Annotated in this window: 53 protein-coding genes and 1 tRNA gene (2 of these 54 cut by a window edge); 35 read left to right on the top strand and 19 right to left on the bottom strand. The window is 57.8% G+C overall.

The features are described 5' to 3' along the window. From tadA (KI792_07285) to tadA (KI792_07270), 4 genes are all read left to right on the top strand, one after another. Positions 1 to 2,660 carry the 3' portion of a Flp pilus assembly complex ATPase component TadA gene (tadA, locus tag KI792_07285; protein MBV6632819.1) on the top strand. Its footprint begins 193 nt before the window's first position, so 2,660 of the gene's 2,853 nt are visible here — the last part of the coding sequence; its start codon lies off the left edge, out of view; the stop codon is at positions 2,658 to 2,660. Between the two features lie 48 nt (positions 2,661 to 2,708). Further along, entirely contained in the window at positions 2,709 to 3,782 is a 1,074-nt protein-coding gene (locus tag KI792_07280) for a type II secretion system F family protein (GenBank protein ID MBV6632818.1), read from the top strand. Positions 3,783 to 3,982: 200 nt separating this feature from the next. Then, positions 3,983 to 4,540, top strand: coding sequence for a hypothetical protein (locus tag KI792_07275; protein ID MBV6632817.1), 558 nt, complete (start codon positions 3,983 to 3,985; stop codon positions 4,538 to 4,540). A gap of 183 nt (positions 4,541 to 4,723) precedes the next feature. After that, entirely contained in the window at positions 4,724 to 5,647 is a 924-nt protein-coding gene (tadA, locus tag KI792_07270) for a Flp pilus assembly complex ATPase component TadA (GenBank protein ID MBV6632816.1), read from the top strand. Positions 5,648 to 5,692: 45 nt separating this feature from the next. Here the strand turns inward: tadA (KI792_07270) and KI792_07265 are convergent, their stop codons facing one another. Beyond that, a complete protein-coding gene (locus KI792_07265) occupies positions 5,693 to 6,250 on the bottom strand; it encodes a hypothetical protein (protein ID MBV6632815.1) in 558 nt (185 codons plus the stop codon). A gap of 318 nt (positions 6,251 to 6,568) precedes the next feature. Here KI792_07265 and KI792_07260 point away from each other — a divergent pair, with 318 nt between their 5' ends. Beyond that, the gene (locus tag KI792_07260) at positions 6,569 to 7,591 is read left to right on the top strand and encodes a thioredoxin fold domain-containing protein (GenBank protein MBV6632814.1); all 1,023 of its coding nucleotides are present in this window, start codon (positions 6,569 to 6,571) and stop codon (positions 7,589 to 7,591) included. Positions 7,592 to 7,667: 76 nt separating this feature from the next. Here KI792_07260 and KI792_07255 read toward each other — a convergent pair whose 3' ends face one another. Beyond that, on the bottom strand, positions 7,668 to 8,174 hold the full coding sequence (locus KI792_07255; GenBank protein ID MBV6632813.1) for a hypothetical protein: 507 nt from the start codon (positions 8,172 to 8,174) through the stop codon (positions 7,668 to 7,670). A 148-nt stretch (positions 8,175 to 8,322) separates the two neighbouring features. Here KI792_07255 and KI792_07250 point away from each other — a divergent pair, with 148 nt between their 5' ends. Next, entirely contained in the window at positions 8,323 to 8,958 is a 636-nt protein-coding gene (locus KI792_07250; GenBank protein ID MBV6632812.1) for a hypothetical protein, read from the top strand. Between the two features lie 81 nt (positions 8,959 to 9,039). Here KI792_07250 and KI792_07245 read toward each other — a convergent pair whose 3' ends face one another. Both KI792_07245 and KI792_07240 read right to left on the bottom strand, forming a co-directional pair. Next, on the bottom strand, positions 9,040 to 9,897 hold the full coding sequence (locus tag KI792_07245) for a prepilin peptidase (GenBank protein MBV6632811.1): 858 nt from the start codon (positions 9,895 to 9,897) through the stop codon (positions 9,040 to 9,042). A gap of 44 nt (positions 9,898 to 9,941) precedes the next feature. Further along, positions 9,942 to 10,409 (bottom strand): hypothetical protein, encoded by a 468-nt coding sequence (locus KI792_07240; GenBank protein ID MBV6632810.1) that lies wholly within the window; start codon positions 10,407 to 10,409, stop codon positions 9,942 to 9,944. Between the two features lie 153 nt (positions 10,410 to 10,562). On the opposite strand from KI792_07240, the gene infA reads away from it, so the two are divergent. From infA to KI792_07210, 6 genes are all read left to right on the top strand, one after another. After that, positions 10,563 to 10,781: a translation initiation factor IF-1 gene (gene infA, locus KI792_07235; protein MBV6632809.1), complete on the top strand. Its 219-nt coding sequence runs from the start codon at positions 10,563 to 10,565 to the stop codon at positions 10,779 to 10,781. Between the two features lie 63 nt (positions 10,782 to 10,844). Next, positions 10,845 to 11,423, top strand: a complete 579-nt coding sequence (gene maf / locus KI792_07230) for a septum formation protein Maf (GenBank protein ID MBV6632808.1) — start codon at positions 10,845 to 10,847, stop codon at positions 11,421 to 11,423. Continuing rightward, entirely contained in the window at positions 11,420 to 12,493 is a 1,074-nt protein-coding gene (locus KI792_07225; protein ID MBV6632807.1) for a ribonuclease E/G, read from the top strand. Before maf ends, KI792_07225 begins: the two co-directional genes overlap by 4 nt. A 22-nt stretch (positions 12,494 to 12,515) precedes the next feature. Then, on the top strand, positions 12,516 to 12,737 hold the full coding sequence (yacG, locus tag KI792_07220; GenBank protein ID MBV6632806.1) for a DNA gyrase inhibitor YacG: 222 nt from the start codon (positions 12,516 to 12,518) through the stop codon (positions 12,735 to 12,737). Positions 12,738 to 12,840: 103 nt separating this feature from the next. Continuing rightward, positions 12,841 to 12,916: transfer RNA gene (locus tag KI792_07215), tRNA-Phe, on the top strand. Between the two features lie 119 nt (positions 12,917 to 13,035). Continuing rightward, the gene (locus tag KI792_07210) at positions 13,036 to 13,341 is read left to right on the top strand and encodes a hypothetical protein (protein MBV6632805.1); all 306 of its coding nucleotides are present in this window, start codon (positions 13,036 to 13,038) and stop codon (positions 13,339 to 13,341) included. Positions 13,342 to 13,357: 16 nt separating this feature from the next. Here the strand turns inward: KI792_07210 and KI792_07205 are convergent, their stop codons facing one another. From KI792_07205 to KI792_07195, 3 genes are all read right to left on the bottom strand, one after another. Further along, on the bottom strand, positions 13,358 to 14,260 hold the full coding sequence (locus KI792_07205) for an HAD family phosphatase (protein MBV6632804.1): 903 nt from the start codon (positions 14,258 to 14,260) through the stop codon (positions 13,358 to 13,360). A 105-nt stretch (positions 14,261 to 14,365) separates the two neighbouring features. Continuing rightward, a complete protein-coding gene (locus KI792_07200) occupies positions 14,366 to 14,629 on the bottom strand; it encodes a hypothetical protein (protein ID MBV6632803.1) in 264 nt (87 codons plus the stop codon). Between the two features lie 33 nt (positions 14,630 to 14,662). Then, on the bottom strand, positions 14,663 to 16,783 hold the full coding sequence (locus tag KI792_07195; GenBank protein ID MBV6632802.1) for a YjbH domain-containing protein: 2,121 nt from the start codon (positions 16,781 to 16,783) through the stop codon (positions 14,663 to 14,665). 263 nt (positions 16,784 to 17,046) lie between these two features. Here KI792_07195 and KI792_07190 point away from each other — a divergent pair, with 263 nt between their 5' ends. Then, positions 17,047 to 18,270, top strand: a complete 1,224-nt coding sequence (locus KI792_07190; GenBank protein MBV6632801.1) for an FAD-dependent oxidoreductase — start codon at positions 17,047 to 17,049, stop codon at positions 18,268 to 18,270. A gap of 19 nt (positions 18,271 to 18,289) precedes the next feature. Here KI792_07190 and KI792_07185 read toward each other — a convergent pair whose 3' ends face one another. From KI792_07185 to KI792_07165, 5 genes are all read right to left on the bottom strand, one after another. Then, a complete protein-coding gene (locus tag KI792_07185) occupies positions 18,290 to 20,119 on the bottom strand; it encodes a ribonuclease J (GenBank protein MBV6632800.1) in 1,830 nt (609 codons plus the stop codon). 73 nt (positions 20,120 to 20,192) lie between these two features. Beyond that, on the bottom strand, positions 20,193 to 20,420 hold the full coding sequence (locus tag KI792_07180; protein ID MBV6632799.1) for a hypothetical protein: 228 nt from the start codon (positions 20,418 to 20,420) through the stop codon (positions 20,193 to 20,195). A 221-nt stretch (positions 20,421 to 20,641) separates the two neighbouring features. Then, positions 20,642 to 21,064: a hypothetical protein gene (locus KI792_07175; protein MBV6632798.1), complete on the bottom strand. Its 423-nt coding sequence runs from the start codon at positions 21,062 to 21,064 to the stop codon at positions 20,642 to 20,644. A 301-nt stretch (positions 21,065 to 21,365) separates the two neighbouring features. Continuing rightward, complete coding sequence (locus KI792_07170; GenBank protein ID MBV6632797.1) at positions 21,366 to 23,168, bottom strand: AAA family ATPase; 1,803 nt, start codon at positions 23,166 to 23,168, stop codon at positions 21,366 to 21,368. A 172-nt stretch (positions 23,169 to 23,340) separates the two neighbouring features. Further along, positions 23,341 to 25,575: a hypothetical protein gene (locus KI792_07165; protein MBV6632796.1), complete on the bottom strand. Its 2,235-nt coding sequence runs from the start codon at positions 25,573 to 25,575 to the stop codon at positions 23,341 to 23,343. A gap of 658 nt (positions 25,576 to 26,233) precedes the next feature. Between KI792_07165 and KI792_07160 the strand changes: the two genes are divergently transcribed. The 5 genes from KI792_07160 (at position 26,234) to KI792_07140 (ending at position 31,608) form a co-directional block, all read left to right on the top strand. Continuing rightward, positions 26,234 to 27,118: an AAA family ATPase gene (locus tag KI792_07160; GenBank protein ID MBV6632795.1), complete on the top strand. Its 885-nt coding sequence runs from the start codon at positions 26,234 to 26,236 to the stop codon at positions 27,116 to 27,118. A gap of 104 nt (positions 27,119 to 27,222) precedes the next feature. Beyond that, entirely contained in the window at positions 27,223 to 28,104 is an 882-nt protein-coding gene (galU, locus tag KI792_07155) for a UTP--glucose-1-phosphate uridylyltransferase GalU (protein ID MBV6632794.1), read from the top strand. Positions 28,105 to 28,108: 4 nt separating this feature from the next. Then, positions 28,109 to 29,440: a UDP-glucose/GDP-mannose dehydrogenase family protein gene (locus tag KI792_07150; protein MBV6632793.1), complete on the top strand. Its 1,332-nt coding sequence runs from the start codon at positions 28,109 to 28,111 to the stop codon at positions 29,438 to 29,440. Between the two features lie 19 nt (positions 29,441 to 29,459). Beyond that, the gene (locus tag KI792_07145) at positions 29,460 to 30,851 is read left to right on the top strand and encodes a phosphomannomutase/phosphoglucomutase (GenBank protein MBV6632792.1); all 1,392 of its coding nucleotides are present in this window, start codon (positions 29,460 to 29,462) and stop codon (positions 30,849 to 30,851) included. Between the two features lie 67 nt (positions 30,852 to 30,918). Then, positions 30,919 to 31,608: a hypothetical protein gene (locus KI792_07140; GenBank protein ID MBV6632791.1), complete on the top strand. Its 690-nt coding sequence runs from the start codon at positions 30,919 to 30,921 to the stop codon at positions 31,606 to 31,608. A 10-nt stretch (positions 31,609 to 31,618) separates the two neighbouring features. Here KI792_07140 and KI792_07135 read toward each other — a convergent pair whose 3' ends face one another. Then, entirely contained in the window at positions 31,619 to 31,993 is a 375-nt protein-coding gene (locus KI792_07135; GenBank protein MBV6632790.1) for a hypothetical protein, read from the bottom strand. A gap of 8 nt (positions 31,994 to 32,001) precedes the next feature. Beyond that, positions 32,002 to 33,606, bottom strand: coding sequence for a serine hydrolase (locus tag KI792_07130; GenBank protein ID MBV6632789.1), 1,605 nt, complete (start codon positions 33,604 to 33,606; stop codon positions 32,002 to 32,004). Between the two features lie 335 nt (positions 33,607 to 33,941). Between KI792_07130 and KI792_07125 the strand changes: the two genes are divergently transcribed. From KI792_07125 to KI792_07110, 4 genes are all read left to right on the top strand, one after another. Next, entirely contained in the window at positions 33,942 to 34,727 is a 786-nt protein-coding gene (locus tag KI792_07125) for a phasin family protein (protein ID MBV6632788.1), read from the top strand. 389 nt (positions 34,728 to 35,116) lie between these two features. Beyond that, positions 35,117 to 35,467 carry an ATP-dependent Clp protease adapter ClpS gene (clpS, locus tag KI792_07120; GenBank protein ID MBV6632787.1) on the top strand — a complete coding sequence of 117 codons (351 nt, stop codon included), beginning with the start codon at positions 35,117 to 35,119 and terminating at the stop codon, positions 35,465 to 35,467. 127 nt (positions 35,468 to 35,594) lie between these two features. After that, on the top strand, positions 35,595 to 37,952 hold the full coding sequence (gene clpA / locus KI792_07115; protein MBV6632786.1) for an ATP-dependent Clp protease ATP-binding subunit ClpA: 2,358 nt from the start codon (positions 35,595 to 35,597) through the stop codon (positions 37,950 to 37,952). A gap of 85 nt (positions 37,953 to 38,037) precedes the next feature. After that, positions 38,038 to 39,132, top strand: a complete 1,095-nt coding sequence (locus tag KI792_07110) for a CoA transferase (protein ID MBV6632785.1) — start codon at positions 38,038 to 38,040, stop codon at positions 39,130 to 39,132. On the opposite strand, the gene KI792_07105 is transcribed toward KI792_07110, so the two are convergent. After that, positions 39,129 to 40,301, bottom strand: coding sequence for an N-acetyltransferase (locus KI792_07105; protein MBV6632784.1), 1,173 nt, complete (start codon positions 40,299 to 40,301; stop codon positions 39,129 to 39,131). The two genes, KI792_07110 and KI792_07105, sit on opposite strands and share 4 nt — an antisense overlap. A gap of 78 nt (positions 40,302 to 40,379) precedes the next feature. Beyond that, positions 40,380 to 40,838, bottom strand: a complete 459-nt coding sequence (locus KI792_07100; protein ID MBV6632783.1) for a RidA family protein — start codon at positions 40,836 to 40,838, stop codon at positions 40,380 to 40,382. A gap of 98 nt (positions 40,839 to 40,936) precedes the next feature. Between KI792_07100 and KI792_07095 the strand changes: the two genes are divergently transcribed. After that, complete coding sequence (locus KI792_07095) at positions 40,937 to 41,650, top strand: hypothetical protein (protein MBV6632782.1); 714 nt, start codon at positions 40,937 to 40,939, stop codon at positions 41,648 to 41,650. A gap of 8 nt (positions 41,651 to 41,658) precedes the next feature. On the opposite strand, the gene KI792_07090 is transcribed toward KI792_07095, so the two are convergent. The 3 genes from KI792_07090 to KI792_07080 all read right to left on the bottom strand — a co-directional run bounded on the left by KI792_07090 (position 41,659) and on the right by KI792_07080 (position 45,801). Beyond that, positions 41,659 to 44,397, bottom strand: coding sequence for a hypothetical protein (locus KI792_07090; GenBank protein ID MBV6632781.1), 2,739 nt, complete (start codon positions 44,395 to 44,397; stop codon positions 41,659 to 41,661). Positions 44,398 to 44,522: 125 nt separating this feature from the next. Next, positions 44,523 to 45,167: a uracil-DNA glycosylase gene (locus KI792_07085; GenBank protein ID MBV6632780.1), complete on the bottom strand. Its 645-nt coding sequence runs from the start codon at positions 45,165 to 45,167 to the stop codon at positions 44,523 to 44,525. A 34-nt stretch (positions 45,168 to 45,201) separates the two neighbouring features. After that, positions 45,202 to 45,801 carry an NYN domain-containing protein gene (locus KI792_07080; protein ID MBV6632779.1) on the bottom strand — a complete coding sequence of 200 codons (600 nt, stop codon included), beginning with the start codon at positions 45,799 to 45,801 and terminating at the stop codon, positions 45,202 to 45,204. 171 nt (positions 45,802 to 45,972) lie between these two features. Between KI792_07080 and folK the strand changes: the two genes are divergently transcribed. The 12 genes from folK to parC all read left to right on the top strand — a co-directional run. Further along, positions 45,973 to 46,470, top strand: a complete 498-nt coding sequence (folK, locus tag KI792_07075; protein MBV6632778.1) for a 2-amino-4-hydroxy-6-hydroxymethyldihydropteridine diphosphokinase — start codon at positions 45,973 to 45,975, stop codon at positions 46,468 to 46,470. Positions 46,471 to 46,588: 118 nt separating this feature from the next. Next, on the top strand, positions 46,589 to 46,984 hold the full coding sequence (rpoZ, locus tag KI792_07070) for a DNA-directed RNA polymerase subunit omega (GenBank protein ID MBV6632777.1): 396 nt from the start codon (positions 46,589 to 46,591) through the stop codon (positions 46,982 to 46,984). Between the two features lie 54 nt (positions 46,985 to 47,038). Continuing rightward, the gene (locus KI792_07065) at positions 47,039 to 49,207 is read left to right on the top strand and encodes a bifunctional (p)ppGpp synthetase/guanosine-3',5'-bis(diphosphate) 3'-pyrophosphohydrolase (GenBank protein ID MBV6632776.1); all 2,169 of its coding nucleotides are present in this window, start codon (positions 47,039 to 47,041) and stop codon (positions 49,205 to 49,207) included. Between the two features lie 336 nt (positions 49,208 to 49,543). After that, the gene (locus tag KI792_07060) at positions 49,544 to 50,110 is read left to right on the top strand and encodes a DUF2062 domain-containing protein (protein MBV6632775.1); all 567 of its coding nucleotides are present in this window, start codon (positions 49,544 to 49,546) and stop codon (positions 50,108 to 50,110) included. Positions 50,111 to 50,179: 69 nt separating this feature from the next. Further along, positions 50,180 to 50,938, top strand: coding sequence for a pyridoxine 5'-phosphate synthase (locus KI792_07055; GenBank protein MBV6632774.1), 759 nt, complete (start codon positions 50,180 to 50,182; stop codon positions 50,936 to 50,938). Continuing rightward, complete coding sequence (acpS, locus tag KI792_07050; protein MBV6632773.1) at positions 50,935 to 51,354, top strand: holo-ACP synthase; 420 nt, start codon at positions 50,935 to 50,937, stop codon at positions 51,352 to 51,354. Before KI792_07055 ends, acpS begins: the two co-directional genes overlap by 4 nt. Positions 51,355 to 51,499: 145 nt before the next feature. After that, entirely contained in the window at positions 51,500 to 52,309 is an 810-nt protein-coding gene (gene lepB / locus KI792_07045) for a signal peptidase I (GenBank protein MBV6632772.1), read from the top strand. Further along, the gene (rnc, locus tag KI792_07040; protein MBV6632771.1) at positions 52,306 to 53,010 is read left to right on the top strand and encodes a ribonuclease III; all 705 of its coding nucleotides are present in this window, start codon (positions 52,306 to 52,308) and stop codon (positions 53,008 to 53,010) included. The genes lepB and rnc overlap by 4 nt, the downstream gene beginning before the upstream one ends. Further along, positions 53,007 to 53,912 (top strand): GTPase Era, encoded by a 906-nt coding sequence (gene era / locus KI792_07035; protein ID MBV6632770.1) that lies wholly within the window; start codon positions 53,007 to 53,009, stop codon positions 53,910 to 53,912. The genes rnc and era overlap by 4 nt, the downstream gene beginning before the upstream one ends. A 23-nt stretch (positions 53,913 to 53,935) precedes the next feature. Further along, on the top strand, positions 53,936 to 55,126 hold the full coding sequence (locus KI792_07030) for an MFS transporter (protein MBV6632769.1): 1,191 nt from the start codon (positions 53,936 to 53,938) through the stop codon (positions 55,124 to 55,126). A gap of 27 nt (positions 55,127 to 55,153) precedes the next feature. Continuing rightward, on the top strand, positions 55,154 to 55,906 hold the full coding sequence (recO, locus tag KI792_07025) for a DNA repair protein RecO (protein ID MBV6632768.1): 753 nt from the start codon (positions 55,154 to 55,156) through the stop codon (positions 55,904 to 55,906). A gap of 47 nt (positions 55,907 to 55,953) precedes the next feature. Then, positions 55,954 to 57,119: the 5' portion of a DNA topoisomerase IV subunit A gene (gene parC, locus KI792_07020; protein ID MBV6632767.1), read on the top strand. It continues 1,045 nt past the right edge of the window; 1,166 of the gene's 2,211 nt are visible here — the first part of the coding sequence; the start codon lies at positions 55,954 to 55,956; the stop codon falls past the right edge of the window.

Genomic DNA, 57,119 nt, shown 5'->3' with positions numbered 1-57,119 from the left:
CAAACAGCAAAGACACTGATGGCTCAGCCACAAGTGAGAGCGCTGGTTCTCACACGGAGCTGGAGGCATCAGCGGCTGAAGCAGCACAATCCGTGCCTCATGAGCCAATGGATTTCTCTGCCGCTAGCCGTCGATTTGAGGGTTTTGACAGTAAGGATGAGGACACAGAGGTTGGGCTTTCTGATCAGAGCGATAGCTTAGATAAGCAGAAAGATCAGCAGGCAGCGGATGCAGAACTAGAGTCACCTAAGGAAGCTGCGAAGTTAGAAGAGGATGTTGCCAAAGAGAGCGGCTCGCACTCTGAGGTGGCGTCAGCGAAGGAAGAACCAAAACCGGTAGCATCAAAACCTGCCCGTGTGCCGCCCAAGCCGACTATTGCAGAGAAGCGTCGGGAGAAGGGGGCTGAAGAAAATGATGCCGTAGGAGATGGTGCGAAGGTCGAACTGAGTGATCCGACGGAAGAGCTAGAGGCGGCCGATAAGGCGGCAAAGGATAAGCCGGATGTATCAGAGGCCAAGCCAGAAAAGGCGGTCGAAGAGCCAAAGGTAAAGATGCCTTCAAAGCCGGTTGCTGCGAAGGAGGCTAAGGTTGTCGCCCCTGTGATCGATGACCAGCCCAAACAAGAGGCTTCTAAGGAAGCCAAGGCTAGCAAGCCGGCAACACCGGCCTCTAAGCCTGAATCTAAGAAGGCAGCCGCGGCAAAGGTGGCGGAGCAGAAGGTCGAAGAACCTACGGTGTCTAGTAAGAAGCCTGAGAAGAAAGCCGAGAAGGCAGCGAAGACGCAGGCAGCCAAGCCAGCGTCGTCGGGGGCTGATTCCTCAAATGTGACACAGCTGAAGCCAACCCAGGCTAAGAGCGCTCAAGCTACCGCTGGGCCCACAGGTAAGGGTAAGGCCGATACCTGGGCTGCCGCCGCAAGTGCTGCCACGGGGGCGAAACCTGCTCGCCGTCCGTCTAAAGCCGCCGCATTGATTGCCGCTAAGAAAGCGGAGATGGCGAAGACCGATGATGCCGGTAGTGGGGCGGTGCGACGTCCAGATGCAGCGATGGCTGCACCAAAGCCTGATAAAGCCAAGAAGAACCCGGAAGACCTAACCTCTGAAGACATCACGATGATGATCGAAGAGGCTGGGGCACTTCTTACCGGTCCTGGCGGTGCGTATGAGCGTCGTCCTGAGCAACGAGAATTGATGGCGTTGTTTGAGAACGGCCTATTCCTAGTCTCACGCTCTCACATCGATGATCCGCATGTTCTGTCTTTCGCTGGTCTTCTGCGCCGTAAGGGCATGACCATCGATATGATCCCAGTTGAGATCGCTATCCTAGCCAAGTGCTATGAGAGTGGTGTCGGTGGTGATGATCAGGTCGTTAAGGCGGATGATGAAGCCACCTCCATGCAACGGGAGATCGTTCGGTTCATTGCCGAATGTGCCCGTCTGAAAGCCAGTGATGCGCACGTTGTTGTTAGCCATGGATCGGCGATTGTCCGACTTCGCATCGATGGGGTTTTGAAGGATTTCATGGAGTGGCGGTCTGCCTATGGGGCCGACTTCTGTGCCGCTGCCTTCGCGATGGCCGATGCATCGGATGCAAGTTATCAGCCCTATGAGTACCAAGCTGCACGTATTTCTGATACCAGCGTACGGCTTCCCGGTGGCGTGCAAGCCCTGCGTTTGCAGTTCAACCCACTCTCTTACGGCGGCCGCCATATGGTCGCCCGTTTCCTTTATCGCACCCAGGGTGTGGTCGGCGACGTTGATACGCTGGGTTACGCAGAAAAGCAGATCACCCAGATCAAGCGCATGCGGGCCGTGCCGATGGGTATCAACATCGTGGCTGGCCCAACCGGTTCGGGTAAGTCGACAACGCTGCAGCGTATTTTGAGTACGCTGATGCAAGAGCGTCGGAATGAGATCGCAACCTTCACGGTTGAGGATCCACCTGAGTACGTCATTGAGGGCGCACAGCAGATGCCGGTGACCAATGCGTCAACGGCTGAAGAGCGGAAAGAGAAGTTTAACGCAGCCATTCGTGCCGCACTCCGTAGTGACCCGGACGTGATCATGATTGGTGAGATCCGGGATTCTGAAAGTGCGAAGCTAGCCTTCGAAGCGGCCATGACGGGTCACCAGGTGTGGGCGACCCTTCACGCGGTTGATGCGCTGACCATCGTTAGTCGTCTGAAAGATATCGGCGTTGATGAGTTTAAGCTCTATGACCCTGCGGTCTTTACCGGCCTGGTTGGTCAGCGTCTGACCAGGGCACTATGCGATGGTTGTAAGATACCCATTATGCAGGCCCGGGATGAGGGCATGGTTGATGATGAGCTTTGGGAGCGTACGCTCAGCGTTTATAGCCGCGATATTGAGGGTATTTACGTTGAGGGTAAGGGGTGCCCGAAGTGTAATGGTACAGGCGTTGTTGGTCGTTCGGTTGTGGCCGAGGTTCTGCTGCCTGACGATGCCTTCATGGAATACATGAAGAACGACGATAAGCTCTCAGCACGCCGTCACTGGGTTGAGAACCTAAACGGTATCACCATGATGGGGCACGGTATTCTCAAGGCCAAAACTGGTGTGTGTAGTACCTACGAGATTGAGCGGATGCTGGGCCCACTAGAACTGGATCGTGATCGCGTTCGCAAGGTTGCCGCCGAGTAGATCATCAACATTTCGGCTCGTTGTCGGCGGGTCCTTTGGAGAGATTAGATGCCTTCGTCCTTAGAAATCTCATTTGCCAAGCTGCAGGTAAACGCGAAGGTTCGCCTGCGCCTTTACAAGAAGATTGCCGGCTTGCTTTCGAACGGTGTCTCCCTACAGGCGGCACTTGATGTCCTTTGGGACCAAGCAGCAAAGGGCGGTAAGAAAAAGGGTGATCCTGTCGCTGTCGCGATCGACTCCTGGCGCCAGTCCTATCGAAATGGCCGGCCCTTTGGTCAAGCCCTTGAAGGGTGGGCCCCGCTTGGTGAGCGGATGCTTGTTGAAGCAGGGGAGTCGGGTAGTCGCCTAGATGAAGCCCTATTGAATGTGATCAAACTGGCAGAGAGTTCCCAGGCTATTAAGGGGGCCCTGATTGGTGGTTTGTCCTATCCCGGCATCCTATTGGTGATGCTGGGCGGCATGCTCTACCTATTTGGTGTCCAGGTCATTCCAAACTTTGGCGCCCTATTGCCAGAAGAGGAGTGGACCGGCATGGCAGCCGGTATGCGGGTGATGGCTGCAATTGCAAATAACTGGCTGGTCCCAATCGCTATTGGGTTGGTCGTGTTTATTATCGTGTTCTCAATCACGGCCCCTCGTTGGACGGGGCGCGTCCGAGCCTTTTTTGACAAAATACCCCCATGGTCGATTTATCGCCTAGTTGAGGGCGGTGGTTTTCTGATGGCTGTGGCCGCATTGGTCACTATCGGTGTCTCGGTTCCTGAGGTGCTCCGGAAGCTGCGCCGAAACTCAACGCCCTGGATGCGGGAACGGATTGACAGTGCCCTCCGATATGTAAATTCCGGGGCTAACCTGGGGGATGCACTTCACCGTGGGAAATATGGCTTTCCAGATCCTGAAATTGTCGAAGATTTGCGAATTTATGCTTCGCTATCCTCATTTGATGAGAGCTTGAGGGCCGTTGCCAACGAATGGATCGAGACTGGTGTCGACAAGATTAAGGCGCAGGCTAAGGTTTTGAACACTATTGCTATCCTATTGATTGGCATAACAATCATGACGCTTTTGGGCGGTCTGTTTGACCTGCAGGGGCAGATCACAAGTGCTGCCAGCGGCGGTTAATTTGTTGCCCTAAAGCCACTTTCCCGAAATGGGGCAAAAATGTGGCGGCAATGAGACAATCGAGGGTGGTATTTGTGTCGGAAAGTTGCTATACCATACACCGTAACAGTCAGATGACTGTGTGAGCGCTTATTGGGGGCGCTCTCCATCTAGTACGGATGCGGCACAACATATTACGCCGCTAATCGGAGGTAGGGATAATGACGGGATTGAATTCTGTCGCTACGGCGACCAAGCGGCGTGTTCGCCAAGCTGGTTTGACCCTTGCTGAGACGCTTCTTGTCTTGGCTATCGGTGCTCTCGCAATTGTTGGTGGTACGCTGCTTTACTTGCAGGCAACCGCTGGCAACAAGCTGAATACCGGTATTAACCAGTTCGTGACCCTGCAATCGGGTATCCGATCGCTTTATGCTGGTCAGTCGAACTACGCTGGTCTCACCGACACGCTTCTCACCAAAGCAAACGCTGCACCTTCCGACATGGTTGTGTCGACCGGTACGCTGCGTAACGCTTGGGGTGGTGACGTTGTCGCTGCTACTGCTACCGGTGGTGACCAGTTCACCATTCTGTTTGAGCAGGTTCCAAACAACGCATGCGTTAAGCTGATCACCCTGAACCCAGGTGGTACCGGTGGTTCTGGCCTCGCAGATGTTGACGTTGGCGGTACTTCTATCGCTCTTCCAGTCACCACTGCTACTGCCGTTGGTGCTTGCAACAGCGCAGCTGATGATAACGACATCACCTGGACCTTTAACTAAGATCCAGTCGATAGTTTCAGGAAGACGCCTCGCACTTTGTGCGGGGCGTTTTTCTTTGTCCAATCGCCGCCTCAACTGCCCATAGGCCTTTTCTATCATTGGGATGCGCGCTTTCCGCTTGATCAAAGCAGGGGGCGCTATAGCATGGCGGTGAAGATTTAGAGCTCCTGCCGCCAGTGATTTATGAAACTCCGCGAACTCGCCTTTTCGGACCTTTGCATCAGCGTTGATTGTGAAGCGTTCTTGCGCGGTGTGCCTGGCCAGGTTGGGATTTTGGCGCCCCCGGAAGAGGTGGCGCCCGACCTTATTGGTCTTCATGCTGTTCTATCTGTCGCCGCGCGGGAGCGTGCTGAGTTCTCTGTACGGTATGACGGGGTTGTTTATCGCGTCAGCAGCGTCAGTTCCCAACAGGGTAAATGGTGGGTTTGCCGCCGTGGCATGGCCCGAATTCCTGGTATCTCAGAGCTTGGTGTGGCGCCAAACCTCGCAGATCTCATGGTCTCTCTCGCGCAGGACCGCGGTCTGTTCCTAGTTACCGGCCTTAACAGCCAGGGCAAGTCGACAACAGCGGCCGCCATGATGGCGTCTTGGCTGACGACATTCGGGGACATGGGCGTGGCGATTGAGAGCCCGCCCGAAGCACCGCTTGAAGGCCCTCATGGCGAAGCTGGCTGGTGTTTTCAGATCGATGCCGATGGTCATGAGCTCGCCGATGCATTGGCCCTCGCGCGTCGCTGGCGCCCAAAGTTCGCCTATCTTGGTGAGGTAACTACCCCGGGCATGGTGTCCCAGGCGTTGCGTGCTGCTGGTAGTCAGATGGCCGTTGTTACGACCATGTATGCTGCCAATGTGATCGATGCAGCGGAGGGCTTCGCCAAGATGGCGGAAGAGGTTGAGGGGGATAACGCCCTTAACATGCTGTCCGATGCCCTGACCATGTGTATCCACCAACGGCTTGCTGGCGATGACCAGCGGCTGGTCATGGATGTCCTGCTGCCTACACGGAAGCCGGATGATCCAATCCGGGCAGCCCTAAAGAATGGCAACTTCAGTGAACTTGAAGGCCATATCAGAAGTACGGGCGCGAAGCGTCCTGCTGCCGATTAACCATTAAAATTATAGAGATGGGCTGTTGGCTAGGTGGCCGGTTTTTCAGCTGCTGCGGCCTAGTGGCCGGAATGACATGTCAAACTTGCTGTCAGCCTTTTGTTTGGCCTCAAGGCCTAAGCTTGGGTTCAAGCGCTCGGTAATCATGCCGAGCATATGGTCCGCATACTTAACGGCGGATCGGGCATCAGCTTCGGTATAGTACTCGGATGGCACCACGGTGCCCACGGCGAGCAATGACAAGTCCTGCTCTTTCTGCAGCACACGCATGATTGGGCCCATAGAGGCGTCATCGCTTGCCCGTGGTGGGGCATCATCAGCAATACACCGCGCTGGAATATCCACCCGCTCATGAACCAAGAGGGCGAGGGTGGCGAAGTCGACAATCGTTCGGCTTTCTTTCACCACATCGGCATGACAGCCGAGTTGCATCAGCGGCTCAATCACCACGTCACGGCGGATCTGTGCCCGACGAAGATAATCAGTCGAGATGTCATCCCGCTTATTGGATGAGAATTTGATGGCAAGGCCGCCATGCTCGAGGCTGGGGCCACCGGCATCGCTGCCTAGCTCGCCATCGGTGATTGGCGTGTCGTCAGCCAATTCCTGCCCCCATCATCGCTCTTGCCCCTATCGCTACTGATCGGCTTCTGGACCCTACCTACGGCATTGCCCGGATCAACTTTGCGTTATCCCTGCCGAAACAACTGCTGATACCTTGTGACAACTATACGCAAGACCACTGATAAATTACCAGTCAACAATGGTTTTTTCGGCGAATTCAGCCGTTTATGGGGGTAATCTTGGGTGTGGCAAACTGCAAAGCGGCGCTAAAGCGGGCTGGAATCGCCAAGCATGCGCAAGCGGCAACAATATGCTAATTTTAGCTAAAATTTTTTCTAGATAGTGCGGGGATAGGGGATGAGACTCACTAATCTGAAACATGGGCTTGGTTTTGGCCCCGTTCAGGCTGATGGATTTGGCCGATTGGCGGCTATTGGCGCCGTGGCCATGATGATGGCTCTGCCAACGGCCATCGCTAACGCTCAGGACGTCAGCACGCCACCGGCGGTTACTGATGGCTCGGTTACGGTGCCACCGGCGGAAGCGACAGCAGGTATCCCGGGTGTCGGTTCTACGGCTGAAGGCCCGATCAATCCAAATGCCCCGGCGCTTCAATATCTGCGCAATCGAGGGAACGTGCTGCGCTTCATGGGGCGGCTTCACGGCCTAGACGCGTATTTTGCCGAAGCCGCCAATGGCAGCATCCAGACCTTCTATGTCGCACCTGATGGCACAGCGGCGATTGCTGGCCTGATGTTCAATACCCAGGGCCAGAACATCACCATGGGGCAGGTGATGAGCTTGATGCAGAACGATCCGCAAGCTCTAGCGGCCGCCACGCGCCTCCAGAACGAGGCGCAGCAGCAAGATGCGACCCGGGCACCGTTGAGCCCACAGCAACAGCAGGCAAAAGCCGAGGCTGTCCTGGATGCGGTTGATCAAACCAATTGGTTCCGCCTCGGTCAGCCAGAGGCTTCGGTGGTCTATATGATCCACGATCCGAACTGCCCGTGGTGTGAGCGGGCGATGGGGCATCTGGCCCCTGTTATTGCCCAGGGCCAGATCCAAATGCGGATCATCCCGGTCGGCATGCTGGCCGATACGAGCCTGGCAAAGTCAGCGGCGATTATCTCAAGCCCGAACCCTGGTCAGGCCATGCAGCGTTATGAAGGCCGTGCGGCATCACCACCGCCACCATCAACCGTGACCCAGGATTCCATCCTCCTGGTCCGGCAGAATGAGCAGTTCACCCGTGATTATGATTTGGAGGGAACTCCCCATTTCATCTTCCGTGGCTTTGACGGCATTCCGCGGATTATTCGGGGTATGCCACGCAACATGCCTGGAGATCTGGTTCGGTTGGTTCGCGGCAACTCCTAAGAGCTGACCACCAAGACATGAAAAAAGGCCCGGGTTATCCGCCCGGGCCTTTTTCTATTCTGTAAGCCTGATCGGATCAGGCGTCGTTGGCAGCACGTTGGCGCCAAGAGCCACTCCGCCAGATATTCTCAATGCCGCGAGCAGAGGCTTCGGTGGACACCAGGGTCTGCCACTCTTGCCAGGCGCGCTGGCCGTGATCATCCAGGTGCAAGGACAGGATCAGCAGCAGGCGGTTGAGGATCGGGGAGGTGCGGCCACCCTGGACAACCCAGCGGTAACCGGCGGAGGCCTCACGTCCAAGGGCGATGCCAAGGGTTTTACGGGACAACTCCGGCAGGCGGTCGGCCACATCACCCGGCTCCGGTGGCCGCGGAATGGGGCAAGCCTCTGGATAGGTGTCGAGAAACCGTGCCAGCAATGCCACAGCGGGATCTTTAACCGGGTCGCCGCCGGCTTTCTTGATCTTTCCCCAATTGGGCATTGAGAGGCCGAAAAGCCAACAAAGGTCAGTGACAGACAGGGCTAGCTTCTCCCGTAAGTCCTCTAAATCATGGCCGGTAACCGGTCGATCCTTCGGGATCATGCTTTGTCCTTTCAAACTTGCTTTCTATACACAATACAACGCATCGAGCTGCACGGCCTTGCCCCCACTGGTGAATAACAGTGAACAAACACGAGGAAGAAGTGCAATTCGGTAATGGTGCCGATCGAAGCCCAAGGATTTGAACAACATGTCGACTGTCGCGCTGACCGCCTTCTTTACCTACAACCGGCGAAACATGCCAGAGTCTGTTACCCTGGCCGATGTTCCACTCCCCCCACGCGCCCTACCACCATCCGGTGGCCTGACCACCCTTTATGGGTTCCGCGACGCTTTGGAAGAGCTTTCACGCCTCCGTAAGCGCTGGGAGAGTGACACCGTTGGTTTCGCAACCGTTACCCTGCAAGTTGAAATCGGTAAGATGCCGTATGGCCGGGTGAGCCCAGAGAAGCTCGAGAACTTCCGTTTCCTCTATCTGGATCGGATTACCCGCCCACTCGAAGACATCTGCCGTCAGAAGTTTGATGGTTACGCTGAAGAGATGGGCCTAGAGCCAGCTGACCCATTCCGTCACGCTGGTTTCGTGTGTGAGCGCCCAGACTTCATCGGTCGCCTGCACCAAGAGCCAGAGTTCAACCACCTAGACGTCATTGTCTACCGGATTGATGATCCACTGACCGGCCCACGCCAGATCGCGTCCCTGTTCAACAAAGACGCTGTGGTGTCGATTGAAGCACGTGGTGTTGATACCCGCATCCTTCTGCCACAGGCAGTGCCAGAGCGTGGTGTTCCAGGTGTGGAAGAGACCATTCGCAAGACTGCATAAGTCTCGATACCAATACGAATACAAAGAAAGCCGCTGGTTACGACCGGCGGCTTTTTTGTTGGCTGGGTTTTAGCTGTGGTTCTAGGTGACCAGCGTCGCCATCCAATCCAAGACGGCTTGGATATCCTCAGGCCGCAAGGTTGCCCAGCAGCCAGCCGCGGCCAGCATTGGGCCAAAGGGTTTATGCTGGTCCTGGTAAAGGCGCAGGAGGCCGAGAACGGCAAAGACCAGCAGCCCTAGCAGAGCGGCAAAGACGGCAGTTAAGAACACGTATTCAATGCCCACCCAGGCGCCAATCGCACCCAGTAGTTTTACATCGCCACCACCAATGCCAATGATGCCGCGCAGGCGGAAATAGGCCTCTTGAAGTAGCCATAAGAAGCCAAAGCCAGCGGCTGCGCCCATGATGGCGTAATCAGGCGGCACAGGCGTGATGTTCAGGGCTGATGCCAACAGGCCAACCCAGAGCAGCGGAAGGGTCAGGCGGTCGGGCAGTGCCATATGCTTCACATCAGCCAGGGTCATGGCGATGAAGCTCCAACCGGCAAACATGTAGGCAAGGGTCGACCAGGTCGGTCCAAACTTCCAGGCGATTAAGGCAAATAGAACGGCACAGCCCCATTCCGCCATAGGGGCCGAGACGGGCACCTTAAATCCGCATTGCTTGCAGCGGCCCTTGACCGCGAACCATCCAATACCGGGCGCACGTTCAATGGCGCTCAATGGGCGGCCACAGTTCTCACATCGACTAGCCGGCCACCAAAGGCCCATTTCCTGCTCAAGCTCGATGCCTTCATCCTCAGCAACAGCGAGCTGGCCAAGCCGATCACCAGCAACGGTGGAGAACCCACCAAAGACTAGGCCTAGAAGGGCAGAGAAGGTGATCAGGATCGGTGGTTGCGCCAGGGCAAAATGCAGCGCGTCGAGAAACTCGGTCATGGTTAGCAAGGCTCTTGTTCAGATAACTGGGGCGGCAGCAGGGATTATTGCTGGTTCTGTTGGTCAACCTGTTGTTGCAGCAGCTCTTGCTGCTTCAGCAGTAACTCAAGCTGTTGGGCGCTAAGCGCTTCCAACGACTCAACACGGGCACCAAGTTCGCGAACCTGACGCAGCTCAGGCGATTCGAGCCGGGCGCGGATGGCATCACAGCCCTCACTTGGGCCTCGCCGCTTCGTCTTGGCCGTTAATTCAAGGTACTTGTCTTGCGCCCTAACATAGTCGCGCGCGCTCTCAGCGGCGTTGCGAAGCTCTTCAATATGATACTGCTCAAGGTCAAAGATGCGGGACTGGTCCACGCCACAGGCAATGGCACCACCCATATCGCGGCCAAAATCCTCCGCCATATCCTCGGCATCGGTATCGGCATGGGCAATTGACGGATGGCTAAGGCCGATCGCTAGACCAAACCCTAGGATCGCCACGGTCAGCATTGCTTGTCTCAGCTTATCCATCTAAAACCCCAACAACTGGCCTAAAAACCAATCTTTACACTGGTTGTTTGGGCCGAACTCTCTTAAACACCTGTGATCCAAGTCTACAGGCAGGCCGTGCAGCATCAAAGGGTTCGCTGCATTGCCCCTCGATCAACCAACTGTGCGTGATTAATGCCCAAAGAAGATCTTATTGAATTCAACGGTACCGTCGTCGAACTGCTGCCGAACGCCATGTTCCGGGTCAAGCTCGATAATGACCACGAAATCCTGGCGCACACCTCAGGCAAGATGCGTAAGAATCGTATTCGCGTGCTGGCCGGTGACCGCGTAACCGTTGAGATGACGCCTTACGACTTGACCAAGGGCCGCATCACCTTCCGCTTTAAGTAAGCGGGACTTGCCGTACCAGTCGATGAAGACTGCAACGGCGCGGGCGACCATGGAGGTAACCCCATGGAACTAATCTTAGCATCGGCATCACCGCGCCGCTTAGCCCTGCTGGAACAGATTGGACAAGTGCCATCACAGGTTCTGGCCGCCGATTTAGACGAAACACCCCATCCGAGAGAACTACCCCGCCGTTACGCGATCCGCCTTGCGGATGAGAAGGCGGTGGCCGTTCGTGATGCCCATCAATTGACCAAGCCGGGCCAGGTCATTCTCGCGGCCGATACGGTTGTCGCCTTAGGCCGTCGCATCTTGCCTAAGGCCGAGGATGCCCAGACCGTGCGTGAGTGTCTGGCGCTGCTATCCGGTCGTGCCCATCAAGTGCATTGCGCGGTTACCTTGCTAACAGGGGCTGGTCAGATGACACGTCGATGCGTCAGCTCCCGCGTCTCGGTAAAACGGCTCACCAAGGCCGACATCGAGGGCTATGTCGACGGTGGTGAGGGGCTTGGTAAGGCTGGCGGCTATGCAATTCAGGGGCATGCAGCGGCGTTTATTCGCCAGATTGCCGGATCATACTCGGGCATTGTCGGCCTCCCGCTATTTGAGGTTTCCCAGATGCTTCATGGGCTGGCCGTCAAATGACACGCCCAACCCTGATTATTGAACCGGTTGGCGAAGCTATTCGCGCTGCCCTGTTTCAGGCTGGGGGGCGGTTGCGCCAGTTCTGGTTGATGCCGGACCCAGCGCCCAGCCTCTATCCCGGTGCCATTGTTGAGGGGGCGATTAATGGGCGAAACAGTGCCATGGGGTCGCTGACCGTCGAGGTTCCTGGGGAAGGGGCCGTTCAGGTGCCCGCCCGTGGTGTTGGCCAAGAGATTGCTACTCTGCCCATCGAGATCATTGCGGCCCCCCAACGCGGCACGGGTACAGGGCGTCAGAAGCCAGCCCGGGGCACTGCACAGATCAGTGCCGCTGGCCGTTACCTCGTGTTGCGCGATCCGAAGGGGCGGGGCGTCAAGCTGTCCAATCGGATGGCCGCGGGTGCGGTCGAGCCGTTAGTGGCGGAGATGCAGAAAGAGGCAGGCAGCTGGATCATTCGTCATAATGCCTTGGATGTTGAGCCCACCACCGTTCTAGCGGAGGCACAGCGCTTGCTGGCTGACTGGACTAGCTCAACCCGTCCAGCCATGAGCTTACCCGCTCGCATCTTCCAAGAGATGGTGGTTGAGCCTGACACGGTCGACGTCATTCTTGATGCCAAGCTTAGCGACGAGACCATGAACAAGATGGCGGCGCTGTTACCAAGCGAGGCGATTAGGGCTGAGCAAGAGGCAGGTGATCGCCTAGATCTCGATCGCCATCAATATGAACTGCAGCAGGCGGTGGCACCGTTTGATGGTGGCCAACTTTGTATTGAGCCGACAGAGGCTTTGATCGCCATTGATATGGACCTGGCGAGCCTTGAGCATTGCCATGCCGGCCTGTTGGAGGCGGTGAGGCAAATCCAGCTGCGCAACCTATGCGGCTCGATCGTCATCGACTTGCCAAGAGGCATCGACCCGGCCGAGGTAAAGAAGGCCATGACCAACTACCTTGAGCAGGCGGATATGGCGGCGACGGTTCATGGTGTCAGCCGTGGCGGTTTATTGGAGTTGTCGATCAGCCGCCGTTGGCCCATGTTGCATGAAATTCTGGCGCATTCGCCAGGTTAGCTCCCGATTGGATGAAATCTGAATGAGTAAGGCTAAATGCCCAACCTGCGGTAAGCCGACCGTACATCAGTTTCGACCCTTCTGTTCGAAACGCTGCGCGCAGCTCGATCTCGCCAAGTGGCTGAATGAAGATTACGCCATCCCGGTAGGGGATGAGGCCGCCCATGACGGCCAGCGACGGGGCGATGAACGGCCACGGCAACCAGCCAATGATGACGGCCCGATCATCATTCAGGAAGATTAGATAGCTAGAGGCCGACTAGACCCTGGACAGGCCGGGGCCGGTTTTCTATAAGGCGGTTCGCGTTTGGCGCGGCGACATGGTTCGCCCGGGCCAAGCCCTAGATGCCCAGGTAGCTCAGTTGGTAGAGCAGCGGATTGAAAATCCGCGTGTCGGTGGTTCGAATCCGCCCCTGGGCACCATCCCCCCACAATACTCCGTTTATTGGTCCGGCCAGCTGCCCCATCGATCGGGCACGTGGTGACGTATTGGCTTTCTGCGCCCAGCGCTAGGCTATGCTGACCTATTCGAGGGTAGAACCATGAACCGTACGCAAAAAACCGCTGAGCGCCTGAACAAGTTCAAGGGCGCCTCACGGATCACCCTGTTCATTGAGGATGATTACGATCTGTCCAAGCATGAGCAGGCGAAGATCCAGCGCGTTCGGGATGCAATCGATGATTGGCTGGCCCGGCATCGGGGGGAATACGAGTATGTCGATGGTGTGGAAGAGGAAATGGGTGAGCTTCACTTCCTAATCGTGCCCAAGGCGCTAGAGGAAACCATCCCAGGCGATTGGCTGATGTATGTGCCGAAATGGACCGATGACGGAAAGATCCCGTTCTGATCCGAAACAGCGCAGCTCAACTCGGTTTGGGGGCTTCGGCTTTGCCCTCGCGCTGGCGCTTTAGCCAGTCTAGCGGGTCGAACTCTTCGCCCTTTGCTGCTGCCGCGTCACGGAGGGCCACGGCGCGATCCTGGGCCTCGCTCTCGGCCTTGCCCAGCACGCGTAGGTTATCCAGCATGAAGGGGCGGAAGGGCTCGCTTGGGCGGCCAACGGGCTCGAGGATTGGGCCCGCGTCAATAAAGGCTTCAAGCTTTTTGAGCTCGGATAACCGGCCCATGCCGTTCAGCACTAGGTCGGGCTGAATATCACTGGTCTTGTCGAACCGCTCATTCTCATCACTGATGATTTGCACCACGGTCAGGCCCGCGCGTTTTGCGGCCTCAACACCGGTTTTGCTGTCCTCAAAGACAATGATCTCGGACGGGTCGACACCAAAGGCACCTTGCATCTTCCGGGTGGCATTCTGATATCCCTCGGGATGCGGCTTCTTCTTGGTCATCTGGCCCGCTGTGATCCGAAAGATCAGGCCATTTTGTAGCTCGCCAATCCGGTCAACCTTGGTCCAGGAGGTTTCTTCCCGGGCATTGGTGACCACGGCCTGAAACATGTGCCGGTCATTGATCATCTGGAACATGGCCGGGACGCCAGGCAGCACCTCAATCTGATTGCTGCGCTCAGCGACATAGGCCTTGGTCTGGGCCTCGAACTCTTTCTGGTGGCCATCAAATTGGCCATCGCCAAAGAACAGTTTGAACCGGTCACCGGCGCTCATCCCCGTGGTTTCATCAAACTGCGACGAGGTGATGGTCTTGCCATAGCCGGCCGCCACGTTGATGAACGCGTCTTTACCGACCTGCTCGCTGTCGATGAGGGTCCCATCAACATCGTAGAAGGCTGCTTTGTATCGGCGCTTGGTCATAATCGAAGGATTCTAAGCGGTTACCGGTCTATGCTTTGACGATATCTTGCACCAGGGAAACACAAAACACTATTTCCATTTGTGTGCATGCAACCCTGGCAGGGATTAAATCCCGGCAACGACACTGGTGCCAACGGCCATCACAACCCCGGCGATTAAGCCGCCAATCATGATCGTGCCAAACCCGCTGCCGATATAGGCCAGGAACCCACCGATTGTGACCGCGCCCACAGCAAAGGCGAGAACCGGCCCGACCAGCAACTCGGTCTTAAGGGCAATGGCCCGGGGCCCTTGCTTGTCCGCTTCATCGGCCTGGTGGTGCGCTTGGCGCTTACCCGCTGGTGGCTCGTTATCCTGACGCTTAGCCATGCTATATCTCGGTTGTCCTCAAGGGGTAGGGGGCTAGTGCAGTCCCAATCCTGGCCAGGATCGTATCACAGTGCTCTGATGCGCTGGTGCGACGAGATCATAAAGCTCAATTGGCACCCGTAGGCGTTGCGCCTGATCCCGACCCAGCGCCCGGACATTTACTTCTGGCGCAACCTTCACCCGGCCACCAAACAGGCTGGCCAGCGGGGCTGTGAGGCGGACACCAAAGTCGGCGCCGCCAACCTCGGCAAAGGTAACGGCGCCACTGGCCGCTAGATCCTCCCCATCGCTGAAGGCAAGGTAGCTCTCAAGTTTCCAGCCATAACCCAGCGGCTGGACCAGATCGAAACGCAGGCCTGCTTCGGTGCCCAGATAGCTAATCACTGACATCTTGCCGACTGTGCCACCGCCGAACTGGTAGTAACCCGACACCTCACCAGTGCCGACCACGTCTTCCTGGAACTCCAACGTGTTGAACGGGTTGCGGCGGAACACCTGGCTGAACTGGCCGCCGACTGCCCATTTCGCATCATGGGGCCAGTAGAGAAGCTGCGCGTTAAGGCCGCCATATTGCTCTTCAAACATGCCGGTTAGGCCGGCCAGATAAAGGTCCGGGAAGACATGGTCAAAGCTGCCGATATAGGCGTTTTCCAACCAGAAACTGTTGTCAGCGAAGAGTGCCAAATCACTGCGCACCGGTAGCGAGATAACCGCCCGATCAAGCTCTAGCCGATCAAGATTATCGGCGAGGTTCACCCGCAGGCCCGCACCATAGATTGTATTGCCGCGGCGGTACTGCCCATCCAACACAATGCTCTGCCTTGCAACGGCGGCGGTTGAGGCCTCAAAGGCATCGATGGTGGTTTCTGGTCGAATGTTGAGGCTGGCGCGATCCAGGAATCCACCGGTATCTGGTGGCAGGGTTTGTAACGTGCTGCGCTCGGCATTCTGCCAAACCTCATTGGCTGAGCCGGTATTGTTCGCAAGGTCGCGCAAATCAGCCGATGCCATGCTGAGGCCAAGGGTGGGTACACCATGGCTATGCAAACCCACCGTCACATCATCATCCAGGGGATTGGCAGCCGCGCCCTCAATGCCAGCACCCAGAATTTCGGCGGCCAGTTCCTCGGCGGAGATGGTACCTGCATCAAGCCATTGGCGGCCATTTGCTGATACTGCCTGGCTAGGGGTGGCGATGCTGGGCTTCTCCGGCTCCTCCAGCGTGGTTGACGCTGCTATCGGCAGTCCTAGGCCAGTTAGTGGCTTCCGCCGTCTGGTGGCGTCCCAGGACCAGGATAGGCGGGCTGAGATGGTCTTGAACCGCTCAACGGCGATCCCGGCTTGAAAACCCTGGCCCAAGGGGGTGGAGAGACCGACATTTACCGGGATATTGCCAAGGTCAAAATCAGGATCAAAGCGCCGCTCTGCCCAGAACTGGTCGCTGTCATATTCCAGAATTAGCTTTGGTCGATGCCGTTCTTTGACCCAGGGCAGGGTGAAGGGCAGGCGGTAAACGGCGCTGCCAAAGAGGCCGAGCCGGTCACCGGTGAACCAGAAATCCTCACCCCGGTCTGGTTCCTGCCGCCGCTCCGGCCGTTTGAAATGGCCACCGATGACGCTGAACGGGTTGGTGAGAGGCCCAGCGCCGGCCAGGCGGCCCCAGCCCATGCCAAGGCTTAGATCGACGGGGCCAATCCGCTTGCTGGCCACCAGGTACTCAGAGCCAAAGATGCCGTTACCGGCGATGGCATCGACGCCGAGGCTAATCTGTGGCGCAATCTCTCCCTCATGGCGGAGGAGGAATTTGGCATCCAGCCCGCCGCTAAACTCAAAGCCACGTAGATCTGGTGAGCGATCATCCCGGGTTCGGCGGAGCGTGAGGGCCAACCTCTCCAGGGGCTGAACTGAAACGCCGGCGACCCAATAGGGTTCCCGCCGTGCCGCATGCACCCGGATTGTCCCGGCCGGATCCATGCGGGCGGTAGGGGTGCGGATGGCGCCGATCCGGCCAAGCTCGGTCACCGGATTGTCTGATGCGGTGTTACGGAACCAGGGTTCAGCCGAGGGCGCACTATCCGCGCCAGAAACCGCCTGGCACCCGCTAAGTGCCAGGATCATCACGCCCGTGAGCAATCGGCGCCCCAAATCGGCCATGGCTGAAGGGACGGGTGCCAAGGCACCAGCTGGTCTGTCCGTAACGATTGCCGCCCGTCGTGCAGCCCCAGATCATCAATGGGCGCCGACCCATTGATAGGGCTGCAACCCCCATCATCATTAATCTCTAATATGCACAATAGTATAAGTGCTTAGCTGTGGGCAAACCGTATGGACAAAGCAGTTTGCCACATCACCTCGCGGCTGGATTTTTGGTCTGCTAGCATCAGCGATCGATTACCAAGCTTTGCTTGAGAGAATTAATGCAAGCCTTTGATTTTATAGTGGTTGGTGCTGGTCTGATGGGGGCGGCAGCGGCTCGACACCTGGCCAAGTCTGATGCCTCGGTACTACTGCTTGGCCCTGGTGAGCCAGCCGATAAACGGCGGCATCAGGGGGTGTTTGCCAGTCATTATGATGAGGCGCGCATTACCCGGCACTTGGATCCAAGGCCCGGTTGGGCGACCGTTAGTGCCCGCGCCATTCACCGCTATGCTGAGATTGAGCGGGAGGGGGGCGAGAGCTTCTTCCACGAGGTTGGCTCGTTAATGGTTGGTCCATCCGATGGCGATGGCTCAGCTTACTTTAAGGGAGCTGAAGCAGTCGGATTGGAGCGGGGGCTTGAGTTTTCGGTTCTCGATAACCAGGCGTTGGCAGCAAACTTCCCCATCTTCTCATTTCCCGATGATGTCTATGCCCTTTGGGAGCCTAGGGGGGCAGGCTACATCAATCCGCGTGGGCATGTGGCGGCGGAGAGTAAGGCCGCAGTGGCCGCTGGCGCCGTTAGGGTCGATGCAGAGGTTTCGCAGCTTGAAGAAGCACCAGAGGGCGTCACTGTCACCTGTGTGAACGGTGAGCGGTTCCAAGCCAGCAAGGTGGTCGTTGCCGCTGGGGCATTCTCGCGGGAATTGCTGCCGCAGCCCATCCAAATGGATGTGTTCGCGCGAACAGTTGCGTTTCTAGAGCTTGATGATGTGGAGGCTGAGCGGCTTAAGGCAATGCCGTCGCTGATCTACCAGCCGCCGGATATGTCCTTTAACCCCTATATCTTGCCGCCAGTCCGCTATCCGGATGGCAAGATCTACATCAAGATTGGTGGGGACCCGGATGATCAGCTGTTGCAAAGCAATGCAGAGATATCCGAATGGTTCCGTAGCGACGGAAATCTAGAAGTAAGGGATTTCCAGGTCGAACAGTTGTTGCGCTTCATGCCGGACCTTCGCTATCGCTCGGTCTCCTCAGCCAGCTGTGTGACCTCGTTTACCAAAACTCTGCGGCCACTAATCTATCATCAGACAGATCGCATCGTCGCGCTGACCGGCGGTAATGGCGTGGGTGCAAAATGTGGTGATGAGTTGGGTAGGTTAGGCGCGGCCGAGGCGCTCGGCGAACCCGCCGAGACCAGTCTATTCAATGGTGACTTTGGGCCTGATGGGGCGCCGGAACCCAGCCTTCGCAGCCCACGCCTTGAGGCGCGGGCTGATTAGGCTGGCTGGTTAGTCTGGCTTAAGCCCGACGGCCTGGGCGACGCTGAAGGTCGTTGGCCGCTGACATATCAGCAGCAGGATCGACGGCTGGGCCAAGCGGCTTCTCGTTCTCATCCACGGGCTCGTAGACATACTTTTTGTAGAACTGCGCATCATGCGGATCTTCAACCGTGTTGCGCACGCCAATGAACTGGGCGGGCTTATCGGTTGGGGACACGCTCACCTCTTCGCCAATGGTCAGGCGGTCAGCGTTGCGCATCTTCAGAACCTCTAGGTCCAGCTCACCGGCGCGGCTCTCGATACGATCAGCATTCTTTTCCATCAGCTCAACGGAGCCATGGATTGGAATAACGACCCGTGCGTTCACGGCCTCTAGATACTCGTCCACATCGGCGGCATAGCCATGACCGGAGGAGTGCACTGGCGCTTCCTCGGTGGTGACTAGTCGTTTGACGCCTTGTGCCTTGATGCCAGCATCCATGCCTGCAATCGGTGCTTCATTACCTGGAATAACCGAGGCAGAGCGGATGACCACATCGTTTGGACCCAGCACCAGGTGTTGGTTGTCACCACGGGCGGCACGGGGCAGGGCGGCATTCGTCTCACCCTGGGTGCCAGTAGCGATCACCAGCTGTTTGGAGTCTGGAATTTGATCCAGCGCCTGGTCCCGGCCCTCAACGACGCGGACCGAGCTGCCAACCTTACGACTTAGGATGTCGTTGATCTTGTTGAGATCGGTGTTCACCTGCGCGCGTCTGCGGCGGCCGCCACCATTTTGGGTCTTCAGCTCAATACCGCGTTCGATCTCATCGGCGCGGACGAGCACCTGAAGCGAGTTGAGCAGGGACTTGCCGTGAACAACCAGATGGCGGTCATTTTCAGCGGCGACCTTGGCGAGGTTCAGAATACGCTCGAGGCTACGGCCCATCACGCCGACAACAACGCGGTTGCCATCGCTCTCGGAGACAACCTGGCTGGTGGCGTTTTTCACCGTCTGTTCGGTTGGGGTGAAGCCATCAACATAGGCGCGGGTACTGTCGATGGTGGCGACGTCCACACGCTCATGGCCATAGCGCTTCAGCGCTTTGGCAATCAGGCCTGGCGTTTGCTCTTTATCGAACCAGGGGCCAATAGGGCCGGTTTGATCGGCCTTATAGTCGCTGGAGTGGACCATGGTGCCGGACGGCGTTGAGATCGCGAAACCAACGGAACCTGGGATCGAGTGGCTCACTGGGACCGGCATGATATACGCATCGCCGACTTGGAATGGCTCGCCCGGCTTGATGGTCCGGAACTCTGGCCATTTCGCCCGATCAACATTCAGGTTTATGAAGCTCTGCTCCATGAAGGCCTGGGTGATTGGGGTGGCGTAGACAACTGGCGCAACCTCGGCACCACGAGCCAAATCGTGGGCATAGGCGCCGATGTGATCCTCATGCGCGTGGCCGACGAGTTCAGCGTCTGGCACGCCCTCATCAGAGCTATCGGCCAGGATGGCATCATAGGGGCCATCAGGATCGGCGAATTTGGTGCCGTTATCGATCCGCAGCACGGTTGGCTTACGGCTCTTATTGGCGGGGTCATAGCGCAGGATACCGGAGTTGGCGCCGATATCTTCGGGGTTGTTGCCACCCTTTGGCGCGTAGGTCATCTCACCCTTCATGGCGAGCTCTTCTGGCCGTGGGCTGTCAAAAACTGGTGCCGGTGGCGGTGCCTTTGGCATCGGCGTCACGGGCTCTTGCGCTTCCATCTCTGGCGCCTGCTCTTCATGGCGGCGGCCTTTGCGGCCACGGCGGCCATGATTACGGTTGTTCCGGTGATTATTCTGATTGCGATGGCGCTTTGGCATAAAATCGGGGCTCTATCATGACAGTTGTCGGGTCACCGGACGGATGGAACCAGGGACCCGGCGGGGGTTCATGTCACGTGTAGGCATCCCATTGGCTGTCGCCCTCATCCTCATCCAGGTCGATCCATTTGGTGATCAACCGTTGGTAGATGGATGGATCGTCAGGACCACGCCCAGCGACAAAGCCGGGTAGGTTTCGGATCAACTGGTCCATCGCCTCATCGCTGAGGCCGATGCGGGTGATACGCGGGTGGTGGAATTCGAGGGCGCGAACAATCTCGTCCTCATCCTTCCAAGTCATGCGTTTTACCGCTCTGGGCATGGCCCTAATCCTTGGTCCACTACGATCATCATGGGGTCACCATGGATGGTGTAACGATCGACTAAAACTCGTCAACCGCCATGCCATTTACGTAACGCTGTCATGTTCCCAACTCAAAACGAAAGCGCGCAGGAAATTCCCACGCGCTTCGAAAGTTTTTTGTAAGAAGGTGTCGCTACACTATCGCGAAATGCGAAAAATTAGCTCGCGTCGCGTAGACCACCATCTTCGAGCATCTGCAGATCGTCCTGAATCCGGGACACGCGATTGCCGATGATGTTCAGGCGATGGCGATAGGTCTCGCAGCTTGCAGCGCCGGTCAGGTTCACCGCGTTTACGATATCGGCCAGTGAGGCACGGATCGACATCATTTCACGGGTGCCTTCTGGCTCAAGACCAGATTGGGCGGCCAGACGGTGCGCAGCATTACACGCGTAAGAGCGGCATGCGGCGAGCATGGTCAGAACATTTTGAAGACGACGGGCGAGGGTTTGTGGGCTCTCGCGGAAATCGTAATCGGCAGCTGCCGCCATGCGATCCAGTTCAAACTGTGCGCGGCCAATCTGCATGTCGAAGCTACGCCAACCGTAACCTTCGAAGACATTATCGTTGATCAGAGACATTAAAGTTCTCCTGCCTAGGGACACATTTGTATCGCTAAATGGGCCATTCGACCAACCGGGAAATTTATATGCTTACAAACGAAACGCTTGTTGCCCGGTGGATAAGCTGGCGTGGACTGTTTGGAAAAGCCAGGGCTTGTAACACTCTTGTCTGTCACAAGATGGCCATGAACCGATCATCTTTCGGCCCAACTCGCGGGCCAGATACACGGATATTCCGGCAAGAGTCCATCCAAATTATCGCATTGCAGCGAGAATGCCTCCATCGGCTGTTGCACGGCTGAACCAAGGCCGCTGGGTATTAGGTTCTCGTTCCACCGGGTGCGGGGCCGGTGTCGTTGGCGTCCCGCTTACGCCAGTTCGCCAAAGCGAGCGCGGTAACCTCCGGCTCGAAATGGGATGCGTCTTTTGCTAGCGCATCCAGGTCTTTGTAGACCCGCTTATCGACAAACAATGTCATGGCCCGTTGGTGCCGGGTGATCATTACGTTTGCCTGCGGATGATCCAATTCTCTCGTAATAATAGGAAAGGTGGAATCTAAAGCGCCGCCTTGGGGCGAATCCATCATGTGACCTTCCTCCCAGGCGGGTGGTTCCGGCTGGGATAATGTCAATGAATACGCATGGTTAAGGCGAATACCTTCGTTCACCTTAATGGTAACCGGCGAATCCTCGCCATCGATCAAAACGGTCATATGATTGGGGCCAATCGCCTCAATTGTGCCAACAGCACCCTTAGTGATTCGACCGCCACTCATGCTCTGATCCGGGGTGATCGTCTCCCGGAACAGCACCCGATCCTGAAGTGAGAATTCACGCTCACCATCATGGGTCTGAATGGTGACACCGTCGCTTAGATAGCCAGCTTCCTTAAGGTGTTTACGGGCCAGCTGATTGGCCTTGTGGTTCACCTTGCGGTCCAGGGTGAACATCACACCGCGTTTGCCGTCATTTATCGGCTTCACCCGCCACTCAGTGTAGGCAATTGCCGCCTGCTCAACCGGGTCCTTAGTGAACTTTATCCGACCGCGCTTGTCGTAGTTCTTCAATGCCTTCTTGGCATTGCCCTCATCCATCGCGAGGGTGGCTTCCTTATCTTTTTCCTTACGCTGACGTAGGACTTTCTCAAGCCGGATAATGCGGGTGTTTGGGTCCTCAGCAATTGCGCGTAGGGGATCGCCGGGGGCAATCGCCTTCATCTGGGTCAGGCCGCCAATATCGCCGATTGAAAGGTTGTGTTTGGCGGCAACCTGCATGATGCGGAACTTCTCCCGCGTGCCGCTCATCGCGGCCTCATCGACAATCAGCATGCCACCACGCTGTAGGCCAAGCTCTGGCGCCAGGGCGGGGTCGCGAATAGATTCTAGGGTCTCGAGCACTTGGTGCAGCGGCATTGCCTTATGCCCGCTCTCGCGCTCTAGGGTGCGGATGAGCTGGGTTGGCTGGGCGGTTATCAGGACGCTATGGCCGGCCTGTTTGAGGGCGCGAACGGCCATATTGATGACCGTACTTTTGCCAGCGCCCGGATTACCGTGAAGGAAGCGGTAGCGGGCAGGCTCAACGAATTTGCGGATCGCATCCTCGATATCGCCTTCCAGCTTGTATTTCTTGCCGACGGCCTCACGCTCAGCGCGGTAATTTGAGAGCGCCAAATCAACAGTATCGCGGCGAACCCCAGCGCCAGGCTGATTGGACCAGCTGCGTGCGGCGTGCAGGATCTGCTGCTCCATCGTTTGCAGCTCAATAGTGGTATAGCGCGTCTTATAATCGTCGCCGAAATCATAGACAGTGCCAGGGTAGGTAATCACCCGGTTCATATCGGAGAGAAGGCCGGTGGTAATTGCTTCACGTACAAGATGGCTACTGCGGACATCCTTCACCAGCTCCGGTGGTTGCCAGTCACGGCGATCCATCAGGGCGGAGTGCAGCTCATTAGCGGTGAAGGTGCTGTGATGGGCGGTAACGCTGTGCAGTAGCTTATCAGCGTTCTCAGCAAGGAATTGCTCAGCCTTCTCAAGCGCGGCTTTGCGCTCGGGATCGATGCCGTTCGATTGCCCGAACGGGTCGCTTAAATCGCCACTTACTTGCCTGCCGTCATCGGGCATCTGTTGTCTTTACTCAACCAGAAGAGGAGCGGGCAGTGGGAGAAAACGCCCAATTTCTGCTAATAAAACAACAGCTTCAGCCGAAAGTTGCAGCCTCTGATTTAAGAAGCTTTTGTGACAAGGCAACGCAATTGACCATTATCTCTTGTGCAAACAAGGTCCTAAGGTCGGATCAGTCACCGCTGCCAATTGTCTCCATTTGCGCCAAATCGCGTGGCACCTGTGGGGACCCGGCCGAACCCGGCGCACCGTAATAGATTTCCGCCGAACCCAAGGCACCGGTGGTGCTGGATGGGTTTGTGCGAAGTGGCGCACGCGGGGTCCGCTTAGGCAGCGGGCTTGCCTGCGGTTGCGCCATCGCTTGCGGCGTTGGCATCTCTTGCCGTGGCTCTTCACGCATCTCAGCGCGCGGCGTTTGCCGCTCAATCAATGGCTGTGCCGTAACCGATGGCGGTGTCGGCACCGTTGGCCGTGACATGGCCGAGGCTGGAACCGGCTGCGGTGCTGTATCCACTGATGGGGACTGTGCCATGCCGGTGAGGGCAGGGCGTGCACGCACCGCGCCAGAGGCCGCGGTTAGCGGTGGCCGGAAGGTTGGCTGTGGCTGGTGATCTGCCGTGCTGGCAATGCTTTGCGGTGGCTGTGGCAACGCCTCAGCTTCCATGGGCTCCACAGGTTGTTGTGGGGCTTCAGGCTCTTGCATGCTGGCGGCCACCGGCATTGTTGGTGCGGTTGGCGTAACAGACACGGCATTGGCCTGCTGCTCAATCAACTGCATGGCTGCGGCCGGGAGTGGTGCCTGCTCTACCGTCGCTGGTGCCGTCTGAACGGCGGCGGCGGGCAGTGAGTTGGTTTGGTAGCCGATCACACCGGCATCGCTAACCCGCGTTGGTGGCGCCTTGGGTCCCTCAACTGGCTTTGCTTGCTGGCTGTGCATCACGGCAGCTGGCGGGGTTGGGGCCAGCGGTGGGGCAACCGGACGGGTTGGTAGCTGTGGTGTCTTTGCAGCAAATGCGCGAGCGGCAGCAGCGGCCAAGACGGGATCACCACCGGAGAGGGAGCGGACCCAGAATTCACGCAGCTTGGCGGGTACATCGAACCATTCGGCGGCAGCTTTGGCCCAAACCCAGACGGTCTCAGCACGCGCCTGGCTTGGCAGGGCATGGAACAGCTCACGGAACCAATCGTCGCGCATGCACTCCATAAAGGCATGCAAGGTCCAGGTGCGCACAGCACCAGGTGCAACGGCCTCACCGGCGCGGGCCATGACCTCATACTCAACTTCATAGAAGTCGGGCGCGTCGCCATTCTGCACCCGCTCTGCCATCACAATGGCTGCGGTGGCAGCGGCGGTGACGGCGATTGGTGCCAGACCTCGGGCTTCAAACTGATCGGCGATGCCCGCCTCAAAGGCGCGGAGGCCACGCTTCTTCTGTTTGGCAGGAACAGGCTTGGCCGTGGCAGCGGCTGCTGGGCGCGGCTTCTGCATCGCCACGGGCTGGCTGGCCCGAACTGGCTGGACCAGCTGTGGTTTATCGCTGGCAAGACGGGTTGGCATTGCCGGTGCCTTGGCTGGCTTCGCTTGCGGTGCAACCTGTGGGGCTGGCTTGGCTGGCGCAGCCGCTTGCACTGGTGGCGCGAGGCGCTGCTGTGGTTTTGCGGTGGTGCGAGCCATTGCGACGCGCTTGGCTGGCTGTGCAGCAGCCTTCTTGCTGTTTCGGCCAAGGCGGGGGGTGCCAGATGGGCGGCGGATACCGGCCTCTGGGTCAAACGCTGCGCGTTGCTGCTCAGCCGTATTGGCGGCTTGCTGGGCGGCAGGCTTTGCGGTGCCGATGCGGCGCGGTGTAGCCGCCGGACGGGGCGCTGTTGGTTGGCTGCTGGCCACCATGCTGCGCAGGCCATCAAACCAAGAACGACGCTGCCGCCCTTCGAGTTCCATGCTGAGGGCTTGCCCCAATGCCTTACGAAGTGGCTTGGACTGACCAGCAAGGAGATTGAGGGCAACCGCTGGCTTGCCGGCGATCTGCTCATCCGGGAAATCACGATAGAGGGAAGCGGCAAGCTTACCCCAATCACCATAGAGACGATAACGCTGGGCGGCGGGCAGGCGTTCCATGGCTTTTTGGAACACTGGGTTTTGTGCGGCGTCACGCATGACCAAGACCACCCGCGACCGGGTCATCCATGGTGGCAGCTGCTCAACTTCAAGGTCGGCGGCCAGTCGCTCTTCCAGGGTAACCAGGTCCGGGGCGACCCGCGCGCTCAGGGCGGCAGCAAGCTCATCGATCAGAAGCTCGGTTGCGCTCTCTTGATGTAGACGCAGGGGATCATTGGGTTCGCCGGGCAAGCTGGCGACACAGCTCTCGATCAGACGGTCGACATCTTGCGGGGTTAGAATGCTGGCCATTGCGGCACCTCAATCTCGCCAAGTGGCCGAAAACCTATGCTCGGCCCACTACAATTTGTGGCTATCTGCCATGTGTGCACAACATGTAGCATTGGAAATCAGCGAGTCGGAAGCGAGAAATCCAACGATTCGCAGATTTCGGTGGATAAATTGTGTCTGCGCGCTTGCTGGCTACTAGATATTGGGGGTGCCGGATGTCTGGTTACCAGCGGGAAAACATTTTTTGGTTGATTAGATAATTCTGAGAAACTATTTCCCGCTTTCTATCGTCACTGTCATATTCGGCTTAACAAAGTCGTGTAACGCATAGCGATCACGATGGCGTTTCAGGCGTATCCGAGCTTTTGCGGGCCATCACCCCCAACCCCCAGGCTCCAAACTCGGAAAAATCGCCCGACTCGACCCCCAAAGAGGTGCCAACCCAATCCCCCCTACCGACGGCACCTCTGGGGGACGGTCGATTTTCTGAACGAGTTTCTAATTGGGACTAAATTGCGGTTGTCTCTGCCTTTCAGCCGCTGAAGCCGGGTTATGGTTACGGGAGATAGCCATACCCGGCGTCTCATTTCCTCCACATATCACTGCTAATCCTTGCCTTGATCGCCTGCTTTGCGGCACAGCGATAGGATCGTTTTTTGTTTGGATTTAGTGGTTTGTTATGCGCTTAGCGCCTGCTTTTGATCCCCGTACCAACCCCAATCAAGGCGGCGGCGGCGTCGCCGGCTGCCATGTCATTGTCCTGGGCAATGAGAAGGGCGGTTCTGGTAAGTCCACGGCGGCCATGCATGTAATCGTTGGCCTACTGCGCCAGGGCTACCGGGTCGGTGCCATCGATCTTGATGCCCGCCAAGGCACGTTGAGCCGATATTTCGAGCGCCGGGTTGCCCGACGTGATGCCACTGGTGGGGATCTGCCGTGCCCAACCCATCGCGCCGTGTTCCGATCTGAGGCTGATACCCGTGAGGCGATGGAAGCCGAGGAGCGTTCCGCCCTTGATCACACCATCCAAGCACTGGCCATGGATCATGATGTGTTGGTCATCGATGCGCCGGGCTCTGACAATTATCTAAGCCGCCACGGCCATTCCTATGCGGATACGCTGATTACCCCGATGAATGACAGCTTCATCGATCTGGATCTGCTGGCGACGGTGGACCCGGAAACCCTCGCCGTGATCCGGCCCTCGGTTTACTCGGAACTGGTCTGGGAGACACGGAAGCGGCGTGCCATGCGGGATCGGGGTTCAATCGATTGGATCGTTATGCGCAATCGCCTGGGCCATATTGATGCTCGCAATAAGCGCGATATTGCGCAGATCCTTGAGCGGCTGGGCCAGCGAATTGGTTTCCGCCAGGCCCCCGGCTTTGGTGAGCGGGTGATCTTCCGGGAACTCTACCTGAAGGGGCTTACCCTCCTCGATTTGATTGAGGATGGTGAGATTGCCCTCAACATGTCCCATGTGGCGGCCCGGCAAGAGGTGCGCAGCCTGATCGACCAAATCCGACTACCGCCGCTTGCGGAGTTCCGACCCGTCGCGAACTAAGCCCGGTTGTGGCCAGGACCGCAGCGCGGTATCACTAAGGGGTCGATGACCGGCGCCATTCGGCGACCATGCCGGTCGACCAAGCACGCTTAAAAGAGCTTCTCATGACACGACCGGTGCGTAAGGCGGTTTTCCCGGTAGCAGGCCTGGGAACCCGGTTTCTGCCAGCAACCAAGGTAATGCCCAAGGAGATGCTGGCCCTGGTTGATAAGCCACTGATCCAATATGCGGTTGAGGAGGCGAGGGCCGCTGGCGTCACCAGCTTTGCCTTCGTGACGAGCCAGGGCAAAACCCTGATCGAAGATCATTTCGATACCCATGCGGAGCTCTATGAAACTCTCGAGCGGCGCGAAAAGGCGGCCGAGCTTGAGGCCGCAAAGGCAACAGAGATTACCGCCGGTGACCTCGCAATCTTCCGCCAACATGTACCGCTTGGCCTGGGGCATGCGGTTTGGTGCGCACGCCACTTCGTTGGTGATGAGCCCTTCGCGGTTATCCTGCCCGATGACGTCATCCTCGGTGATCAGCCTGCACTGAAGCAGATGGTTGAGGCTTATGCCGATACCGGTGGCAACATGGTGGCCGTAGAGGAAGTGCCGCGCGACCAGGTCAATCGCTACGGCATTCTAGATGTTGATCAGGATGATGGCCGCCTGGCCAGCGCGACCGGCTTGGTTGAGAAGCCAGACCCCGCCGATGCGCCATCCAATCTCTCAATCATTGGTCGCTATATTCTGCAGCCAGAAATTTTCAAGATGCTGGAGAGCCATGAGACCGGTGCAGGCGGTGAAATCCAGCTTACCGATGCCATGGCAAAGCTGATCGGCCCGATGCCATTCCACGGCTTCCGCTTTACCGGCACCCGCTATGATTGCGGAACCAAGGCTGGTTTCGTTGCGGCCAATTTGGCGTTTGCCCTGGCGAGGGAAGACTTGGCCGAGGATGTGCGCCGCATGACATCTGATCTGCTTATGGCGGAGGGGTAGGGCCATGCGTATCGCGATGATCGGTACTGGCTATGTTGGCCTGGTTTCCGGTGCCTGTTTCTCAGAGTTCGGGCACGAGACCACCTGTGTTGACCTCGACACTAATAAGATCGAACGCCTGCGGTTGGGGGAGATCCCAATCTATGAGCCTGGCCTGGACACCCTGGTGCGCGGTAATGCGGCCGGTGATCGTTTGTTCTTCACCACCGATCTGGCCGAGGCGGTAAGCACGGCGGATGCCGTCTTTATTGCGGTTGGCACACCCAGCCGTCGCGGCGATGGCCATGCTGATCTGACCTATGTGTATGAGGCGGCGAAACAGATCGCCGAGGCGATTGACGGCTATACGGTGGTGGTCACCAAATCGACGGTGCCGGTGGGGACCAGCCGAGAGGTTGCCCGCATCATCCGGGAAACCAACCCGGATGCCGAGTTTGACGTTTGCTCAAACCCTGAGTTTCTGCGTGAGGGTTCAGCGATCAATGACTTCATGCGCCCCGATCGTGTGGTGATTGGCACTGATAGTGAAGCGGCACTGGATGTCATGCGAGCGCTTTACCGTCCGCTTTACCTCAATGAGACGCCGATCCTTCAGACATCACTGGAGACGGCGGAACTGACCAAATACGCCGCCAACGCATTCCTCGCGACCAAGATCACCTTCATTAATGAGATGGCGGACCTTTGCGAGAAGGTAGGCGGTAACGTGCAGGATGTGGCCAGGGGTATCGGCCTTGATGGCAGGATTGGTCGGAAGTTTCTGAATGCCGGTCCTGGCTATGGCGGCTCTTGCTTCCCGAAGGATACGTTGGCGCTGGTTAAGACGGCTGCCGATTACGAAAGCCCGGTGCGCATCGTTGAGTCTGTGGTGCGGGTTAATGATCGCCGCAAGCGCGCGATGGCTGAGCGTGTGCTCGCCGCGCTGGGTGATAAGGCTAAAGGGGCCAATGTCGCGGTGCTCGGCGTTACCTTTAAGCCGAATACCGACGACATGCGGGATGCGCCTAGCCTTGATATTATTCCAGCCCTGCAAGAGGCGGGCTGCAAGGTCACCGCGTTCGACCCTGTTGGGATGGATGAGGCGGCAACCCATTTCCAGGATGTCACCTGGGCCGAAGGCGCCTACGAAGCGCTTGAGGGGGCCGATTGCCTGGTGCTGGTGACTGAGTGGAATGAATTCCGCGCGCTGCAGCTTGATCGCCTTAAGGCCGCCATGAAGACACCGCTCGTCGTCGATCTACGCAACATTTATAAGCCGGATGAGATGGCCGAGGCCGGTTTCCATTATGTCTCCGTTGGGCGCCCAGCCGTTGGTGCGCCAGTCACAGAACAATAATCAAAGGGGCCCATGACCCATGGCTGATACCCATCAATTTGAACAAACCATTCTGCGCGAATACGACATCCGCGGGATCGTTGGTGAGAGCCTGAACCGCGAAGATGCGCTGGCCCTTGGTCGCGCCTTCGGTGCCATGATCGCCGAGACCGGTGGCGGCAATAATGAAGTTTGCGTCGGCTATGACGGTCGGGTCAGCTCCCCAGATATGGAAGAGGCTCTTGTTGAAGGGTTGGTCAGCTCAGGCATGCGGGTGAACCGCGTGGGTTTGGGCCCGACGCCAATGCTCTACTTCTCCGTTAAGCATATGGGCGCTGCTGGTGGGATCATGGTGACGGGCTCCCACAACCCGCCTAACTATAACGGCTTCAAGATGTTGACCGGTGGTGGCCCACTCTTTGGTACGGCCATTCAAGATCTTGGTAAGCGCGCCGCCGAGGGGCGGTTTGTTGCCGGCATGGGCGATGCTGAGAAGGTTGATATCTATCAGGCTTATATCGATCACCTGCTCGCAATTGCGGATATCCCAAACGAGCTAAGCGTGGTTTGGGATTTCGGCAATGGTGCCTCTGGCGCGGTGGCAAAGCCATTGCTGGCCAAGCTGCCGGGTAACCACATTTCCCTCTATGAGGATGTGGATGGCACCTTCCCCAACCACCACCCGGATCCAACGGTTCCAGCTAACTTGGTGGATCTGCAGGCCGCAGTGGCCGAGCATAAGGCCGATATTGGCGTCGCGTTTGACGGTGATGGCGACCGGATCGGCGCCGTCGATCAGAACGGTTCAATCCTGTTCGGGGACCACCTGATTGCCATCTATGCCGCTGAAACCCTGGCACAGCATCCAGGCGGGACAGTGATTGCAGATGTGAAGGCAAGCCAAACTCTGTTCGATGAGATTGCACGCCTCGGCGGTGAGCCGGTGATGTGGAAGACCGGGCATAGCCTGATCAAAGATAAGATGAAGGAACTCGACGCCCCGCTGGCAGGGGAGATGAGCGGCCACATCTTCTTCCGTGAGAATTATGGGTTTGATGATGCGCTCTACTGCGCGATCAAACTGATCTCCATCGCGTCCAAGGCCGGCAAGCCGGTTTCAGACCTTATCAGCCACATGCCATCCACCCACAGCACACCGGAAACCCGGTTCCAGGTGGATGAGGTGCGTAAGTTCCCAGCCATTGAAGAGGTTCAGGCTCGCCTGGCCGCCCAATCCGATCTGGACGTGAATGACATGGATGGGGTTCGGGTTAATACGCCAGATGGCTGGTGGTTGCTTCGTGCCTCCAACACCCAGGACGTTCTTGTCGCACGGGCAGAGAGCACAAGCCCAGAGGGGCTAGAGCGCCTGAAGGATATGGTCCGTCAGCAACTGGCTGAAAGCGGGATCGACGCCCCTTCAGATTTCTAACTGTTTTCGAATTTTTGCCGTACATTGCCAGTGTTAGTAGTAGTCGCTGCGCAATGTGTGGCAGGCAATGTTTGAGCGAACAGATTGGTCAAAGGTCCCACGCTTCTGGGATGATGGCGGATATCTGAGCGGTAGCGATCAGTTCGCCGTCGCTTCTTTCGCTGTGTCTGAAACTCTCATGACACCGCATCAGGCCCTGGGGCCAGATGCAGCAGAGTCTTGGCGCCAGGACATCTATGAAGCAGCCCGTACGATAGAGATGGATACCTACCTGAAGGCCAATCAGCCGGAGGGGGGCAGCACAGATCTTGGGCATGTGCCCGGGCCGCTGGATGTGGAGCTCGACTACGATAAGGATGCACGGCAGTACGTCTTTAGGGTGTCATCCACCATAACCGATGACCGTGCGGAGTATCGGATCGCGGGTCGGCCGATTACCCGGATGGCCAATGACTATCGGCAAGACTTTGTAGTTGGCATGTCTCGCATGCTGCGATCAGGCAAAACTGTGGCGCAATCGGTGATCACCGAGATGGACCGTCTTCGCAAGGGGCAGCATATGGCAGCGGCTGGTGTTGTTCAGGATGCTCTATATGGCGCTGGGTTGGCACCGCGCGATGCCGATGATTCCAAGGCCATCTTCACCCTGCTTCAGAACGTGGCGCCCATGAGCAATCAGGTCGCAATGGGGATGTCTGAATTGTATGAGTTCTCACCGAAGCCGGTTATTCGCGATAAGCCTGATTGGCGCCCGTGAACCAGGCAGTCTAGCGCGGCACTGACAGAGTGATGGTCTGGCCGCCATGGCCGTGAACGCTGTCATGGGCGCGGATTGTGACTTCATTGATCCCAAAGGGAATAGCCACACGGCTTAGGCTTCGCGTAAAGGGCTGCTCGGTCACATGGGGATGATGCAGGACCCGGGTGCCTAGGACGTCGCCATTGGGGGCAACCACATCAAACGCGTCGGCGTAATGATCCCAACCTTCATCGGCATGCTCAATGGTCGCGGTCACCCGGTACTCGTTGCTGGAGCCGGGTAGGGGGCTGATCTCGGCGCGGATAACATCAGCTTCGCCAGCCGCTGCATTCATTGTGATGGCGGTGGATGAAATGAAGGTGGCGGCCGGGACGGCCGCCATACCTCTAATCATTGGCTGGTGGTGTTACGAACGGCGAGGCAGCCAACGCCAGCTCGCTCAAGCTGATCACAGGCATCACGTGCGGTATCTTTATCGAGGCCCGCAAGGCGTGCGCGATAGAGCGTACCACGACCCGTGACGATCGGCTTAATTAGTGGCTCGGCCCAGCTCAGCAGGCCAGGCGCCAGTGAGACGGCCTTGGCAATTGCGGCGCTGGTGCGATCCTCACTGCGGAACGCGCCGACCTGAATGCTCCACCCGCCCAATAGGCTGGTGAGGGCCGTTGGTTCCGTTCCGATTGAGGCGACGGGGATCTCGTTGTTGACCGGGTGATCCTGCTCAAGCTCTGGCGCAGGATCGACATTCGGGCTGACATCGCCCTGACCATTTGGCGTGGCATCGGGCTGCACATACGGGCCGGAGCCAGCCACAACCAGGCGAGGCGTCGCCGATGGTTTCTCATTCGGTTGGGGCACTAGAGCCGCCGATGGCTCAAGCGTCAGCATATCCTCTGGCGCCACATCGGGCTGTGGTTCGGCAACGGCCGCGCGCTCAGCCAGGCTAGCAACGGCGATGGCGGTGGCTGGGCTCTCAACGAACTCAGGCTTTTGCATCTGGGCTACCTGCAGCAACCGCTCCTCTGCCACGGTGGCGGCGACAACGGTGGTGCTCGATGGGCGTGCCTTAGGAATAGGGGGGATGCCAGCCAAGACAAGGTTACGGCGGGAGGCTGTCGCAAAACCACGGTCCAGCAGCTTCACCGTGTGGTTGTTACGGCGGGCGGCGGTGCGACCACCAAAGACAACACCGATGATGCGGCGGCCATCCTTCTGTGCGGAGGCGACGAGGTTAAAGCCACTGGCGTTGATGTAACCAGTCTTTATGCCGTCGACACCGTCATAGCTGCCGAGTAGGCGATTGTGGTTCCGGTACTTGCGGCCCGCATACTCAAAACGGCGCGTGGAGAAATAGCTGTAATATTCCGGATAGCGAGAGATCAGTACGCGGCCAAGGGTGGCCATATCCCGTGCCGTCGACCGCTGATACCGGTTTGGCAGGCCGCTCGCGTTACGGAAGGTGGTGCTCGCCATGCCCAGGCGGCGTGCCCGCTCAGTCATTTTCCGTGCGAACTGGATTTCAGAACCGCCGAGCCGTTCAGCAATGACGACCGCCACATCGTTGGCTGATTTGGTCACCAGCGCCAGAATCGCATCTTCCATCCGGATCGTGCTGCCCTGCTTGAGGTGCAGCTTGGATGGCTGCATGCCGGCAGCGCGTTTGGAAACTGGTAGGCGTTCGTCGAGTGAGATCTGGCCCTTCTCCAACGCCTCAAAAACCATGAACAGGGTCATGATCTTGGTGAGGGAGGCGGGGAACAGGCGTTTATCAGCCCGGTCGGATGACAGCACCTCACCGGTATAAGCATCGATAACAATCGAGGCGTATTTTGAGTTCGCGAACGCTTGGTTCAGCGGGGCGAGGCCGATTATCGCGATGGCAGTCAGGCCAATCAGTGCCGCGGAAAGCAGTTTTGTCGCTTTGCGAGCGCCTGGCTTGGTGGTGCCAAGTGCCTGATTTTCACTATGAAAATGTGAACCGCAGACATCTGTCATTGAGGGGGCTTTCAATCATTGGTCCAGGAAGTTACGAAAATGGTATGTGCTGAACCTCTGGCTGTCCATGTCTTTGACGTATCACCATTTTTCCGTCTTGCCGGTGATTCATCGATGCCACAATGCGCTTAAAATACCGTCTACTTTTATCTCGAAATTATCGTTTATGTTGCGGTGCACAAAAAATCCGTTGACATGAATTAGGTCATTCCCATATCCATTGTCGTGTTGCAGTGCAGCAAGGTCGGGTGTAGAAGCTTCCTCGTGAGGTCATCCGATTGATGGCTGAGCGATGCAACCAGAACAACCGTATGAGACGGGACACGGACAGAAACATGAGCGAACAACCAATCAAGAAGCCGGCTGCGCCGACTGCCAAACCAGCTGTTGCTAAGGCTCCGATTGCCAAGCCTGCTGCCGCACCAGCGCCAGTGGCTGCGAAGCCAGCGCCAGCCGTTGCAACCCCGGCTCCAAAGCCTGCGGCGCCAGTCGCTAAGCCAGTGACCGCGAAAGCGAAGCCTGCTGCTAAGCCCGCCGCTAAGCGCCCTGTTAAGGCTGCTGCCAAGCCAGCGGCGAAGAAGGCAACCAAGCCTGCTGCTAAAACCGTTGCTAAGAAGCCAGTTGCCAAAAAGGTGACCAAGAAGGCAGCACCGGTTAAGCGCGCAACCACAGCCAAGGCTGCACCGAAATCAACCAAGACCACTACCAAGCAGACGAAAGTCGCTAACCCCTACTTCTCTGATAAAGGAATGATGATCATGAACGCCAACGTTATGGGTAACTTCGAAGAACTTCAAAGCCTCGGCAAAGACAACGTCGATGCCGTCGTCGCTTCCACCAAAATCTTCTCCAAAGGTGTGGAAGACCTGACCCGCGCGATGTTCGACCTCGCTCAAAACTCTGTTGAGCAGTCTGTTGCTGCTAGCCAGGCTCTGATGAAGGCGAAAACCTTCAAAGAAGTCACCGAGCTGCAAAACGACCTCGCTAAGAAAAGCTTCGACCAGTTCGTCGCTGAAGGCACCAAGATCTCTGAAATGTCGATCAAAGTTGCCAACGACGCTGCTGAGCCACTCGCCAGCCGTGTGAACGAAGTTGTGTCCAAGTTCGTCGCTGCTAGCTAAATCGCACTGCGATAGCAGGGCAGGGAGCGTTCCCAGCCCTCGCGATAAGATAACGCCCTGGTCAATCGGCCAGGGCGTTCTTGCGTTCTGGGCTGCTGTCTGGGGTTAAGTTGCCTTGATTTGGTGGATTACTGCCCAGGATCGGGATTTTCTCGCCTAATTTCCGAGAGATTTGCCGGTCAACCCTTTGAACCGCTGCGGCGCATCCAATATCATTAAGGGTGGGCAGTCATACTTGCCCGGGTTCAGTGGCCGAGGTCGGTGCGGCGCTGGACTGTCACCCACCTCTTCACCGCGCCTTGAGATTACTATCCGTGCCCCATTCTGACGTTTCCAAGATCAATGCCCTGTTCCTGCCGACGGCATCCGCGGCGGGTTTACGTGGCGTGATGCCGCGGCTGTCAGACCCGAATCGCTTCGATGATGATGGCGATAATGATGGGGGTAGCGGTACCGGTGTCGTCGTTAAAACCAGGACAAAGACGAAAAAGCCGTCGATGTACCGGGTTCTTATGCTGAATGACGATTACACTCCCATGGAATTCGTTGTTCACGTTCTCGAGAGGTTTTTCAACAAGACCCGCGAGGAAGCAACGCGTATCATGTTGCATGTGCACAAGCGGGGCGTCGGTGTCTGCGGCGTCTTTACCTATGAAATCGCCGAGACCAAGGTCCAACAAGTGATGGATTTTGCCCGTCAACATCAACACCCGCTCCAATGCACACTGGAGAAGGAGTGATCACCTCCCCATGTATAAAACAGCGCCGCAAAATCAGGTGCGCATTAATGAAGGAGTAGCGGGATCAGCATCATGATAGCCGCTAGGCCTACGGAGACACCGGCACCGGAAGCGAAAGGACCCCGGTATGTTATCGCGTAATTTGGAACAGACGCTGCACCGTGCTCTTGGCTATGCGAATGAGCGCAGCCACGAATACGCGACGCTAGAGCATCTGCTGCTGGCTCTCACCGATGATCAGGATGCGGTCGCCGTTATGCGCGCCTGCAATGTCGACCTGGACAAGATCCGTGGCGACGTCATCGATTATCTCGACAATGAACTTTCAAACCTTGTGGTGAGCAGCCCAGAGGATGCGAAGCCAACTGCTGGCTTCCAACGCGTCCTGCAGCGTGCCGCTATCCACGTTCAGTCATCCGGCCGGGAAGAGGTGACCGGGGCCAATGTGCTCGTCGCCCTATTCTCTGAGCGGGAGAGCCATGCGGTCTACTTCCTGCAAGAACAGGATATGACCCGCTTCGATGCGGTGAACTACATCTCGCACGGTATCGCTAAGGTACCAGGCAAGTCCGACACCAAGCGCCCGGTTAGCGGCGCTGATGAGGAAGCCGGCGGGGAGAAGGTGGTCAAGAAGGGCCGCGAGGCACTCGATGCCTACTGCGTAAACCTGAATGAGAAGGCCGCCGGTGGTAAAATTGATCCGCTGATTGGTCGTGAGCATGAGGTTGAGCGGACGATCCAGATCCTCTGCCGCCGCTCCAAGAACAACCCGCTTTATGTTGGTGATCCTGGCGTCGGCAAGACCGCCATCGCTGAGGGCCTAGCCCGACGTATCGTCAATGAAGAGGTGCCAGAGGTTCTGCTCGAGGCGACCATCTTCGCCCTCGATATGGGCGCGCTGCTCGCCGGTACCCGCTATCGCGGTGACTTTGAAGAGCGTCTGAAATCTGTCGTCTCGGAGCTAGAGCAGATCGATAAGGCGGTTCTATTCATCGATGAGATTCACACGGTCATCGGCGCTGGTGCCACCTCTGGTGGGGCCATGGATGCGTCGAACCTGTTGAAGCCAGCGCTCGCCAGTGGTGACCTGCGTTGCATCGGGTCGACCACCTATAAAGAGTACCGGAATTACTTCGAGAAGGACCGCGCGCTGGTCCGCCGGTTCCAGAAGATCGATGTGAATGAGCCGTCGCTCGACGATGCGGTCAAAATCCTCATGGGCATCAAGCCTTACTATGAGGAGCATCACGGCGTGAAATACACCGCCGACGCGATTAAGACCGCGGTTGATCTGTCCGCCCGTTACATCGGCGATCGCAAGCTGCCGGATAAGGCGATTGACGTGATCGATGAGGTGGGCGCTGCCCAAAACCTCGTCCCGCAGAATAAGCGGAAGAAGCAAATCTCGGTCAAAGATATTGAGGCCGTGATTGCACAGATCGCGCGCATCCCCCCGAAATCTGTCAGTCGGGATGATAAAGAAACCCTCCGCGGTCTTGAGAAGAACCTGAAGACCATGGTCTTCGGTCAGGACAATGCAATCGATGCGCTTGTTAGTGCCATCAAGCTTGCCCGTGCTGGCCTTCGTGACCCAGAGAAGCCAATTGGTAACTACCTGTTCTCAGGCCCGACCGGTGTTGGTAAGACCGAGGTGGCGCGCCAGCTGGCGATGAACCTAGGCATTGAGCTGACCCGCTTTGACATGTCTGAGTATATGGAGCGTCACTCGGTCAGCCGATTGATCGGCGCACCGCCAGGCTATGTCGGGTTTGATCAAGGCGGCATGCTTACCGACGCCGTGGATCAGCATCCACACTCTGTCCTGCTGCTCGATGAGATCGAGAAGGCGCACCCGGATCTCTACAACATCCTGTTGCAGATCATGGATTACGGGAAGCTGACCGACCATAACGGCAAGACCGTCGATTTCCGCAATGTGATCATCATCATGACCACCAATGCGGGCGCGGCAGAGCAGGCGAAGCCAGCGATTGGTTTTGGTTCCATGGTTCGCTCTGGCGAGGATATGGAAGCAATCAACCGAATGTTCTCACCTGAGTTCCGGAACCGGTTGGACTCAATCATTCCATTCGCACCGCTGGATGAGAGCACCATCGACAAGGTTGTCGATAAGTTCGTCATTCAGATGGAAGCTCAACTCGCGGATCGTGGTGTCACGATTGAGCTGTCTAAGCCTGCGCGTCAGTGGATCGCGAAGAAAGGCTATGACCCATTTATGGGTGCGCGCCCACTTGGCCGTGTGATCCAGGAGCATCTGAAACAGCCATTGGCTGAGGAGTTGCTGTTCGGTGATTTGACCCGAGGCGGTGTGGTTCATGTGGACCTGAAGGATGGCAAAATGGTGTTCTCATTTGAGGAGACCAAGCCAGCCACCAAGCCAAAGAAGCCAGCCAAGAAACGCACGACGAAGAAGAAAACGTCAGGCGGTGGCGGTGACGGTAAGCCGCTGGAAGAAGTCACCTAATTCGGCTCCCATTGCGGTTGATACCGACAAGGCATTAAGAACGGCGGTGTGCTTCACCGCCGTTTCTTTTTTGGGATTGTTGGCCATGGGACCAAATTCGCTGCTGACCGGTGTTCGGGTTGTGGAACTGGCCCAATACCTTCCGGCCCCCTATGGCACGCAGATCCTGGCCGACCTTGGGGCGGAGGTGATCAAGATTGAGCCCCCGGGCGGTGACCCCATGCGCCACCTCGATCAGGAGGGTGATGGTGACAGCCCGATCTATCAGGCGATCAATGCCGGTAAGGTGGTGACCCGCTTAGACCTTAAGTCCGATGACGGTTTGGGCCAGGCCAAGCAGCTTATCAGTCGTGCCGATATCCTGGTTGAGAGCTTTCGGCCGGGAACCATGGACCGCCTTGGCTTGGGGCATGCCGCGCTGATCGAAGATAATCCTAGATTGGTTCATGTCGCCCTATCCGGCTGGGGCCAAACCGGCCCCTATGCCATGCGGGCGGGCCACGACATCAACTATGGTGCGATTGCCGGAAGCTTTGCCGCCTCTGGCACGGAGGAGCGGCCAGTTGCGCCATTCCCACCGATGGCGGATATGGCAAGCGGCATGATGGTGGCGATTGCCGCGCTGGCTGGCATCCATAAAGCGGGCCAAAGCGGGCAGGGCGGTTTCTACGACCTCTCCATCATGGAGACGATGCTCGCCTGGCAGTCCTTTGGCCTGGCTGAGGCTGTTGCTGGTAACCCAGTCAAACGCGGTGCTGGTCTGCTCAGCGGTGGTGCTGCCTGCTATCAGTTCTATCAATGCGCGGATGGGGCGTGGTTAAGCGTCGGCGCGCTGGAAGAGAAGTTCTGGGCAAGGTTCTGTGAGGCTCTGGAAAGAACCGATCTAATCCAACGGCAGTTTGAGAGACCGCTTCCGCAGACCGGCTTGGTGGCTGAGGTCGCCTCGATCATTGCTACCCAAAATCGGGATGAATGGATGGCCGTCTTTCAAGACATCGATTGCTGTGTTGAACCGGTCTTGGGTTGGGACGAGATCACTGAACATCAGCACGTTCGCAAACGAGGGCTGGTGGCTGATGGGCAGGTGTTGAGCGGGCTTAAGCTCGATGGGAAGGGCCCCCAAACACGGCAACCTGTTCGAGAGCTAACGAGCCAGGCAGCGCTGATGCTCTGGGATTAGTCCCCCTGCTTATAAGGGCTCTCTTCGCCCAGATATTTGATCTGGCGATTAATCGCTGGGCGTTCGCGGGTTAGGAAGTCATCCACCGCTTCGCGGAAGCGTGGGTTGTAGATGAAGTGGGCAGAGTAGGTTTTTGTTGGCAGGTAGCCGCGCTGGATCTTGTGTTCACCCTGGGCACCGGCCTCAACCAATTCCAGCTTATGCTCAATCGCGAAATCGATCGCCTGGTAGTAGCAGGCCTCAAAATGCAGGTTCTTATACCGATCAAGGCAACCCCAGTTGCGGCCATAAAGGGCGTTGCCGCCAATCATGTTGAACGCACCGGCAATCATCTCACCGTCATCTTCGGCGGCAACCAGCAGGCACTTATCGGCCATCGTCTCCCCGATCATGTGGAAGAAGTCTCGGGTTAGGTAGGCGCTGCCCCACTTGCGACCACTGGTGTCCAGGTAGAATTGGAAAAACCGGTCCCAAACCTCCGGTGTTAGGTCATCGCCGGTCAAATGGCGCATGGTCAAGCCGGTTTCCGCCACCTCACGCCGTTCCTTGCGTACGGCCTTTCGCTTGCGGGAATTGAGGGCGCCTAGGAAGTCATCAAAACTCTCATAGCCCTGATTATACCAATGGTATTGGCAGCCCGTTCTTTGCAGCCAACCGGCATCGCCAAGGGCTGTCCATTCCTCCTCGGTTAGGAAGGTCACATGGATTGAGGAGATGTCGTAGCGCTCGCCGATCTGCTCCATCCCACGCGCGGCAAGGTAGTAGAGCCATTGCTTGTCCGCGTCGGGGCGCACCAGGATCCGTGGGCCAGTGACAGGGGAGAAGGGGACGGCCCCTTGCAGCTTTGGATAGTAGTCGCCACCCGCACTTTCCAACGCATGGGCCCAGCCATGGTCAAAGACATACTCGCCCTGGGAATGCCCTTTGAGATAGAGCGGGGCAACCGCGACCACATCGCCATGCACAGGGCGCTTGATCAGCATATGGGCCGGTAACCAGCCGGTATCTGCCGTGGCTGATCCGCTGGCCTCCAACGCATGCAGGAAGTCGTAGCTTAGAAACGGGTTATCGGTCCCGGCGCAGGCATCCCACACGTCGCGGTCGATCTGGTCGAGGCCGTGTGCGACCTCAACTGTCAGCTGGTTTTCGGGATCTGCGGTATCGGGCATGGTTGCCTTGGCTAATCAGGGACCACCACAGAGGATGGTGCGCCGCAGCGCAGATGCAAGGGCAACCCTGCCCAACACTTACTTCAGGCCAACAATTGCCTCGATCTCAACCGCAGCATTCAGGGGCAGATTGCCCATACCAACAGCGGACCGGCTATGGCGGCCAGCGTCACCCAAAACCTCACCCAGCAAGTCAGAGCAGCCGTTGGTGACGAGGTGGTGGTCAGCGAATTCAGGTGTGGAGTTAACGAAGCTGGTCAGTTTGATGATCCGATCAAACTTTGACCAATCGCCGTCAATTGCACGGTTCAGCTGGGCCAAAATGTTAAGGGCGCAATGGCGTGCCGCCTGTTGCCCGGTTTCCAGATCAACCTCGGCGCCCAGTTTTCCAGTGGCGAATAACCTACCGTCTAGCAGTGGCAACTGGCCGGAAATGAACAAGAGGCTGCCATGCTGCACGCTGGGCACGTAATTAGCGGCGGGTGCGGCGGCATTGGGCAGGGTTAACCCCAGCTTTTGTAAAGTTTCTTCGATCATGGCGTTGGTGTTTTCCTGTGAGGGTGGTGGTTTGTTCGCGTGCCTATGAAGGCTGGCCAAATCTCTCCCTAAATTGCCAGCGTAGAAGGACGATAATCATGTCTGCAGGTCAATCCCCGTTAGACTTCTTGCACCGCACGGCGCCACAACTGGCCGCGGTGGTTGAGGAAACGCAAGCGCGCGCAGTGCTGCGCGGCAGTGAGTTCTCAGTCAGGGGGTACTCTGCCCCTGCAGGCGATCTGCACATCGTTCAGATATCTGAGGTTGGCACCCATCGGGATCGGGCCTTTACGCTGCAGTTCAACCCGAGCGGTACGATCATCACGACCGAGTATGGCGAGGGGGCGGCCCCGGTGCCGAAGGCGCCCGTTGTGGCCCTTGAAGGCTCTAAAGAGCGTTTGGAGCGCGCGCGATATCCCAACATCCACGCCGACACGTTAAGCGGTGCAGCGGCCCGCACCATGCTCGGCATGTGGCAGATGCAAATGCTGCCGCTGAAGCTTTCTGCTGCAGCGCTAGAGGGTGCCGCCCAAGGTTGGGCCGGTGGCCCAAAACCAGCCGAGGTGGTGGAGCTGCAAGTTGGTGAGCAGGCGACGACGCCCAAGGACCGACGGATACCGACCAACCCATCACGCCTTAGCGATCCGGTTCAGTTTGATAGTGCCGAGGCGGCGGCCGGATGGATGCGCGCCTGGATGCACCGGTCTATCCCAATGCCATCCCGCTCATTGATGCGCCCGCGTCGGGGCGACAGCCGACCGATGGCAGAGGCTGGGCACGCTCCTGCCATGAAGCCCGGTGTTGCGCTGTAAGGTTTTGCCTAGAGTAGGGCGCCGGCATCACTGCGGCTCTGATCAACCACATAGTTGCAGGTGCGGCAGGAGGCGCCATCCTCGCCTGGCATCAGGGTAAGGCTGCCGCAATTCGGGCAGGGCTCACCCAAGAACCCCATGGCCATGGCTTGTGCCGCACGGGCGTTTTGCGGCTTGGCGGCATTGCCATCACGATCCAGCGCATATAGCGGGTCACGCATATAACCGCGTGAGGCCAGACGCTTCAGCATTTCACCGGCTGCCGGTGCCTGGGGGAGATCACCCTGGCTATCGCCTGTGCCCAGGCTGTCATGGCGCATATCATCGGGGCGCGCATGGGCCAGGTCATCCCGGCCAAGATACGAGATCGCCAGTTCACGGAACATGTAGTCGAGAACAGAGGTGGCCATCTTTACAGCCTCATTCCCATCGACCGGGCCGGCAGGCTCAAACCGGGTGAAGGTGAACGCCTCGACAAACTCTTCCAGCGGCACGCCATATTGCAGGCCAATGGACACCGCGATGGCGAAGTTATTCATCAGTGAGCGGAAGGCTGCGCCCTCCTTATGCATATCGATGAAGATTTCGCCGAGACGCCCATCCTCATACTCACCCGTGCGAAGGTAGACCTTATGCCCACCGACGGTGGCCTTCTGGGTATAGCCCTTGCGGCGCCCGGGCATTGATCGGCGACGTTGGTCAACATCGTTCGCGTTGGCCGCTTGCGGCGTGTTTGCGGCCACTTCCGGCATATCGAATGGCAGGCGCCACGGCTGCCCGGCAGGGCCAGCCTCACGATAGCAGCGCATGGTCCATAGCCCACGGCGCCAGCCCTTCAGGATCAAATCACCGGTGCTGGACAGGTCGGTGTCGAAGGGTAGGTCGATGGTCTGATCAATCGGCATGGAGAGATAGGGCTGGCAGGCCGCCATCATCTCAATCTGGGCTAGGGCACTGGTCTCATCACCGGCAAGGGCCAGGGCGTGGCGTCCTTCAGCCATTGCAGTCATCTCACCCATATCGACCATGGTGACGGTTGAGAGGTTGCGTTGCCCGCAATCGGTGGCCATGGCGAGAGCATCAATCCAGGCGGTGCCGACCGCTTCTGCCAAGCTGGGCAGTGGGCAATCCAGCATCTGAAACGGCAGTGGTTGGATATCGAGGTTTAGGTAGCCGGTGGTTTGGCCGGCAGCTGCCAATGCCCGGTTCTCCAATACGGCGAGCATACGTGGTTCGGCCGTGCTGCCAGCAGGACAGGCGCCCAAATTCTGGGCCAGTTCGGCGGAACAGCCGGTGGCAAGCGCGCTGGTCACACTGGCGATACCAGCACAGAGCGACTGCGCCGCGCTGTCTTCCACATCCAGCTCTAGATGCTCAAGCATCGGGGCCAGGGGACCGATATTCAGTGCGATGGCCCGGCCATCACGGGTTGCGATGGCATCAGCTTCAAGTGGGTGGTGCTGTAGGCTAACGGCAATGTCCAAGGCAATGACCGCTAATCGGCAGGTGTGGACGTAGCCAGGCAGGTCAAAATCAATGGTGTCGTCGCTGCTATCCGGATCAAGCAGGAAGGCGCCCGGCATCACCGTCAGCAGTGGGCGCGGCGCCTCGCTATCGGTGCAATCGCCATTGCGCCAGGCTTCGGCGGTATCCTCAAAACGCACATTGGCCTGACCACTGGTCCAGGCATGCCATTCAAGCGCGTCCATCAGGCCACGCGCATCGGCGTCACTGCCGGTGGTCATGGCTGGACCCTCGGCCTCAACCAGCAGGGCGCGCTCTAACGCGTCATCACCGATGCCAATGGTTAGAGGTGCCGGGGCATCCGGCTCCACGCCGGTCATTGAGGCGATCCAGGCGCCAAAGCGATCCAGCCTACCGTCGAGATACAGCTGCACGGCCCGCATGATTAGGGGATCAGTGAGGCCCGAATCACGGGCTTCTGCCACCGCCTTGGCAATCTCTGGTTTGGAGAAGGCTTCAACGATGCTGTTGACCGATGGCTCGCCAGATAGGCTGTCCATAAGCGCCTTTGCGGCACGGGATAGCTTACCAGCCCCCACAGCATGGGTGGCGGCCAACCAATCGCGGTTGCCTAACTCATCCAAGGCATCGTGATCATGGGAAATGCCCGATGGCTTCAGGTCAGAGAGATCGGGGCGTTCAACCAGGCTGGTAATCCGGTCGATCTGCTGTTGGTCAGCAGAGAGGGAGAAGCCGTCACGGCCCGCACCAAGCGATGGCGCCTCGTTGATCCCATAGGCCCAATGCAGGCCCATTCGCGCCCACATCTTTGCGCCGGGGATTATGCGGCGGCTTAGGATAAGGGCTGATAGCTCATCGCGGAATGTTTCGGCATCGCCCGCGCTGTCAAAGTAACCGAGGCGCCAGCCCCAATAGGCGAGGCTGTTGGAAACACGGTCCGCCACCGCCACCGTATCATTCTCATACTGAAACCGGTCCTGCCTTGCGGCTGCTTTTGAGGCCTGCTTATCGACGCCGCGCCGCCACAGTGGCTCTGGCACATTGGTGGCGCCAATTGGCTTTAAGTGACGGGGGAGGCGGGCAGGATAGCAAGCTACACGGGCAAAGTTGCGCGCCGCTTCATCGGGCCAGTCCGCCGGAACTGAGACATGGGTTGGGGCGCCGTGTCCCGCCGCATCGTCCCATACCGGTGCGTCGATCTCGACCGACCGCATGGTCGGTGCCGAAAGCCCGGACAGGGCATAGTATCGATGGATCTGCATCGCCCGAATTAACCATATCTAGTGCTCAATAATCAGATAAACACTAGATATGCGCATTCAGACTGGCGAGTCGAAATACGAGTCGCGTCAGGGGATAACCCCGATTCGGTGTGGATAAAGCCGATTTATGCTTGGTCTAAATGGGTGCGAATGCCCTGAAACACTGCCTCGAACATCTCGGTCGTCAGACGTCCTGTATTGGTGTTGTAGCGTGAGCAGTGATAGCTGCCGAACAGCTTCCAAGGCTTGCCCACCTCATGCTTCCCGCCATGGGTGAAGGGGACATAGCTCTGCTTTAGGCCAATGGCGGCAAGTGTTGATTTATGGGCGATCAGCCCAAGGGTCAGCACCGCCTTCAGATTGGGCAGTAGGTCGAGCTCACCAGTCAGATAGGGCCGACAGGTGGCAATCTCTTTGGTTTCTGGCTTGTTCTGCGGTGGCACACAACGAACCGCATTGGTGACCCGGCAACCGGTAAGCTGAAGGCCATCATCCGGACGCTTGGCATAAGTGCCCGTGGCAAACCCGAACTTACCGAGGGTGGCGTAGAGCAGGTCACCGGCATAATCGCCGGTGAATGGACGTCCGGTTTGATTGGCCCCATGCATGCCGGGTGCGAGGCCTACGATCAGCAACTCTGCATCCGTTGGGCCAAATGATGGCACCGGCGCGTTATGATAATCGGGCAGCTTAACCCGCGTGTCGGCTAGGAACTGGGACAGGCGCGGGCAGTCTGAGCAATCGCTCGGTGGGGCAGGGATGAAGGTCATGGGGCAACGCTAAATCGGTAAGTGGTCGGACCGATTAGTAGTCATCCTCATCATCATAGTCATCGTCCTCATCCTGGCGGCGGCGGGGACGGCGTGGTTCATCACGATCTGCGCGGGCAAACTCCTCAACCAGATCCGAGAGGTCAAAGAAGTTGTCGGCTTTGCGGCGAAGCTCATCCGCAACCATGGGCGGGTTGGTGCGGGTGGTGCTGATCACAGTCACCCGGAGGCCTTTGCGCTGAATGGCATCGACAAGCGGGGCAAAGTCACCATCACCAGAGAACAGCATGACATGATCTAGATGGGGCGCGAGCTCCATCACATCGACGGCCAGTTCCACATCCATGTTGCCGCGGGTTTTGCGGCGGCCGGCGCTATCCGTGAACTCTTTCGGTCGCTTGGTGACCATGGTGTAGCCATTGTAATCGAGCCAATCGACCAGTGGCTTGAGGGGGGAGTACTCCTGATCCTCATCAATCGCGGTATAGTAATAGGCGCGGATTAACCGGCCACGCTGGGTCGCCCAGCGAAGCAGTGATTTGTAATCGATGTCGAAATCGAGGTTCTTCGCGGCGTGGTAAAGATTGGCGCCGTCGATAAACATCGCCAGGCGCTCTTGTTTATAAATGATCATTAAAAATGCCTTTATAGAAATAGGGTTAAGCCAGCCGGTTGCCGTCTGGCTATGTCGGGTGATAGCAGGGGGTAAGCCGGAACGGCAAGCGTAACCGGTCAGGCTCCCTGATGATCTGGATATGGTCCTTTAAGTTGTTAGGACCTCATCACATTTTGGATATCGACGCTTATGAAACTGGTGGCGCTTGGCAGTAATTTGCCCCACCCGGATATTGGCCCACCGCTGGCGGTCATTGAGGCCGCCTGTACCGCGATGGGGCAGGCCGGCATCAAGATCCTGCGACGGTCCAATTGGTATGAAACCCATCCGGTTCCGGTTAGCGATCAGCCCAATTTTGTGAACGGTGTGGTTGAAGTCTCGTTTGAGGGGACATCAGACTCCTTGCTGGCGACCCTGCATGGGATTGAACAACAGCTGGGTCGTCAGCGGACGGTGGTGAATGCCGCGCGCATCGTTGATCTGGATTTGCTCGCTTTTGATGCCGAGATTCAGGAAGGGCCGGGCCTTATCCTGCCGCATCCAAGGCTGCATGAACGACGGTTTGTTCTGCAGCCGATTAGCGATATTGATCCCAATTGGCAGCACCCCCGCCTTGGAAAAACAGCAGCCATGCTGCTTCAGGCCTTGCCCCCTGCGGCGCCGGGCGATACGGTGCCCCTATCCTGATATTGAGAGTTTCTGTGTTCGCGGTTTGAACCGCGTGCATCTCGCAGGTGCAAAATTCATCTGCGGCGCCTATTTATAGGGCTTCCGCGACTGCTTTTAGGCTGAGGATTTGTAAGACATGGCACGCGTTACCGTTGAAGATTGCGTCGAGAAGGTTCCAAACCGTTTTGATCTCGTCATGCTGGCCTCCCAGCGTGCACGTGAAATCGGTGGTGGCACCCCACTGCATATCGAGCGTGACAACGACAAAAACCCAGTGGTCGCCCTGCGTGAGATCGCTGAAGACAAGTTGGAGCATGAGGCGCTTCGTGAAGCCCTGATCACCAGCCATCAGCGTGTCACCGCCGAGCCAGAGCCAATGGCACCAGCCGCCGAGGTTCTGCTTGAGGCAGCGCAACCAGAAGAAGGTGTTGAGGAAGGCCAAGAGCCTACCGGTATCTCAACTGCTGCCATTCAACCGGCCATGGGCGCCTATCGGTTCGAAGACGACCAGGATGCGATTGAAGACAAGTAAGACACAGCTGCAAATGCAAAGCCTGTGGCCTACCGGAACTGACCGGGGGCGCGGATGATCCGCCAGTATGAGCTTGTCGAGCGCGTAAAAGCCTACGACCCCCATGTGGATGAAGACGCGCTAAACCGCGCTTATGTCTTCTCGATGAAGGCGCACGGGTCGCAAACCCGCGCCTCGGGTGACCCATACTTCACCCACCCGCTGGAAGTGGCGGGCATCCTAACCAGCCTGCGCTTGGATGGTGCCTCAATCATCACCGCGCTGTTGCATGACACGGTGGAAGACACCGATGCGACGGAAGAGGAGATCGTCACCCTCTTCGGTCAGGAGGTGGCCAACCTGGTTGAGGGGGTTACCAAGCTTAGCCAGATAAAGCTGAACTCTGACCAATCCAAACAGGCTGAGAATTTCCGCAAGCTTGTCCTCGCCATGTCCGAGGATATCCGGGTGTTATTGGTCAAACTGGCCGACCGCCTGCACAACATGCGCACCATCCACTTCATCCCGAAGGAGGAGAAGCGCCGCCGGATCGCCCGTGAGACCCTGGAAATCTACGCACCGCTAGCGGAGCGTATTGGCGTTGCCAAAATGAAGGAGGAGTTGGAAGACCTATCCTTCTCCCAACTGGTTCCAGAGGCGCGCGACAGTATCCTGACCCGGCTTGAATACCTTCGTAAGGAAGGTAGTAGCCTCGTCGATCGCATCGTCACAGAGCTCAAAGACACAATTAACGCGGACGAGATCGACGTCGAAATCTATGGCCGTGAGAAAACGCCATATTCGATCTGGCGGAAGATGCAGCGCCAGAATGTGGCTTTTGAACAGCTCTCTGACATCATGGCGTTTCGGATTTTGGCGCCCGATATCGGTACCTGTTATCAGGTTTTGGGCATCATCCACGGTGCCTATCCGCTCGTCCCCGGTAGGTTCAAAGATTACATCTCAACGCCAAAACCGAACGGTTATCGCAGCCTGCACACCACGGTTATCGGCCCAGAGCGGCAGCGGATTGAAATTCAAATCCGCACCAAGGATATGCATGAGAGCGCCGAACTCGGCGTTGCCGCCCACTGGGCGTACAAGCAGGGCGCACCAGGTGAGGACGCGCCAAAGCTGAAATGGCTGCGCGACTTCCTCGACATCCTTGATAACGCCCAACGGCCGGAAGAGTTCCTCGAGCATACCAAGCTCGACCTCTACCAGGATCAGGTCTTCTGTTTCTCGCCGCGCGGTGATGTGATCGCGCTGCCTAGCGGTTCGACCACCGTCGACTTCGCCTATGCGGTCCACTCTGACATCGGTGACACCTGTGTCGGGGCCAAGGTAAATGGCCGTCTGGTCCCACTCGACACCACGTTGAACAATGGCGATCAGGTTGAGATCCAGACCTCGAAAAAGCAAACGCCATCACCGACTTGGGAACGCTTCGTCGTCACCGGTAAGGCCCGGGCCCGTATCCGTCGCTTCGTCCGCTCTCAACAGCGGGAAGAGTACGCATCACTCGGCAAGGCGATGGTGCAGAAGGTGTTCCGCCAAGAGGGGTATGAGTTCACTGAGAAGGCGGTGACCAACGTTCTCAAGCAAATGCGCTTTGATGAGAATGATGATCTCTATGCTGCCGTTGGTATGGGCAACCTGACCAGCCGTGAGGTGTTCTCAACGATCTTCCCGGGCCATCGCAGTGCCCAGCAGGAAGACAAGCCAAAGCCAGAAGAGAATGTGGTGCCAATCGCCAAGGCGCGCCAACAGCGGCGCCGGAAGAGCGATCACCCGGTGCCAATTCGTGGCTTGATCCCAGGCTTGGCCTTGCACTTTGCCCGTTGTTGCCACCCGCTGCCGGGTGACCGAATTGTCGGCATTGTTACCTCGGGTAAGGGCGTGACGATCCACACCATCGATTGCGACACGCTAGAGAGTTTCGCCGAGACGCCAGAGCGTTGGATCGATGTTGCCTGGGATGTTGGGCCAGAAGCACCGGAAGAGCATACGGGCCGCCTCAGCATTACCCTGGCGAATGAGCCAGGTAGCCTTGGCACGCTCTCAACCGTGATCGGTAAGAATGAGGGCAACATCCTCAACCTCAAGGTGACCAACCGGTCCCTAGATTTCTGGGAGATGTTGATCGATGTGCAGGTCAAAGATTTGCGCCATTTGACCAACATTATCGCGGCCCTTCGGGCGACGCCTGTAATCAATGCGGTGGACCGCGCGCAGGGCCGTTAGACCAATCTGCGCGCCGTTTCTTGCCGCTTTTCGCATAAGACCAATCTGCAACTGCAACAAAACCTTCCGCCCAATCTTGCGTTCATTTGCTATAACGTAAGGGTAAAGGGGCTATTGGGGACGCGGATCAGCCCTATATTGAACACAAAGGCCTGGTTAACTGGGCTTTGGTACTCTTGGGATTGGGTCCGTTTTTTTGTGAGCCTGACTGACATCCGGTTGGTTGGGCTTGATGCGGCAAGTTGTTAAATCGGGTTGATGTTTCAGCGACGAAAGCCACGGGGATGGCTGTCACAAACAAGAGAGTTATTCTGGCCTGAGGCTGGATGGCGGCGTGTGGTTAAGTATCTGCGCTATCGCGTCCTGCGCTTGGCTGCATCCCCTTACGCCGTGGCCACCGGATTTGCTTGCGGCGTGGCCATGTCCTTTACGCCGCTTATCGGTCTTCACTTCGTTATTGCCGCGATTATTGCGTTCCCGCTTAGGGGCAGTGTGATTGCCGCCGCGCTTGGCACGCTGGTTGGCAACCCGCTGACCTTCCCGCTGATGTGGGGATGTTCCTACCATATGGGCCTGTTCATGCTTGGCCGTGGTGGGTTGTTCGCCGGTGATGCCACCAGCGGGTTTGGTGATGCGCTCACCAATATGAGTGCGGAAACCCTGATGACCAATTTGGGGGATATCACCCTGCCTTGGCTGCTTGGCAGCATGGTGGTCGGACCTATCTTTGCGATGATTGCCTTTGTGATCGTCCGCTTTGCCGTCGCCCAATATCGTGAGCGTCGCCCGGCTGAATTGAAGGCGCGCTTCCTCGCCCGTCGCGCAGCACGGGAAGAGGCAAAGCATGAAGCCGCGGCGGCAAAGGCATCGGATGCCATTCAAGCACCTGGTGCCGCCGAATAGCCCCTGGCATTCGCCTGATCCTCGCGCTATCTCCCCTTAAGGCTAATCATTTAACGCTGGAATGAACCGATGACTGAACCATTGCGTCTTGGCGTCAATATTGACCACGTGGCGACCATTCGAAATGCCCGTGGTGGCAATCACCCAGAGCCGGTTCGTGCGGCATCCGCCGCTGTAGCCGCTGGCGCTGATGGCATCACCATCCACCTGCGTGAGGACCGGCGCCATATCCGCGATGCCGATGTGCCAGCCATCATCCAAGAGGTTGATGTGCCGGTGAATCTAGAGATCGCGGCCACAGATGAGATGCGGGCCATCGCCGCCGATAACCTCCCACGGGCTGTCTGCATCGTACCGGAGCGGCGGGAAGAGGTGACAACCGAGGGGGGCTTAAACGTCCTGGCAGACGAGCAGCGCCTGAAGGAATTCATCGTGCCGCTATCCATGGCTGGTATCCGGGTTTCATTGTTTATCGATCCAGAGCCAGCGCAGGTTGAGGCATCCGCACGGGTCGGCGCTGGCGCTATTGAGCTGCATACCGGCGCCTATGCGGGGGCATTTCATGATGAAGCACAGCGGAACCTTGAGCTGGCACGGCTGATCAAAGCGGCGGCAAGCACCAAGGGTACTGGTATGGAATGCCATGCAGGTCATGGCCTCACATTTGAGAATGTTGGCCTAGTCGCCAAAATCCCAGAGGTGGTTGAGCTTAATATCGGCCATTTCCTGGTGGGGGAGGCGGTGTTCACCGGCCTTCAGCCAGCGATCCAACGCATGCGCTCACTCATGGATGCGGCGCGGCGTGAGGTTCTGCAGGTCGCCACATGATCATCGGAATCGGCAGCGACATCATCGATATCCGGCGGATTGAGAAGACCATTGATCGGTTTGGTCAGCGGTTCATCAACCGTGTCTTCACGCCGTTGGAGATTGCCAAGGCGGAACGCAGACGCTTGACCGTGCCAACCTATGCCAAACGGTTCGCGGCCAAGGAGGCCTGCTCGAAGGCGCTTGGTACCGGTTTTCGGGCCGGCGTTTTCATGAAGGATCTAGGCGTGATCAACCTACCGTCCGGTAAGCCAACCATGGCACTTACCAACGGCGCTGGTGTCCGGCTTGAGAAGATCACACCGGAGGGGCATGAGGCGGTTATTCACCTCACGATCACGGATGAGCCACCCTATGCCCAGGCGCTGGTGATCATTGAGGCATTGCCGATTGGTTCACCCGGCCTCGCGCAATAACCCATACTCGCGCAATGATGATGCGGCGAAGAAGCTTAAAGCCGCCTCAGCCCTGGACTTTTGCGATGCGAGAGCCTAACCCTTTGGCAGTTTTTCGGACTGGTGATTACGCCATTGGTAGGCGTTGCGCGGGCCGTAATGGGGTATGGGACGCGTTGCGTTGACCGATCATTTTCTAAAACCAGGTGGCGGTGCCGCGCCGCAGTCAAAACCAAAGACTGAAGGCGGCTTTGGCGAGGTGCTCAAAATCTTTTTGAGCGCGTTCTTCATCGCGTTCCTGATCCGCAGCTTTGTCTATGAGCCATTCAGTATTCCATCCAGCTCAATGGAGCCAACGCTGTTGGTTGGCGACACGCTGTTTGTCTCCAAATTCGCCTATGGCTACGGCCCGTACTCAATCCCGTTCGTGAAGATGCCCTTTGAGGGGCGCATCTTTGGCTCAGACCCACAGCGGGGGGACATCGTCGTCTTCAAGCTGCCCCGTGATGATTCCACGGATTACATCAAACGGATCGTCGGCCTTCCCGGTGATGTGGTCGATATGAGCGGCGGCATGCTCTACGTGAATGACGAGCTTGTCGAACGTGACTTTAAGGGTGAGGTGGTCAATTTCATCAGCGGCATCCGCTACACCCGTAAGCTCTATAATCAGGAGCTCCCTGACGGGCATAAGTTCCAGATTTTTGAGAATAGCGACAACGCCCCGCTCGACAACACGGTGCCCTATACCGTGCCGGCAGGGCACTATTTCATGATGGGTGATAACCGTGACGGGTCGCAGGATAGCCGGGCGTTCAACGATGTTGGCTACGTACCAGTTGAGAACATTGTCGGCCGCGCTGATCGGGTCTTCTACTCGGTGAAACCGGGTGAACCATGGTGGCAAGTCTGGCGCTGGGGCCAAGTTATGCGTGGCAGCCGAACCTTCGCCAGCCTGTATCGTGAGCCGGAATGACCGGCGCCACCCCGCAGGCCGATACGGATCTGACAAACGTCCTTGGCCACACATTCAATGACCCAACAATCCTAACCCAGGCCCTGACCCATCCGAGCATTATCGGGACGGGTGCGGTGACCGCTGAGCAGGCCTATGAACGGCTTGAGTTTCTGGGCGACCGCGTCCTCGGCCTGGTAGTCGCAGAGCTATTGCTTGAGGCGTTCCCAACGGAGCGGGAAGGTGATATCGCCAAGCGGCATTCAATGCTGGTGCGCCGGGAAACCCTGGCCGAGGTGGCCGCAGGTATCGATCTTGGCCACCACATTCAGGCCACCCCGGGTGAAGTGAATGATGGGGTCGTGGTCAACCAGGCGATCCTGTCCGATGCCTGTGAGGCCGTGATTGCTGCCCTATATCTAGATGGCGGATTAGAGGCCGCACGTCAGTTCATCACGCGTTACTGGCGGGATCAGGTGCTGGCCGCAGAACAACCCCCACAAGATGCAAAGACTGAGCTGCAAGAGCTGATGCAGAGCAAGGGGCAACCATTGCCGCAGTACCGATTGGCTGACCGGCAGGGGCCTGATCACGCCCCGGTCTTTACCATTGAGGTAACGGTGAAAGGCCAGGCGCCAGTATCGGCCACCGGCCCATCAAAGCAGAAAGCTGAGCAAGCCGCCGCTGGCGCCATGCTGAAAGAAATTGAACAGTCGTCATGACGGAACAAGCTGAAACACGTTGCGGCTTCGTGGCCCTTATCGGGGCGCCCAATGCCGGTAAGTCTACGCTGCTGAATGCGTTGGTCGGCACCAAGCTGGCCATTGTGACGCCCAAGGTGCAAACCACGCGCACCCGCCTTCTAGGTGTGGCGAGTGAGGGGGCTAGCCAGCTGATCTATATCGACACGCCGGGCATCTTCCAGCCAAAGCGCCGCCTTGACCGGGCAATGGTTGCGACGGCCTGGCAGGGGGCGGCGGATGCGGATGTCACTCTGTGGTTGGTCGATGCAAAGCGTGGGTTAGATGACAGTGCGAAGAGTATTGCAGAGTCCCTGGCTCGCGATAATCGCCGGGTCGATTTGGTCCTGACCAAGACTGATTTGATTAAGCCGGAACAGCTGTTGCCGCTCTCCGCCCAGATCAATGAGCTGGCGCCAATCAATGAGACCTTCATGATCTCAGCCCCACGCAATGAGGGGATGGAACGGCTTCGCCAATATCTGGAGGCATCGGTGCCGCTGGGGCCGTGGCACTTCCCAAAGGATACGTTGACCGATCAGGCCGCGCGCATTCTGGCGGCTGAACTGACCCGTGAGGCGCTGTTCCTAAAACTCCATCAGGAGCTGCCCTATGGCTTGGCGGTCGAGACGGAGAGTTGGGAAGAGAAAGAGGATGGCTCAGTTCGTATTGGCCAGGTGATCTATGTTCAGCGGGCCAATCATAAGGCCATGGTGATCGGTAAGGGTGGCCAGATGATCAAATCCGTCGGTGAGGCCGCCCGACAGCAAATTTCAGAGTTGCTGGATCAGGAAGTGCACCTATTTCTCCATGCCAAGGTGCAGGAGAATTGGGCCGATGACCCGGACCATTACCGCGCAATTGGCCTGCCATTTAACGTCTAGAACTCGGTTCGCCAGACCTTGCCATGAGCCACACAGAGCTGCGCAGCCTGACCGGCCTTTTCACCACCATGTTCATCATGGGGCTGTCATTTGGCCTGGCATTTCCCGCCATTGCGATCCGGCTTGAGATCGCTGGCGAGGCACCAATCATGATTGGTGCCGTGGCGGCCATGGCCTCTGTCGCCATCTTACTCGTTGCCGACAAGGTACCAGCGTTTCAACAACGCTTTGGTTTGCTGCCTGTCTTTATTGGCGCCCTTATCGCCTCATCACTGATCTACCTCTCCATGACCCAGGCTGAGGGGCTTATTGCCTGGTTCGTCCTCATCTTTGCCGTGGGTGCCGTGAACACCGTGCCCTGGATCATGGGGGAGGCGTGGTTGAATGCCGTTGTTAAGGCAGGGCACCGTGGGCGCTTTATGGCGATCTATGCCGGTATCTGGGGGCTGGGTATGGCGCTAGGTCCGCAGCTTATGGTGCTGTTGGGCCCTGAAGGGGATGGACCGTTTTGGGTGGCGGGCATGGCTTATGGTCTTGCCGCGATCTTTATCTTCATCTTCCGGCGCGGCGCCCCCGATTTGAATGAAGAGCAGAAGAGTGACGCACCAAAGAAGGCCGTCGGTGCCTTTGCGATGATTAAGCTGATGCCGGTCGTCGTGATCTACTCACTCGCCGGTGGGTTGGCTGAAAACATCATCTACGCGATGACCCCGGTCTATAGCCTTGAGATGGGCTTCGGTGCTGCCTTTGCCGCCAATATGATCACGGCCTTCGCCTTTGGTGGCATTGTTCTCCAATACGCGGTTGGCTGGGCGTCTGACCGTTTCTCGCCGCGGCCTGTCATGGCCATCCTTCTGCTCGTTGGCGGTGGGATGGCAGCGCTGCTGCCGATGGTGGGCAGTAACTTGGTGCTCGCCCTTTTACTGTGCTTCCTGTTCGGCGGGATGGCGATGAGCATCTACACCCTGACCATTACGCTGATTGGCCATGGGATTGCGCGGCGGCATTTGCCAGCGGCCCATTCCCTAATGGTGATTGCCTATACCGCCGGTGGACTTGTTGGGCCGTGGAGCGCCGGTGCGGTGGTGCAGTTCATCTCTGCCCCCTCAATGTTCTATTTGATCGCGATCCTCTTTGGCGCTTGTTTCCTTCTGTCGCTCGCCCCTTTTGGCAAACAACCGGTGGCGGCGGAGTTGGCGGAGAGTAGCGGGTAATGAACGTCGTGCTTGGGTGCCCCAATGATTGAGTGGAGCGATCGCGGCATTGTCCTAGCGGCACGCCCCCATGGGGAGAGTGGGGCCGTTATCCATGTTCTATGCCAGGAACAGGGACGCTTTGCCGGGATGTTGCATGGCGCCCAGTCCAGTCGTCGCCGGGGGTTAAGCGAGCCCGGCACCATGGTTCAGGCCCATTGGCAGGCGCGTTTGGCCGACCATTTGGGCAATTGGCAACTCGAATCGACACGGCAATTTGCAGCTGAATTGCTTGATGAACCACTTCGCCTTGCCGGGTTGCAGGCGGTTTGTTCACTCGCCCAGGAAGCGCTGCCGGAACGTGAACCGCATGAGGATGTGTTCTTCGCGACCGAGGCGTTGCTGAACACCTTCGATGGCGAGTTCTGGGCGCCCGTCCTGATCAAATGGGAAACCAAGCTGCTTGAGAGCCTCGGCTTCGGCCTTGATCTAACGAAATGCGCGGCGACGGGCTCAACCGAAAACCTCTGTTTTGTAAGCCCAAAATCCGGCCGTGCCGTCTCAGCGGAGGGTGCGGGGCCATATAAAGAGCGACTGCTGCCGCTGCCCGGCTTCCTGATCGGCCAAGGTGATGCCTCACCAGAGCGGGTGGTTGAGGGGTTACGCCTGACCGCACACTTCCTTCAGAAGCATGTGTTCGATGTTACTAACAGGCCATTGCCCGTAGCACGCATTCGCTTCCAAGATAGCTATTCCAGATTTGCTGGCACATCTGGTACGGTCGACGCGCCTGACGACTAAATGTGCCGTCTGGGCGTCCTGTTCCGAAGTTAAGTGACTGCCCGCCCATGGATAATGTGATCGAGCGTGCCTTTGGCGATCTATTGAGTGAGAAGTATCTCGCCTATGCGCTCTCCACCATCACCTCGCGATCGCTGCCGGATGTGCGCGATGGCATGAAGCCGGTGCATCGGCGCCTGCTTTTCGCGATGAGCCAGCTGCAGCTTGGGCCGAAGACCTCACCCAAGAAATCTGCCCGCGTCGTTGGTGACGTGATCGGTAAGTATCACCCCCATGGTGATAGCGCCGTTTATGAGGCCATGGTTCGCCTGGCCCAGGACTTTGCCCAGCGTTACCCGCTGGTCGATGGTCAGGGCAACTTCGGCAATATCGACGGCGATAACGCAGCCGCCATGCGGTACACCGAAGCGCGCCTAACCCGCGTTGCTGAGTTGATGCTCGAAGGCATTGATGAAGATGCCGTCGATTTCCGTGAGACCTATGACGGTGAGGGCAAAGAGCCGATTGTCCTGCCTGCCGCCTTCCCGAACCTGTTGGCCAATGGCGCCTCGGGTATCGCGGTGGGGATGGCAACGAACATCCCGCCCTTCAATGTTGCTGAGCTGTGTGACGGCCTGCTGGCCCTGATTAAGAGCCGCAACACTGATACAGCGACCCTGCAACAGCTGATCCCTGGCCCTGATTTCCCGACCGGCGGCACGCTGGTTGAGGATCCAGAGAATATTCTTCACGCCTATGAGACGGGCCGGGGTGGTTTCCGGCTCCGCGCGAAATGGGAGAAAGAGGCCCTCGGCCAGGGTCAGTACCAGATCGTCATCACTGAGATCCCGTATCAGGTTCAGAAGGCCAAGCTGATTGAGCGGATCGCCGATTTGTTAAATGAGCGGAAGCTGCCGCTGCTCGACGATATCCGTGATGAGTCGGCGGAAGATGTGCGCATCGTCATCGTCCCACGCTCTCGCAATGTCGAAGCTGAGATGTTGATGGAGAGCTTGTACCGGCACACCGACCTAGAGAACCGGTACTCGCTCAACATGAATGTGCTTGAGGATGGGCGTGTACCGCGGGTGATGAGCCTGCGTGAAGTGCTGCTCAACTACCTCGATCACCGTCATGAGGTTTTGATCCGCCGGACCCGGCACCGGTTGGATAAGATCGCCCATCGCCTAGAGGTATTGGGCGGTTACCTGATTGCCTATCTCAACCTCGATGA

The organism is Alphaproteobacteria bacterium SS10, assembly GCA_019192455.1.
Taxonomy (GTDB): domain Bacteria; phylum Pseudomonadota; class Alphaproteobacteria; order TMED2; family TMED2; genus TMED2.
The sequence above is the reverse complement of the archived record's forward strand: the minus strand, read 5'-3'. Positions and strand labels throughout refer to the sequence as shown.

Excerpts from the sequence above, each read along its gene's own strand:
- KI792_07205 (MBV6632804.1), bottom strand. The coding sequence starts at position 14,260 with ATGACCAAGCGCCGATACAAAGCAGCCTTCTACGATGTTGATGGGACC.
- KI792_07185 (MBV6632800.1), bottom strand. The coding sequence starts at position 20,119 with ATGCCAAAGCGCCATCGCAATCAGAATAATCACCGGAACAACCGTAAT.
- KI792_07175 (MBV6632798.1), bottom strand. The coding sequence starts at position 21,064 with ATGTCTCTGATCAACGATAATGTCTTCGAAGGTTACGGTTGGCGTAGC.
- KI792_07275 (MBV6632817.1), top strand. The coding sequence starts at position 3,983 with ATGACGGGATTGAATTCTGTCGCTACGGCGACCAAGCGGCGTGTTCGC.
- KI792_07030 (MBV6632769.1), top strand. The coding sequence starts at position 53,936 with ATGAGCCACACAGAGCTGCGCAGCCTGACCGGCCTTTTCACCACCATG.
- KI792_07095 (MBV6632782.1), top strand. The coding sequence starts at position 40,937 with ATGTCTGCAGGTCAATCCCCGTTAGACTTCTTGCACCGCACGGCGCCA.
- KI792_07190 (MBV6632801.1), top strand. The coding sequence starts at position 17,047 with ATGCAAGCCTTTGATTTTATAGTGGTTGGTGCTGGTCTGATGGGGGCG.
- clpA (MBV6632786.1), top strand. The coding sequence starts at position 35,595 with ATGTTATCGCGTAATTTGGAACAGACGCTGCACCGTGCTCTTGGCTAT.
- KI792_07085 (MBV6632780.1), bottom strand. The coding sequence starts at position 45,167 with ATGACCTTCATCCCTGCCCCACCGAGCGATTGCTCAGACTGCCCGCGC.
- KI792_07210 (MBV6632805.1), top strand. The coding sequence starts at position 13,036 with ATGAACCGTACGCAAAAAACCGCTGAGCGCCTGAACAAGTTCAAGGGC.
- KI792_07110 (MBV6632785.1), top strand. The coding sequence starts at position 38,038 with ATGGGACCAAATTCGCTGCTGACCGGTGTTCGGGTTGTGGAACTGGCC.
- KI792_07150 (MBV6632793.1), top strand. The coding sequence starts at position 28,109 with ATGCGTATCGCGATGATCGGTACTGGCTATGTTGGCCTGGTTTCCGGT.
- KI792_07255 (MBV6632813.1), bottom strand. The coding sequence starts at position 8,174 with ATGATCCCGAAGGATCGACCGGTTACCGGCCATGATTTAGAGGACTTA.
- lepB (MBV6632772.1), top strand. The coding sequence starts at position 51,500 with ATGGGACGCGTTGCGTTGACCGATCATTTTCTAAAACCAGGTGGCGGT.
- clpS (MBV6632787.1), top strand. The coding sequence starts at position 35,117 with ATGCCGCGGCTGTCAGACCCGAATCGCTTCGATGATGATGGCGATAAT.
- KI792_07100 (MBV6632783.1), bottom strand. The coding sequence starts at position 40,838 with ATGATCGAAGAAACTTTACAAAAGCTGGGGTTAACCCTGCCCAATGCC.
- infA (MBV6632809.1), top strand. The coding sequence starts at position 10,563 with ATGCCCAAAGAAGATCTTATTGAATTCAACGGTACCGTCGTCGAACTG.
- KI792_07260 (MBV6632814.1), top strand. The coding sequence starts at position 6,569 with ATGAGACTCACTAATCTGAAACATGGGCTTGGTTTTGGCCCCGTTCAG.
- rnc (MBV6632771.1), top strand. The coding sequence starts at position 52,306 with ATGACCGGCGCCACCCCGCAGGCCGATACGGATCTGACAAACGTCCTT.
- KI792_07160 (MBV6632795.1), top strand. The coding sequence starts at position 26,234 with ATGCGCTTAGCGCCTGCTTTTGATCCCCGTACCAACCCCAATCAAGGC.
- KI792_07225 (MBV6632807.1), top strand. The coding sequence starts at position 11,420 with ATGACACGCCCAACCCTGATTATTGAACCGGTTGGCGAAGCTATTCGC.
- KI792_07055 (MBV6632774.1), top strand. The coding sequence starts at position 50,180 with ATGACTGAACCATTGCGTCTTGGCGTCAATATTGACCACGTGGCGACC.
- KI792_07170 (MBV6632797.1), bottom strand. The coding sequence starts at position 23,168 with ATGCCCGATGACGGCAGGCAAGTAAGTGGCGATTTAAGCGACCCGTTC.
- tadA (MBV6632816.1), top strand. The coding sequence starts at position 4,724 with ATGAAACTCCGCGAACTCGCCTTTTCGGACCTTTGCATCAGCGTTGAT.
- KI792_07065 (MBV6632776.1), top strand. The coding sequence starts at position 47,039 with ATGATCCGCCAGTATGAGCTTGTCGAGCGCGTAAAAGCCTACGACCCC.
- KI792_07165 (MBV6632796.1), bottom strand. The coding sequence starts at position 25,575 with ATGGCCAGCATTCTAACCCCGCAAGATGTCGACCGTCTGATCGAGAGC.
- KI792_07125 (MBV6632788.1), top strand. The coding sequence starts at position 33,942 with ATGAGCGAACAACCAATCAAGAAGCCGGCTGCGCCGACTGCCAAACCA.
- acpS (MBV6632773.1), top strand. The coding sequence starts at position 50,935 with ATGATCATCGGAATCGGCAGCGACATCATCGATATCCGGCGGATTGAG.
- KI792_07080 (MBV6632779.1), bottom strand. The coding sequence starts at position 45,801 with ATGATCATTTATAAACAAGAGCGCCTGGCGATGTTTATCGACGGCGCC.
- yacG (MBV6632806.1), top strand. The coding sequence starts at position 12,516 with ATGAGTAAGGCTAAATGCCCAACCTGCGGTAAGCCGACCGTACATCAG.
- KI792_07240 (MBV6632810.1), bottom strand. The coding sequence starts at position 10,409 with ATGGATAAGCTGAGACAAGCAATGCTGACCGTGGCGATCCTAGGGTTT.
- galU (MBV6632794.1), top strand. The coding sequence starts at position 27,223 with ATGACACGACCGGTGCGTAAGGCGGTTTTCCCGGTAGCAGGCCTGGGA.
- KI792_07280 (MBV6632818.1), top strand. The coding sequence starts at position 2,709 with ATGCCTTCGTCCTTAGAAATCTCATTTGCCAAGCTGCAGGTAAACGCG.
- KI792_07135 (MBV6632790.1), bottom strand. The coding sequence starts at position 31,993 with ATGGCGGCCGTCCCGGCCGCCACCTTCATTTCATCCACCGCCATCACA.
- KI792_07105 (MBV6632784.1), bottom strand. The coding sequence starts at position 40,301 with ATGCCCGATACCGCAGATCCCGAAAACCAGCTGACAGTTGAGGTCGCA.
- KI792_07250 (MBV6632812.1), top strand. The coding sequence starts at position 8,323 with ATGTCGACTGTCGCGCTGACCGCCTTCTTTACCTACAACCGGCGAAAC.
- folK (MBV6632778.1), top strand. The coding sequence starts at position 45,973 with ATGAAACTGGTGGCGCTTGGCAGTAATTTGCCCCACCCGGATATTGGC.
- KI792_07090 (MBV6632781.1), bottom strand. The coding sequence starts at position 44,397 with ATGCAGATCCATCGATACTATGCCCTGTCCGGGCTTTCGGCACCGACC.
- KI792_07245 (MBV6632811.1), bottom strand. The coding sequence starts at position 9,897 with ATGACCGAGTTTCTCGACGCGCTGCATTTTGCCCTGGCGCAACCACCG.
- KI792_07200 (MBV6632803.1), bottom strand. The coding sequence starts at position 14,629 with ATGGCTAAGCGTCAGGATAACGAGCCACCAGCGGGTAAGCGCCAAGCG.
- KI792_07140 (MBV6632791.1), top strand. The coding sequence starts at position 30,919 with ATGTTTGAGCGAACAGATTGGTCAAAGGTCCCACGCTTCTGGGATGAT.
- rpoZ (MBV6632777.1), top strand. The coding sequence starts at position 46,589 with ATGGCACGCGTTACCGTTGAAGATTGCGTCGAGAAGGTTCCAAACCGT.
- KI792_07195 (MBV6632802.1), bottom strand. The coding sequence starts at position 16,783 with ATGGCCGATTTGGGGCGCCGATTGCTCACGGGCGTGATGATCCTGGCA.
- era (MBV6632770.1), top strand. The coding sequence starts at position 53,007 with ATGACGGAACAAGCTGAAACACGTTGCGGCTTCGTGGCCCTTATCGGG.
- KI792_07130 (MBV6632789.1), bottom strand. The coding sequence starts at position 33,606 with ATGACAGATGTCTGCGGTTCACATTTTCATAGTGAAAATCAGGCACTT.
- maf (MBV6632808.1), top strand. The coding sequence starts at position 10,845 with ATGGAACTAATCTTAGCATCGGCATCACCGCGCCGCTTAGCCCTGCTG.
- KI792_07180 (MBV6632799.1), bottom strand. The coding sequence starts at position 20,420 with ATGACTTGGAAGGATGAGGACGAGATTGTTCGCGCCCTCGAATTCCAC.
- KI792_07145 (MBV6632792.1), top strand. The coding sequence starts at position 29,460 with ATGGCTGATACCCATCAATTTGAACAAACCATTCTGCGCGAATACGAC.